This window comes from Anabaena sp. CCY 0017 (genome assembly GCF_963920885.1).
In the GTDB taxonomy this organism is placed as follows: Bacteria; Cyanobacteriota; Cyanobacteriia; order Cyanobacteriales; family Nostocaceae; genus Nodularia.
Genome location: NZ_CAWUDG010000002.1, coordinates 346,029 through 403,558 on the forward strand (window position 1 = coordinate 346,029; position 57,530 = coordinate 403,558).

The 57,530-nt window shown below is 41.4% G+C and carries 60 protein-coding genes and 1 tRNA gene (2 of these 61 cut by a window edge); 31 read left to right on the forward strand and 30 right to left on the reverse strand.

Features of this window, described 5'->3' with window-relative positions:
* The 9 genes from ACM0OW_RS03745 to ACM0OW_RS03785 form a co-directional block, all read right to left on the reverse strand.
* A protein-coding gene (locus ACM0OW_RS03745; RefSeq protein ID WP_414548692.1) for a phycobilisome rod-core linker polypeptide crosses the window boundary here: on the reverse strand, positions 1-448 show its 5' portion. 392 nt of this gene lie to the left of the window's left edge; the window shows 448 of its 840 coding nt (coding positions 1-448); it begins with the start codon at positions 446-448; its stop codon lies off the left edge, out of view.
* 137 nt (positions 449-585) lie between these two features.
* On the reverse strand, positions 586-1,182 hold the full coding sequence (locus ACM0OW_RS03750; protein WP_414548693.1) for a HEAT repeat domain-containing protein: 597 nt from the start codon (positions 1,180-1,182) through the stop codon (positions 586-588).
* 142 nt (positions 1,183-1,324) lie between these two features.
* On the reverse strand, positions 1,325-2,155 hold the full coding sequence (locus tag ACM0OW_RS03755; protein ID WP_107806527.1) for a HEAT repeat domain-containing protein: 831 nt from the start codon (positions 2,153-2,155) through the stop codon (positions 1,325-1,327).
* Positions 2,156-2,164: 9 nt separating this feature from the next.
* On the reverse strand, positions 2,165-2,407 hold the full coding sequence (locus ACM0OW_RS03760; RefSeq protein WP_414548694.1) for a phycobilisome linker polypeptide: 243 nt from the start codon (positions 2,405-2,407) through the stop codon (positions 2,165-2,167).
* A 37-nt stretch (positions 2,408-2,444) separates the two neighbouring features.
* Positions 2,445-3,305 carry a phycobilisome rod-core linker polypeptide gene (locus ACM0OW_RS03765; protein ID WP_414548695.1) on the reverse strand — a complete coding sequence of 287 codons (861 nt, stop codon included), beginning with the start codon at positions 3,303-3,305 and terminating at the stop codon, positions 2,445-2,447.
* A gap of 219 nt (positions 3,306-3,524) precedes the next feature.
* Entirely contained in the window at positions 3,525-4,016 is a 492-nt protein-coding gene (gene cpcA / locus ACM0OW_RS03770; protein WP_414548696.1) for a phycocyanin subunit alpha, read from the reverse strand.
* Between the two features lie 80 nt (positions 4,017-4,096).
* The gene (locus ACM0OW_RS03775) at positions 4,097-4,618 is read right to left on the reverse strand and encodes a phycocyanin subunit beta (RefSeq protein WP_063874325.1); all 522 of its coding nucleotides are present in this window, start codon (positions 4,616-4,618) and stop codon (positions 4,097-4,099) included.
* Between the two features lie 700 nt (positions 4,619-5,318).
* The gene (locus tag ACM0OW_RS03780; protein ID WP_414548697.1) at positions 5,319-6,272 is read right to left on the reverse strand and encodes an RluA family pseudouridine synthase; all 954 of its coding nucleotides are present in this window, start codon (positions 6,270-6,272) and stop codon (positions 5,319-5,321) included.
* Positions 6,269-6,415, reverse strand: a complete 147-nt coding sequence (locus ACM0OW_RS03785) for a hypothetical protein (protein WP_414548698.1) — start codon at positions 6,413-6,415, stop codon at positions 6,269-6,271. Before ACM0OW_RS03785 ends, ACM0OW_RS03780 begins: the two co-directional genes overlap by 4 nt.
* Before the next feature lie 1,242 nt (positions 6,416-7,657).
* Between ACM0OW_RS03785 and ACM0OW_RS03790 the strand changes: the two genes are divergently transcribed.
* The 9 genes from ACM0OW_RS03790 (at position 7,658) to ACM0OW_RS03830 (ending at position 16,708) form a co-directional block, all read left to right on the forward strand.
* Positions 7,658-8,758 carry a response regulator gene (locus ACM0OW_RS03790; RefSeq protein ID WP_414548699.1) on the forward strand — a complete coding sequence of 367 codons (1,101 nt, stop codon included), beginning with the start codon at positions 7,658-7,660 and terminating at the stop codon, positions 8,756-8,758.
* A 305-nt stretch (positions 8,759-9,063) separates the two neighbouring features.
* A complete protein-coding gene (locus ACM0OW_RS03795; RefSeq protein WP_414548700.1) occupies positions 9,064-10,194 on the forward strand; it encodes a hypothetical protein in 1,131 nt (376 codons plus the stop codon).
* 47 nt (positions 10,195-10,241) lie between these two features.
* The gene (locus ACM0OW_RS03800; RefSeq protein ID WP_414548701.1) at positions 10,242-10,577 is read left to right on the forward strand and encodes a XisI protein; all 336 of its coding nucleotides are present in this window, start codon (positions 10,242-10,244) and stop codon (positions 10,575-10,577) included.
* 74 nt (positions 10,578-10,651) lie between these two features.
* A complete protein-coding gene (locus tag ACM0OW_RS03805) occupies positions 10,652-12,127 on the forward strand; it encodes a leucyl aminopeptidase (RefSeq protein ID WP_414548702.1) in 1,476 nt (491 codons plus the stop codon).
* Positions 12,128-12,430: 303 nt separating this feature from the next.
* Positions 12,431-13,456 carry a phosphate acyltransferase PlsX gene (plsX, locus tag ACM0OW_RS03810; RefSeq protein WP_414548703.1) on the forward strand — a complete coding sequence of 342 codons (1,026 nt, stop codon included), beginning with the start codon at positions 12,431-12,433 and terminating at the stop codon, positions 13,454-13,456.
* 112 nt (positions 13,457-13,568) lie between these two features.
* On the forward strand, positions 13,569-14,561 hold the full coding sequence (locus ACM0OW_RS03815; protein ID WP_414548704.1) for a beta-ketoacyl-ACP synthase 3: 993 nt from the start codon (positions 13,569-13,571) through the stop codon (positions 14,559-14,561).
* A 128-nt stretch (positions 14,562-14,689) separates the two neighbouring features.
* Entirely contained in the window at positions 14,690-15,571 is an 882-nt protein-coding gene (gene fabD, locus ACM0OW_RS03820) for an ACP S-malonyltransferase (RefSeq protein WP_414548705.1), read from the forward strand.
* Positions 15,572-15,657: 86 nt separating this feature from the next.
* Positions 15,658-16,296 (forward strand): lysophospholipid acyltransferase family protein, encoded by a 639-nt coding sequence (locus tag ACM0OW_RS03825; protein ID WP_414548706.1) that lies wholly within the window; start codon positions 15,658-15,660, stop codon positions 16,294-16,296.
* Positions 16,297-16,414: 118 nt separating this feature from the next.
* A complete protein-coding gene (locus tag ACM0OW_RS03830) occupies positions 16,415-16,708 on the forward strand; it encodes a DUF2288 domain-containing protein (protein WP_414548707.1) in 294 nt (97 codons plus the stop codon).
* 88 nt (positions 16,709-16,796) lie between these two features.
* Here the strand turns inward: ACM0OW_RS03830 and ACM0OW_RS03835 are convergent, their stop codons facing one another.
* From ACM0OW_RS03835 to ACM0OW_RS03845, 3 genes are all read right to left on the reverse strand, one after another.
* The gene (locus tag ACM0OW_RS03835) at positions 16,797-17,321 is read right to left on the reverse strand and encodes a YdcF family protein (protein ID WP_414548838.1); all 525 of its coding nucleotides are present in this window, start codon (positions 17,319-17,321) and stop codon (positions 16,797-16,799) included.
* 464 nt (positions 17,322-17,785) lie between these two features.
* Positions 17,786-17,859 (reverse strand) — tRNA-Arg (locus ACM0OW_RS03840).
* A 43-nt stretch (positions 17,860-17,902) separates the two neighbouring features.
* Complete coding sequence (locus ACM0OW_RS03845) at positions 17,903-19,000, reverse strand: tocopherol cyclase family protein (protein ID WP_414548708.1); 1,098 nt, start codon at positions 18,998-19,000, stop codon at positions 17,903-17,905.
* A 30-nt stretch (positions 19,001-19,030) separates the two neighbouring features.
* On the opposite strand from ACM0OW_RS03845, the gene ACM0OW_RS03850 reads away from it, so the two are divergent.
* The 3 genes from ACM0OW_RS03850 (at position 19,031) to ACM0OW_RS03860 (ending at position 20,813) form a co-directional block, all read left to right on the forward strand.
* Positions 19,031-19,645, forward strand: a complete 615-nt coding sequence (locus ACM0OW_RS03850) for a J domain-containing protein (protein WP_414548839.1) — start codon at positions 19,031-19,033, stop codon at positions 19,643-19,645.
* Between the two features lie 148 nt (positions 19,646-19,793).
* A complete protein-coding gene (locus tag ACM0OW_RS03855; RefSeq protein ID WP_414548709.1) occupies positions 19,794-19,976 on the forward strand; it encodes a hypothetical protein in 183 nt (60 codons plus the stop codon).
* Positions 19,977-20,246: 270 nt separating this feature from the next.
* Positions 20,247-20,813 (forward strand): transposase, encoded by a 567-nt coding sequence (locus ACM0OW_RS03860; protein WP_414548710.1) that lies wholly within the window; start codon positions 20,247-20,249, stop codon positions 20,811-20,813.
* Positions 20,814-20,950: 137 nt separating this feature from the next.
* On the opposite strand, the gene ACM0OW_RS03865 is transcribed toward ACM0OW_RS03860, so the two are convergent.
* The 3 genes from ACM0OW_RS03865 to pgeF form a co-directional block, all read right to left on the reverse strand.
* Positions 20,951-21,799 (reverse strand): metallophosphoesterase, encoded by an 849-nt coding sequence (locus ACM0OW_RS03865; RefSeq protein WP_414548711.1) that lies wholly within the window; start codon positions 21,797-21,799, stop codon positions 20,951-20,953.
* A gap of 86 nt (positions 21,800-21,885) precedes the next feature.
* The gene (locus ACM0OW_RS03870; protein WP_414548840.1) at positions 21,886-22,716 is read right to left on the reverse strand and encodes a metallophosphoesterase; all 831 of its coding nucleotides are present in this window, start codon (positions 22,714-22,716) and stop codon (positions 21,886-21,888) included.
* A gap of 69 nt (positions 22,717-22,785) precedes the next feature.
* The gene (gene pgeF, locus ACM0OW_RS03875) at positions 22,786-23,553 is read right to left on the reverse strand and encodes a peptidoglycan editing factor PgeF (protein ID WP_414548712.1); all 768 of its coding nucleotides are present in this window, start codon (positions 23,551-23,553) and stop codon (positions 22,786-22,788) included.
* A gap of 76 nt (positions 23,554-23,629) precedes the next feature.
* On the opposite strand from pgeF, the gene ACM0OW_RS03880 reads away from it, so the two are divergent.
* Both ACM0OW_RS03880 and ACM0OW_RS03885 read left to right on the forward strand, forming a co-directional pair.
* Positions 23,630-24,448, forward strand: a complete 819-nt coding sequence (locus tag ACM0OW_RS03880) for a biotin--[acetyl-CoA-carboxylase] ligase (protein ID WP_414548713.1) — start codon at positions 23,630-23,632, stop codon at positions 24,446-24,448.
* An 83-nt stretch (positions 24,449-24,531) separates the two neighbouring features.
* The gene (locus tag ACM0OW_RS03885; protein WP_414548714.1) at positions 24,532-26,289 is read left to right on the forward strand and encodes a peptidoglycan DD-metalloendopeptidase family protein; all 1,758 of its coding nucleotides are present in this window, start codon (positions 24,532-24,534) and stop codon (positions 26,287-26,289) included.
* A 37-nt stretch (positions 26,290-26,326) separates the two neighbouring features.
* On the opposite strand, the gene ACM0OW_RS03890 is transcribed toward ACM0OW_RS03885, so the two are convergent.
* Complete coding sequence (locus tag ACM0OW_RS03890) at positions 26,327-26,989, reverse strand: riboflavin synthase (protein WP_414548715.1); 663 nt, start codon at positions 26,987-26,989, stop codon at positions 26,327-26,329.
* Positions 26,990-27,328: 339 nt separating this feature from the next.
* Between ACM0OW_RS03890 and ACM0OW_RS03895 the strand changes: the two genes are divergently transcribed.
* The 5 genes from ACM0OW_RS03895 to ACM0OW_RS03915 all read left to right on the forward strand — a co-directional run bounded on the left by ACM0OW_RS03895 (position 27,329) and on the right by ACM0OW_RS03915 (position 30,747).
* Positions 27,329-27,826 (forward strand): bifunctional nuclease family protein, encoded by a 498-nt coding sequence (locus ACM0OW_RS03895; RefSeq protein ID WP_414548716.1) that lies wholly within the window; start codon positions 27,329-27,331, stop codon positions 27,824-27,826.
* Between the two features lie 351 nt (positions 27,827-28,177).
* A complete protein-coding gene (locus tag ACM0OW_RS03900) occupies positions 28,178-29,308 on the forward strand; it encodes an aldo/keto reductase (RefSeq protein ID WP_414548717.1) in 1,131 nt (376 codons plus the stop codon).
* A 118-nt stretch (positions 29,309-29,426) separates the two neighbouring features.
* Positions 29,427-30,029 (forward strand): Uma2 family endonuclease, encoded by a 603-nt coding sequence (locus ACM0OW_RS03905; RefSeq protein WP_414548718.1) that lies wholly within the window; start codon positions 29,427-29,429, stop codon positions 30,027-30,029.
* 93 nt (positions 30,030-30,122) lie between these two features.
* Positions 30,123-30,515, forward strand: coding sequence for an AAA family ATPase (locus ACM0OW_RS03910; RefSeq protein WP_414548719.1), 393 nt, complete (start codon positions 30,123-30,125; stop codon positions 30,513-30,515).
* Positions 30,516-30,552: 37 nt separating this feature from the next.
* Positions 30,553-30,747 (forward strand): hypothetical protein, encoded by a 195-nt coding sequence (locus tag ACM0OW_RS03915; RefSeq protein WP_414548720.1) that lies wholly within the window; start codon positions 30,553-30,555, stop codon positions 30,745-30,747.
* Between the two features lie 10 nt (positions 30,748-30,757).
* Here the strand turns inward: ACM0OW_RS03915 and ACM0OW_RS03920 are convergent, their stop codons facing one another.
* Positions 30,758-30,964 carry a hypothetical protein gene (locus ACM0OW_RS03920; protein WP_089091097.1) on the reverse strand — a complete coding sequence of 69 codons (207 nt, stop codon included), beginning with the start codon at positions 30,962-30,964 and terminating at the stop codon, positions 30,758-30,760.
* Positions 30,965-31,149: 185 nt separating this feature from the next.
* Here ACM0OW_RS03920 and ACM0OW_RS03925 point away from each other — a divergent pair, with 185 nt between their 5' ends.
* The 3 genes from ACM0OW_RS03925 (at position 31,150) to ACM0OW_RS03935 (ending at position 33,257) form a co-directional block, all read left to right on the forward strand.
* Positions 31,150-31,761, forward strand: a complete 612-nt coding sequence (locus ACM0OW_RS03925; RefSeq protein ID WP_414548721.1) for an exopolysaccharide biosynthesis protein — start codon at positions 31,150-31,152, stop codon at positions 31,759-31,761.
* A gap of 80 nt (positions 31,762-31,841) precedes the next feature.
* Entirely contained in the window at positions 31,842-32,693 is an 852-nt protein-coding gene (locus tag ACM0OW_RS03930; protein ID WP_414548722.1) for a class I SAM-dependent methyltransferase, read from the forward strand.
* A gap of 42 nt (positions 32,694-32,735) precedes the next feature.
* Positions 32,736-33,257 (forward strand): hypothetical protein, encoded by a 522-nt coding sequence (locus ACM0OW_RS03935; RefSeq protein WP_414548723.1) that lies wholly within the window; start codon positions 32,736-32,738, stop codon positions 33,255-33,257.
* 17 nt (positions 33,258-33,274) lie between these two features.
* Here the strand turns inward: ACM0OW_RS03935 and ACM0OW_RS03940 are convergent, their stop codons facing one another.
* Entirely contained in the window at positions 33,275-34,474 is a 1,200-nt protein-coding gene (locus ACM0OW_RS03940; protein ID WP_414548724.1) for an extracellular solute-binding protein, read from the reverse strand.
* Positions 34,475-34,779: 305 nt separating this feature from the next.
* Between ACM0OW_RS03940 and ACM0OW_RS03945 the strand changes: the two genes are divergently transcribed.
* On the forward strand, positions 34,780-35,151 hold the full coding sequence (locus ACM0OW_RS03945; protein ID WP_414548725.1) for a hypothetical protein: 372 nt from the start codon (positions 34,780-34,782) through the stop codon (positions 35,149-35,151).
* 86 nt (positions 35,152-35,237) lie between these two features.
* Here ACM0OW_RS03945 and cobT read toward each other — a convergent pair whose 3' ends face one another.
* The 4 genes from cobT to ACM0OW_RS03965 all read right to left on the reverse strand — a co-directional run bounded on the left by cobT (position 35,238) and on the right by ACM0OW_RS03965 (position 39,439).
* Complete coding sequence (cobT, locus tag ACM0OW_RS03950; RefSeq protein ID WP_414548726.1) at positions 35,238-36,350, reverse strand: nicotinate mononucleotide-dependent phosphoribosyltransferase CobT; 1,113 nt, start codon at positions 36,348-36,350, stop codon at positions 35,238-35,240.
* Between the two features lie 4 nt (positions 36,351-36,354).
* Positions 36,355-37,065, reverse strand: coding sequence for a DUF2232 domain-containing protein (locus ACM0OW_RS03955; RefSeq protein WP_414548727.1), 711 nt, complete (start codon positions 37,063-37,065; stop codon positions 36,355-36,357).
* Positions 37,066-37,133: 68 nt separating this feature from the next.
* Positions 37,134-37,832, reverse strand: coding sequence for a Crp/Fnr family transcriptional regulator (locus ACM0OW_RS03960; RefSeq protein WP_414548728.1), 699 nt, complete (start codon positions 37,830-37,832; stop codon positions 37,134-37,136).
* Positions 37,833-38,230: 398 nt separating this feature from the next.
* Positions 38,231-39,439, reverse strand: a complete 1,209-nt coding sequence (locus tag ACM0OW_RS03965; protein ID WP_414548729.1) for an RNA-guided endonuclease InsQ/TnpB family protein — start codon at positions 39,437-39,439, stop codon at positions 38,231-38,233.
* Between the two features lie 204 nt (positions 39,440-39,643).
* On the opposite strand from ACM0OW_RS03965, the gene ACM0OW_RS03970 reads away from it, so the two are divergent.
* On the forward strand, positions 39,644-43,561 hold the full coding sequence (locus ACM0OW_RS03970) for a hypothetical protein (protein WP_414548730.1): 3,918 nt from the start codon (positions 39,644-39,646) through the stop codon (positions 43,559-43,561).
* Between the two features lie 41 nt (positions 43,562-43,602).
* Here the strand turns inward: ACM0OW_RS03970 and ACM0OW_RS03975 are convergent, their stop codons facing one another.
* The 6 genes from ACM0OW_RS03975 to ACM0OW_RS04000 form a co-directional block, all read right to left on the reverse strand.
* The gene (locus tag ACM0OW_RS03975; RefSeq protein ID WP_414548731.1) at positions 43,603-44,436 is read right to left on the reverse strand and encodes a carbohydrate ABC transporter permease; all 834 of its coding nucleotides are present in this window, start codon (positions 44,434-44,436) and stop codon (positions 43,603-43,605) included.
* Between the two features lie 19 nt (positions 44,437-44,455).
* Positions 44,456-44,995 carry a 5-formyltetrahydrofolate cyclo-ligase gene (locus ACM0OW_RS03980; protein ID WP_414548732.1) on the reverse strand — a complete coding sequence of 180 codons (540 nt, stop codon included), beginning with the start codon at positions 44,993-44,995 and terminating at the stop codon, positions 44,456-44,458.
* Positions 44,996-45,088: 93 nt separating this feature from the next.
* Positions 45,089-46,048 carry a GDP-L-fucose synthase family protein gene (locus ACM0OW_RS03985; RefSeq protein WP_414548733.1) on the reverse strand — a complete coding sequence of 320 codons (960 nt, stop codon included), beginning with the start codon at positions 46,046-46,048 and terminating at the stop codon, positions 45,089-45,091.
* Positions 46,049-46,071: 23 nt separating this feature from the next.
* The gene (gene gmd, locus ACM0OW_RS03990) at positions 46,072-47,148 is read right to left on the reverse strand and encodes a GDP-mannose 4,6-dehydratase (RefSeq protein ID WP_414548734.1); all 1,077 of its coding nucleotides are present in this window, start codon (positions 47,146-47,148) and stop codon (positions 46,072-46,074) included.
* A 448-nt stretch (positions 47,149-47,596) separates the two neighbouring features.
* On the reverse strand, positions 47,597-48,379 hold the full coding sequence (locus ACM0OW_RS03995; protein ID WP_414548735.1) for a sugar transferase: 783 nt from the start codon (positions 48,377-48,379) through the stop codon (positions 47,597-47,599).
* A gap of 112 nt (positions 48,380-48,491) precedes the next feature.
* A complete protein-coding gene (locus tag ACM0OW_RS04000; RefSeq protein WP_414548736.1) occupies positions 48,492-49,634 on the reverse strand; it encodes a glycosyltransferase in 1,143 nt (380 codons plus the stop codon).
* Between the two features lie 301 nt (positions 49,635-49,935).
* Between ACM0OW_RS04000 and ACM0OW_RS04005 the strand changes: the two genes are divergently transcribed.
* The 3 genes from ACM0OW_RS04005 to rfbB all read left to right on the forward strand — a co-directional run bounded on the left by ACM0OW_RS04005 (position 49,936) and on the right by rfbB (position 53,022).
* Complete coding sequence (locus tag ACM0OW_RS04005) at positions 49,936-50,874, forward strand: NAD-dependent epimerase/dehydratase family protein (protein WP_414548737.1); 939 nt, start codon at positions 49,936-49,938, stop codon at positions 50,872-50,874.
* Positions 50,875-50,949: 75 nt separating this feature from the next.
* A complete protein-coding gene (locus ACM0OW_RS04010) occupies positions 50,950-51,834 on the forward strand; it encodes an SMP-30/gluconolactonase/LRE family protein (RefSeq protein ID WP_414548738.1) in 885 nt (294 codons plus the stop codon).
* 108 nt (positions 51,835-51,942) lie between these two features.
* A complete protein-coding gene (gene rfbB, locus ACM0OW_RS04015; RefSeq protein WP_414548739.1) occupies positions 51,943-53,022 on the forward strand; it encodes a dTDP-glucose 4,6-dehydratase in 1,080 nt (359 codons plus the stop codon).
* Between the two features lie 114 nt (positions 53,023-53,136).
* Here rfbB and pgsA read toward each other — a convergent pair whose 3' ends face one another.
* Entirely contained in the window at positions 53,137-53,655 is a 519-nt protein-coding gene (gene pgsA, locus ACM0OW_RS04020) for a CDP-diacylglycerol--glycerol-3-phosphate 3-phosphatidyltransferase (protein WP_414548740.1), read from the reverse strand.
* Positions 53,652-54,215 carry a Uma2 family endonuclease gene (locus tag ACM0OW_RS04025; RefSeq protein WP_414548741.1) on the reverse strand — a complete coding sequence of 188 codons (564 nt, stop codon included), beginning with the start codon at positions 54,213-54,215 and terminating at the stop codon, positions 53,652-53,654. The genes pgsA and ACM0OW_RS04025 overlap by 4 nt, the downstream gene beginning before the upstream one ends.
* Positions 54,216-54,349: 134 nt before the next feature.
* On the opposite strand from ACM0OW_RS04025, the gene ACM0OW_RS04030 reads away from it, so the two are divergent.
* The 4 genes from ACM0OW_RS04030 to ACM0OW_RS04045 form a co-directional block, all read left to right on the forward strand.
* Positions 54,350-55,684, forward strand: coding sequence for a protein kinase domain-containing protein (locus ACM0OW_RS04030; protein WP_414548742.1), 1,335 nt, complete (start codon positions 54,350-54,352; stop codon positions 55,682-55,684).
* A 384-nt stretch (positions 55,685-56,068) separates the two neighbouring features.
* Positions 56,069-56,590, forward strand: coding sequence for a COP23 domain-containing protein (locus ACM0OW_RS04035; RefSeq protein ID WP_414548743.1), 522 nt, complete (start codon positions 56,069-56,071; stop codon positions 56,588-56,590).
* A gap of 40 nt (positions 56,591-56,630) precedes the next feature.
* The gene (locus ACM0OW_RS04040) at positions 56,631-56,882 is read left to right on the forward strand and encodes a DUF4351 domain-containing protein (protein ID WP_414548744.1); all 252 of its coding nucleotides are present in this window, start codon (positions 56,631-56,633) and stop codon (positions 56,880-56,882) included.
* Positions 56,883-57,182: 300 nt separating this feature from the next.
* Positions 57,183-57,530, forward strand: the beginning of a protein-coding gene (locus ACM0OW_RS04045; RefSeq protein WP_414548745.1) for a tetratricopeptide repeat protein. 2,220 nt of this gene lie beyond the right edge of the window; only the first 348 of its 2,568 coding nucleotides appear in the window; the start codon lies at positions 57,183-57,185; its stop codon lies off the right edge, out of view.

The following is a 57,530-nucleotide window of genomic DNA, read 5'->3' on the forward strand; positions in this document are numbered from 1 at the left end:
GATATTCTTCACTATCTAACAAGGTATCGATGAAACCATGTAATCCTTTTGTACCAATGACAATCGACCAAGCAATTTCTTCGTCTTTGTTGTAAGCGGCGCGTCCTACAAACCGTTTTAAGGTGATGTCAACTAAGCGGTAGTTGGTGTTAATATCTGCTACTTGTGTGCGGTAAACTTCAGATTTACCTAATCCCCGGATAAAATCACGGACGTTAATTGCCCGATTTCGCAGTTGAGATTCGAGAAATTTCTGGCGATTACTGGCAATGATTAAGTGTTCGCTAAAAATTTGCCGATATGCTGCCCAGATAATGGCATCAATATCTGTATCTGAGGTAGCAGCCGCTAACCGATACATGGTGGGCGTATCTTCGTTGGGTACTTCGTAGCCTTCTACACGCTGATTTTGCGTGGTAAATGAATAATTCAGTAATGGTATTGACATATTTACTTTTTCCTTGTTTTATGATATGTAAGTCAGAAATCAGCGATCGCAGAAATTCAAAGTTACTCACTACACCAAATAGCTTGAAATCCTGAAATCAAGCCTTGATAACTCATAACTGATAACTGTTCACTGATTTAAACAGCCAGCTGCACACGAGCGCGAATTGCTTTTTCGTCATCAGTGGCTAACATCTGGTCAAATCTCGTCTGAATGGGCTGCTGTAAATTAGGTATTTTCACCAAGGCTTGTAAACCCACAACAGCAGCATAACGGATTGACCATTCTGAGTCTTGGGAAATAAACAGCAGGGTTTCCAATGCTTTGTTCAGCGCTGTTTCCCTGTCGGCAGAGTCGAGCTTATGCCAGTTTAAATTTCCCAATCCCTTGGCAGCAGCACGGCGGACACTGGGAGCAAAGTCTGTAGCTGCGGCTGTGATTAAAACGTCTATAGCACGGGGGTCTGCGATCGCTGCTAAAGTACGAATCGAATAAGCCCGTGCGCCATAGTTATAATCATCTATTTGGGATAGCAATTGTGGCACTGCTATTTCTCCCATTTCAGTCAATGCCGCCGCCGCCACCGTTGCTGCGGTTGGGTTGTTATAACCAAACACTGCAATTAATGTGGGAATGGCGGCGACATCTTTTGCTGCTGCCAAGTTTTGTACTGCCGTTACCATATTGGCTGGTGTATCTGCCTGGGCGACGGCACGAATTAATTCATCAGTCAAATCCTGCGCTCCAATTCATGATTGATAATTCATAGTACGTAGTTACGAATTACGTTCGCGTTAGCGTGCCGTAGGCTCTATTACGAATTACGAATTACGAATTACGTTAGCGAAGCTCCTCTGAAAGAGGCACTACGAATTATTACAAAAGTGAATCCATCAAATTCATCACCTGGATAGCATTGTCAGAAACAGACAAAACATCTAACTCTGGGGTGAGTTGATGCTCTAATAATCCTTTGAGGGCAATGAGTTTGAAGCTATTTTCTACCTGAGCGATCGCGATCGCCTCTGCTGCTGCCATGTATCCAATTGCACCCAAATCTGTTAAAACCAAGCGGCGCAATTTCAGATCGCTACTAGACAACGTTTTCACTAACCTATCCCCATAAACGGGGTCTTGTGTTAGTTGGTACATTGCTCTAGCGGCGGCACACTGTACCCCTGGGATTTCATGCTCTAAAAACGGTGCAATTAAAGAAATAGCCTCAGTTGCACCAATAGCTCCCAAGGCTTCTATTACCGCTTCATAGGGCTGGGTGAGATGGGGGCGACCCATTACTTGCACGGCTTGGGCAACACCCCCATCTAGCATTTTTATGAGGGCTGGGGCGGCAGTTTTGTCCCGCAACTTTTGCAAAGACTGGGCTGCTGCTTCGCGCACATAAAAATCATGGCATTCCAAGCTCTTAATTAAGCCTGGGATAGCTTTGGCATCACCTAATTTCCCCAATGCTCTGGCTGCATTGCGCCGCAGTGGATAACCTCCCATTTCGGTTCTGTCGGCTTCATCCTCTAACGCTGCAATTAAGGCATCTACAACATCTGGGTGGCTAACTCGAAATTTGCCCAGCCACCAAGCTGCGTAATAGCGGAGACTTAAATCTGATGATTGCAGGTTGGCGAGTGCTAACTCTGGTGTCAACTGGGGCGCATTTTCTGCTGAATATTCTGACGCACTGGGTTCGTTCATGCCAAGAAATTAATTTTCTTCAGCGCTCAATGGTGAAATATTGATGATTCTGCCACCTAAGCGGTTAATTCGTTGCATTTCTTCGTTCATCCGGCTGTATGGCACTGTGATGAACACACTACCACTGCGACGAATATCGAATTGGTTCCTATCAGTTTCTGCATTTTGGCGCAAGCCTACGACTTCATAACGAAATACTCGGCTTGCAGATGAAGAAACGCTACCAGCCCCAAGTGTGGTTTGACCGAACATTACTTCTGATCTCCTCTGTTATGTGAGTAACGCTACCTTAAGCTGACGTGATGCTGACGATTTTGCCACCCTGCTTATGAATTTGCTGGATCTTGTCAGAGAGTCGCTCGTAAGGTACGATAAATGCTGTGCTGCTCCGTCTGATACCGGGATAGCCTGAACCACGGATTGCTGTAACTTCGATGCGGTAAACGCGATCGCCTACACCCACAGCATTGCCTAAATTCTTCTTGGGAGCGACATCTGCTGAAGCACGATAATTCCAGTTATCGTTGCTTCCTGATGGTCCCACAATTGAAGAAGATTTATTACTTGCTAAATCCTGCGCTAAACGGGATTTAGTACCTTCTACCTGAGTGCGATCGCTATTGGCATAACCGCGGTATAACCGGAACATCCTGGTAAAGCCGACAGTTTTTTGTCCTAATTGATTATCAAAACCACGATAATAAGGAACAATGCTGTCGCCGAAGTTATTTTGGTACTCTGGAGAATCAATATAAGAATCAATTTCCGCGTCGTACCCTTTGTTCTGATACAAATCTAAGTGGTAAACAACTTCCGCTTCATCGTAGGGTGCGCGTCCCAAAAGATGCTTGTAGTTGAGTTCAATCAACCGAGTTTGAAAACTGTTGTAAAAAAACTTGTTTTTGTAAAGTTCTGATTTGGCAATGCTGCGGACAAACTCGCGCACTGACAAATTGCCATCTCGTAGGAGTGATTCGGCACTAACTAGACGTTCCGATGCCATCAAATAGTCGTTACCCAAAACTTGCCGATAAGCAGCGCGGATTACAACCTCTGCTTCATCTTTGCTGGCGTTAGGGCGCAGTTCAACTCGACGTGCATCACTAAAAGGTTCGGTTCCGAGCCTAGATGCTGCTGTTGTAATTGCCATTTTTCTTCACCTATTTATTTGCATTTCGGCGATTTATACCGAATGCTGATTTTACTCAAACTTTTATTTCTCTGCTAAATAAAAGTTTGCCCGGAGCGAGATTCAACTGCTAGATGAGCCAGAACAGTCTTTTTGTGTGACAAAACGAGCGACTGGTGAACCCCAAAAGGTTCATTAACTTCATCCAACACTTGCATCCTGCTCCGGGCAAGATACTATTTAGCTAAGAGCGTTGATAGCGTAGTTAAAGTAGGTGTCAGCTTCGTTTGCAGCTTGTCCACTCAAACCATGATTAGCTTTCATGTATTTGATAGCTTCAACGTACCAGCTAGGAGACAAGTCAAAGGAGCTGTTGATTTCAGACAAACCAGCAATCAAGAACTCATCCAAAGGACCTGTACCACCAGCAACTAAGCTGTAGGTAACGATGCGTAGGTAGTGACCAACGTCACGAGCGCACTTGGACTTACCACGGCTGTCAGCAGCATACTGAGGGCCTGGGGTTTGGGTGGTGTATGGGAATTTTTGGTAAACAGCTTGGGTTGCACCATCAATCAATTTTTGTGCATTGGAGGTCAAAGCACGAGCAGCTTCCATGCTAGCAATAGCACGTACATAACGACCGTTAACTGCTTGCAGTTCGGTGTTACCTAAAAAACGTCCTTGGGTATCAGCAGATGCGATCGCTTCGGTAATTGGTGTTTTAACCATTTTCTAAAATCTCCTTGGTATTTCGTAAATTTTTGGTCTGATTACCTAAATTCTTAGGTATGGGACTTTGTTAGTTGATATTAAGCAACAGCAGCAGCAGCACGATCAAAGTAGCTAGCTACTTCAGACATCAATTGGCTGCAATCACCCTTGGTGATACCGTTAGGATCGTTAGCTAGACCAACAGCAGCGTCTTTCATTTTTTGAACGCCAACAGCTACGGAAGATCCAGGAGTTCCTAGAGCTTGGTAGGTTTCGCGCAAGCCGTTCAAGCAGCGATCATCTAGAACACTAGCATCACCAGCCAAAATAGCGTAGGTAACGTAACGCAAGATGATTTCCATGTCGCGCAAACAAGCAGCCATACGACGGTTTGTGTAAGCGTTACCACCAGGAGCAATCAATTGGGGTTGTTCTTCAAACAAAGAACGAGCTGCGTTGGTAACAATAGCTGAAGCGTTGCTGGTAATACGGTTAACAACATCTAAACGCTTGTTGCCTTCTTTGACAACGTTGGTTAAAGCGTCTAGTTGCTCGGTGCTTAAAAATTCGCCTCTGGAGTCAGCTTGAGAAACTACCTTGGTGAATACATCTAATGTCATGGACTTTAATCTCCTAATTTGTGAGATGTCTAAATAAAAACTGGCAATGTTTATGGTTAAAAACAGACTGGGTATCAAACTGCTTCTCACCTTAGTCTCATAATTCCCTGTCACCAGATGAAAGAGCAATTATGAGAACCTGGGATAATTTTATGAGAAATCAGCAAACTTGATTAAATGGATGCCTTGTTTGACTTCTGTCTGTCATTTAACCCCTTCAGCTTATGTTTATACAATGCCATAGATCCTTTATTTGTTACAAATTATGAATAAATAAGATGACCGAATAAGAACAACCTCAAATCCTTTACATACAAGGACTTTGCCTGAGAAAACGCCGGAAATTGAGTAACATTACTTCATGTTTGTTACAAATCGGCGGAAAATTTCTGAGTTTTAGGTTTTATTAATTTTTCCAGAAGTATTGCAAATAGAGGACATTAGGTTTTTATGAGTATTTTTAGCCAGTGCAGTTTTTATTAAAAGATGTTAAAATTGTGGGCTAATCTGTTACTAAAAATGCTGATTAACTGATCTTTCTACCGCAAAAACGCCCAAAAAACTTTACAAATCTAAATATTGGGGAATAGGGAGGAGGAAAATCCCACCTATTTCTGTTTGTCCTCTACCCCTTATTGCTTAATCCGTATGCAACGCTAGTAATTGACGCATCTATCTTAAGGATGATATGTTGATAAATTTAACTAGCAACTCGTCTCCGGAGAATTTCTAGCAAAGTTGTAAATGTTTGCGGAGGGGGAGCTGTCACCTCAATCAAATCCTCAGAAACTGGATGTTGCAATTTCAATCGCCATGCGTGTAGTGCTTGACCATTTAATTTGACCCCCACGGAATGAGCCGAACTATAAATGGGGTCGCCGACGATGGGATGACCGATTTTGGCGCTGTGGACACGAATTTGATGGGTGCGTCCTGTTTCTAATTGAAAGAGGACTAATGTCTGGTTTCCTAGTCTTTCTAGGATTTGCCAATGAGTTACCGCATTACGTCCGCCTTTTTCTATAGGGACTACTGCCATTTTTTTTCGATCTTGGGGATGACGACCAATGGGTTCGTTTATAATGCCATTTTCAGTTTTGGGCGCACCGTAAACTACACCTAAGTATTCTCGTCTTGCGGTTTTTGCTTGGAGTTGGGCTTGGAGGCTGTGATAGGCAATATCAGTTTTAGCGATCGCGATCGCCCCTGTTGTATCTTTATCCAAGCGATGCACAATTCCCGGACGCTGGACACCACCAATTCCGGGGAGATTAGGACAATGAGCCAGCAAAGCATTTACCAAAGTCCCATCAGGATGACCTGGTGCTGGATGGACGACTAAACCAGCAGGTTTGTTAAGAATCAGTATATGGTCGTCTTCATAGAGAATATCTAGAGGAATATCTTCGGCTTGCACTTCCAGGGGTTGAACTTCTGGGATTTCTAAGGTAATGCGATCGCCTACTTTGACATTGATTTTTTTAGTTGTGCAGATTTGCTCATTCAGATGAACATTTCCCTGCTCAATTAATTGCTGGATGCGAGAACGAGATAAATTAGGTAATTTTTGTGAAAGGTAGCGGTCTAGGCGTTCACCGGAGGTGTGGGCGAAGCGATCGCCTGTGTCTTCAACTTGTAAATTAAATGCGGTCACAATTGTTCGGAATTAATTTCTCTTTCTTGCAGTAAAGCACGGAGAGCTTGCAAGTTGGTTAATTTTAACGAATTGCTGTGCTGGTTCACCAAGGGACTAATCAGACTAAAAACAGTATCCAATAATTTTCTAACTTCTTTCAAACTGTTATATATAATTCAATACTGAACGAAAATACTGCTTTTCTCTGTGTTATCAATATTGATGTAACATCCTAGTTGTTTGTTAGTTTATTAATCCAGTGAAAGCACGGTAAATCCTGTCAAAGTAGAGTTTCCGGGAAAAAGTATAGAAAATTGCGATTAATTTTTATTCACGTTTTCTTTACTTATTCATTATGATATTTACAATTTTTTCGAGTTTTTTTGCAAAAATTATAGTAACCTAAAAACTAGTAAGCAAATTATTTGCTATCTACCATTTAGCGGAAAAGAGCTATTTTGTTGCTATGAACCATATTTCTGAGATTTAGCTGTAAATCAGGGGTGTTGGCATTCAAAATAGTGCAGGGTGACTATTTATCACCACACAACACTAGACAACTTTTCATTACTGATCCAGTCAGAAACCCCATATCTAAAAGCGGAGGCTGGAAAAAGAGGCTAGGGAGCCAAGGAGATCATTCAGATGGGGATTCGACTCCACCTGAACAGGAACCACTTAGTAGAAGTGGGGGATTCAAACCCATGTTCCGCTACCCTCCACCAAAAGAGAAAGGGGTGATTTTCCCCTGCTACCTACCCCTGCTTCTTCGTTAAAATCGCCCGCACCACCCCCCGGTCTCATACCAGGATTTGATTCAACATGGAAGTTCTGGTGATCAGCTAACAGCCTTTGGTGAAAATTCACTTTCTTGTTGTGGAAGCGGTAATTTTGCTTAAACTACAATCTCAAACTTGTGTAAGATACTAATCTGAATATCTACTTAGTTAAGTATAATACATGATTTTCTAGCAAATTTAGCTGGAATGCTCATTTTATGGAATATTACTCTAAGTAACACGGACAGTAGCAACTATTTTGCTACTGATGGGCTAGAGCCAATGGTCTGTATGCACAACTTAAGTTACTGTTAAATGAGCCAAGTTAGCGCCATAACAAAACATCAAATTGGTTTTTGAAATCCTATTTTTCGGCAACCAGTTCGATTATTTTATTGCTTTCCAATCATTTCACTGGGTTTAGTCCGCCGAATTTACATTCGATGAACTATAGCTTAACAGATATTGGCAATTTAGGAGTCAGGGGTGAAGAGTATCTGTACTAACTCAAAGGTGACAGCTATATTTAGCTGAATACTACTTTGAACAATCTCGTTGTGAATTCCGAACCGGTGATTCACCAATTTTGACATTGGATGTTACTTATATCTCAAATCTGTGCCGATGAAGACACTTCCCATTAGTAGATATAGATTTTTCCAAAAACTTCAACCCATATCTCTCTTAAAAAAAATCACTAGCAAGACTGTTAATGGTTGTTTACAAGTATTTAGCACCTCTGGCTCTTGGTCAATATATATAGAAGAGGGTAAGTTGATTTATGCCTGCTACTCTGAGAGAATGTTCGAGCCGCTTTACCGAAACCTGAAAAGCTTAAGCCAACAAATCTCAACTCTTCCTCACGGAATCGATGAGCAGTTACAGGCAATTTTTGAAAATGGTATTGAAGATCAAGCTATACCGAATCCGGATTATCTGGCTATTTGTTGGCTAGTCAGCCAAAAATACATTAGCCCTGCTCAAGCAGCAATGCTCATAGAGCGATTAGCCCTAGAAGTCTTAGAGACCTTCTTGAATTTAGAAGAAGGAAGTTATGAATTTGTTCCGGAAAGTTTTCTAGATGATATGCCAAAGTACTGTCATCTAAATATCCGTTTATTAGTCGAACAGTATCACAAGGGTAGCCGTGGGGAGAACTACGCTGAGACATCACCCGTTTATTCAGCACAGTCTTCGCCTGTTGTGCGGTTAAATCAGCCATTACCTCAAATGCAACCTGCACCAAAATCTCCTAGAGTTAGTGAAGGTCATAAAACAACACACTCTAACGCTGCATCAACTCACAATATTCATAATATTTATAATAGCGGTCAGAGAACAACACCACCTGCTGATAAAAAACTCTACAAAATACTCTGTATTGATGACAGCCCTACTGTACTAACCACTATTAAAAATTACCTAGATGAGCAAATATTTTCTGTAACTACACTTACAGATTCCGTGAATGCTTTAATGCAAATTGTTCGTACCAAACCGGACATAATTTTATTAGACGTGGAAATGCCTAATTTAGATGGGTATGAACTATGTTCGTTGTTACGTAAGCACTCGTCTTTTAGAAATACGCCTGTAATTATGGTGACAGGTAAAACAGGTCTATTCGATAGAGCTAGAGCAAAGCTGGTTAGAGCTTCAGGCTTTTTAGCTAAACCTTTTATACAAGGAGATTTATTGAAAATAATTTTTCAACACATCAGCTAAGGGATTTCCAAATAAAAAAATACTCAATCACCTAACGCAAAAAACCTCTCAAAGTCTCATAACTCTGTGTCCTCTGTGTGTCTGTGGTATGCGTTACGCGAAAGTTTATTTGGATAATTTATTTTTTGGAAGTCCCTAATTGGCTGAAAAACAGCATAAATTCTGTTTTGAGTGCTGATTTATAATCAATGAATGCAAATCTGAACGGCGGTTATTTCATCTGAAATTTGCTCATTCTGGAGGATGTAAGCCCCAGCCATATTCGGTACAACTGAGACAACAGGCTGTTAATATGGTGCTTAACAATGACAGAGACATCCAAACCAGAAATAGAGGTAAAAAAATCAGATAATTCAGATCATAAATCTGTATGCGAGGCTGTGGGTGAGGTAGGAGAAGCAATTACCCATACTGCCGCCGAAGCTGGCAAAATAGTTTTAGATACATCCATTGGGGCGGGCGCAGTCGCTGCAAAGGAAACATATAAATTAATTGAAAAAGGTACTCAAACCACTGGTGATGTAGTTAGCAACATCAGCGAAAATTGGTTTGTGAGAAAACTAACTGGGGTATTAAATCTGAATTGGTTGATTAGCCCTAGTGAAAGTGTCAATTTGGAAAAAGCTGAAGCATCTGTAAATAAGCTTAAGCAAAAGTATCCTGATGAATCACCCAGTCAAATCGCCCACAGGATTATGGTTGATAAAGCCAGAAAAGCCGGGGGGATTGGTCTGGTTAGTAGCATTTTACCAGGAGTGGCGGCGGCGTTGTTAGCTATTGATTTGGCTGCAACCACTAAATTACAGTCAGAAATGATTTATGAAATTGCTGCGGTTTATGGTTTAGATTTAAAAGATCCCGCCCGGAAGGGTGAAGTTTTGGGAATTTTTGGCTTGGGTTTGGGTGGTGGTCGCCTTTTAAGATTGGGTGGTTTAGGTTTGCTGCGAAATGTGCCTTTTGCCGGTGCGGCGATCGCCACTAGCTCCAATGCCACAATGATCTATTCTTTAGGATATGCAGCTTGTCGATTTTATGAAGCCAAGCTAGATGAATCCACGTCTCTGACTTCCCCAGAAACTTTATCCACCTTACAGGCTGAAAGTCAAGAGTATCTGGAAACTGCTTTGGCGCAAGAAGCCATCATGGATCAGATTTTAGTGCAAATGATCCTTGCCAGTTATCCTCAGAAGACTTGGGAAGAAATTTTGCCAGAATTAAAAGCTGCTAATTTGAGTGATGAATCGTTGCAAGAGATTGCTCAAAACATCAAATCACCCCAGCCTTTAGATCAGCTATTAAAACAACTCAACCCTGATTTTGCCATTGCTTTAGTAGCTAGATGTCAAGAAATTGCCCAAGCAAATCCTGATTTGGCGAGTCCTTTATTATCTCAGTGTGAAAAAATTTCCCAACTTAAGGGTATAGAAAACTCGTAAATTAATAATATGAGCGAGTTCTTCTAGAGGTTTGAGGAAATTGTGCAATGGAGAAGCTAGAAAATTATCGTTCCTGCATCCAAACTCTTTTAGAAAAACATAGTCAGTATAAATCCCAAGAAGAAGATGTGGAAAACGAGCTATTTTTTGACTCAGTGCGAGATCATTACCAACTCATGCGAGTGGGTTGGAAAGGGTTAAAGCGTGTATATCACACCATCCTGCACTTTGATATTAAAGACGGCAAAATCTGGCTTCAACAGAACACAACTGATATTGATGTCGGTCAAGAACTATTAGACATGGGCATTCCTAAAGAAGATATAGTTTTAGGGCTGCATCCTCCATACAAACGTCCCTACACAGGGTATGGCGTTGCTTAATAGAGACTTCACCAAAGAAAAAAGAATTTTAAGTAATACTGGTAAAAGTAGGAAAATTTAGATAAATTCACAAAATGAAAATTCAACCTAGTAACACGCCTCTGCTAGAGTGGGTAGGCGATAGTTTGGCAATTGGATTATTTGAAGATGCAGTAGAGTTAACTGGTGAACTGGCAAAATTAGATGAGCAGTTTAGCGGCGTTTTAAAAGAACTGATTGCTGAGGAAGAATTTACCGCCAAAGCCTACAGCACCATTTTCACCCGTGTCAGTGCTGGTAGCCCGATCCGTAAAATAATTTTAGTCGGTTTGGGGAAACCAGAAGCTTTAAAACTAGAAACCCTCAGACGTGCTGCTGCTGCTGTGGCTAGGGTGGCAAAAAAGCAGAAAAGCAAAAACCTGGGTTTGAGTTTGCCATTGTGGGATAACAAGCCTGCGGAAACTGCTCAAGCGATCGCCGAAGGTATACAATTAGCTCTTTATCAAGATATTCGTTTTAAGTCTGAGCCAGAAGATAAAGGCGCAAAAATTGAAACCGTAGATTTACTGGGATTAGCTGGACAAGAAGCAGCCATTACCCGCGCCAATCAAATCGTTTCTGGGGTAAATTTAGCGAGGGAATTGGTAGCAGCACCAGCTAATGAAGTTACACCGATTACCTTAGCAGAAACAGCCCAGGCGATCGCCACTGAACACGGCATTGACATCCAAATTTTAGAACGAGAAGACTGCGAAAAGCTTGGTATGGGAGCTTTTTTAGGAGTTGCCCAAGCCTCAGATTTACCGCCAAAATTCATTCACCTCACTTACAAACCCCAAGGCACACCCAGACGCAAACTAGCAATTATTGGTAAAGGTTTAACCTTCGATTCCGGCGGACTGAATATTAAAGGTGCTGGTAGCGGCATCGAAACCATGAAAATGGATATGGGTGGTGCTGGTGCTACCTTGGGAGCAGCAAAAGCCATTGCCCAAATCAAGCCAGATGTAGAAGTTCACTTCATTTCAGCCGCCACAGAAAACATGATTAGCGGTCGCGCCATGCACCCTGGCGACATCCTCAAAGCATCAAACGGCAAAACAATAGAAGTGAATAACACCGATGCTGAAGGGCGTTTAACCTTAGCTGATGCCTTGGTGTATGCAGACAAATTGGGAGTAGATGCGGTCATTGATTTAGCCACCCTCACAGGTGCTTGCGTTGTGGCTTTAGGTGAAGATATTGCGGGCTTATTTACTCCTGATGATGCTGTAGCTTCCCAACTAGAAGAAGCTGCCCAAAACGCCGGCGAAAAGCTGTGGCGGATGCCAATGGAAGACAAATATTTTGAAGGGCTGAAATCGGGAATTGCGGACATGAAAAATACCGGGCCACGTTATGGTGGTTCGATTACTGCTGCCCTTTTCCTGAAGCAGTTCATTAAAGACACCCCTTGGGCGCACTTAGACGTTGCTGGCCCAGTGTGGACAGATAAAGAAAACGGCTACAACAGCCCAGGTGCTACAGGCTATGGTGTGCGAACCTTAGTTCATTGGGTATTAGGACAGTAAAGATTAGGGATTAAGGCGCAAGCAAGGTGTAGGGGCGGGTTCAGTAATATCCTCGTTCATTGTGAATGATATCTGTAAACCCGCCCGTACCAAGCCAATCGCCTGTAGGGGCGGGTTCAGTAATATCCTCGTTCGTTGTGAATGATATCTGTAAACCCGCCCGTACCAAGCCAATCCCCAACAGGTGATTTTTGTTATAAAATGTGTTTCAATAGTGACAATAGTAATACGGTAGTCAGAAACTTCCGGTTTTTAAGTAAAGCCATCTGGTAAAATTTGTAAGGTTTCTAGTAGCTCTAAGCAATGGGATCGACTGGTGTACGGATAGCAATTGACGCAATGGGAGGGGATCATGCACCCGGTGAAATCGTTGCTGGCGCAATACGCGCAAGTGAAGAATTGGGTGTAAAAGTCTTGTTAGTTGGTGATCCCCAGCAAATTGCAGCTGCCTTGCCCCCAAAAACTAATTTGGAGCGGGTAGAGATCGTTCCTGCGGAGGAAGCGATCACAATGGATGAGGAGCCTTTGAATGCAGTCAGACGCAAACGCAAGGCTTCTATTAATGTGGCGATGGATTTAGTCAAGCAGCAAAAGGCAGATGCCGTGTTTTCTGCGGGACACTCTGGGGCAGCTATGGCAGCAGCTTTGCTTCGTCTCGGCAGATTGCCAGGAATTGACCGCCCAGCTATTGGCACGGTTTTTCCTACAATTAAAGCTGGTAAACCAGTACTGATACTTGATGTTGGTGCTAATGTAGACAGCCGCCCTAAGTTTTTAGAGCAGTTTGCTGTCATGGGATCAACTTATAGCCAATATGTATTGGGTGTTGCCAAGCCTGAAGTCGGTTTGTTGAATATTGGTGAAGAAGAGACAAAGGGCAATGAAGTCGCACTGCGCGCCCACCAACTACTCAAGGAAAATTCCCAAATTAATTTTATTGGTAACGCTGAAGGGCGTGATGTCCTTTCGGGTAACTTTGATGTGATTGTCTGCGATGGCTTTGTGGGCAATGTGTTATTAAAATTTGCCGAAGCAGTGGGTGAAGTGATTTTGCAAATCTTGCGGGAAGAATTACCTCAAGGATTGCACGGTCAAATTGGGACAGCAATTTTAAAACCTAACCTGAAGCGAGTTAAACAGCGCATGGATCACGCCGAACATGGTGGTGCTTTGCTTTTAGGGGTAGCCGGAGTCTGTTTTATTGGACACGGTAGCTCTCAAGCTCCTTCTATTTTTAATGCCATTCGCACGGCAAAGGAAGCTGTAGACAATCAGGTGCTGCGAAGACTTCAATCCCAATATGAAACTATAGAACAGGAAACCAGTTAGGCATTAGCCACAAAACTAGCGATCAATTGCTGGAAAAAGGTCATTGGTCAATAGCAAAGGACTAATGACTGATGACTAATGACTACAATGCTGATAGCTGGGGAGAATAGGAGTGGAAAAGTTAGGCATAGCAATTACAGGGAGCGGCTCGGCGGTACCAAAGACTCACCTCACTAACGAGGCGCTGACTGACCTGGTAGAAACTTCAGACGAGTGGATCACCACAAGAACGGGAATTCGTCAACGGTGTTTGGCGTTGCCATCGGAGTCTTTGAGTACCCTCGCTGCTGATGCTGGTAGTCAAGCGATCGCCTCTGCCGGAATTAAAGCCACAGACCTGGACTTGATTTTGCTGGCGACATCCACCCCTGATGATTTATTTGGCAGTGCGTGTCAAATTCAGGCGGCATTAGGAGCCACAAACGCAGTAGCCTTTGATTTGACAGCTGCTTGCTCTGGTTTTGTCTTTGGGCTAGTCACAGCTGCCCAATATATCAAAACAGGAGTTTACCAAAATGTACTCTTAATTGGGGCTGATATCCTCTCTCGCTGGGTAGATTGGCAAGACCGGCGGACTTGTGTTTTGTTTGGCGATGGTGCTGGGGCGGTAGTATTGCAAGCGAATCAAAGCGATCGCCTATTAGGATTTTCCTTAAAAAGCGATGGTACACAAAACCACTACCTGAATCTGGCTTATACCTCTTCTGCACAAGAATTGCTCCCAGACGTAAATATCACTAAAGGTCATTATCAGCCCATAACCATGAACGGCAAAGAAGTTTATCGCTTTGCTGTGCAGAAAGTCCCAGAAATTATTGATAAAGCCTTATTTCAAGCTAATATGACTGTTGACCAAATAGATTGGCTAGTATTACATCAAGCAAATCAACGGATTATTGATTCCGTTGCCCAACGCCTAAATATTCCTGAAAACAAAGTAATTAGCAACCTCGCTCATTACGGCAATACCTCCGCAGCCTCTATTCCTCTAGCCCTAGATGAAGCCGTGCGCTTAGGTAAAATCAAACCTAATGACATCATTGCTGCATCTGGCTTTGGTGCTGGACTTACTTGGGGAGCAGCCATCTTTAAATGGGGAAGATAATAAGCAGGGGGGCAGGGAGCAGATAAGAGGCAGGGGGGCAGGGAGCAGGGAGCAGGGGGGAGAAGACAGTAACTTCTCAATGACCAATGACTAAGGACAAATGACTAAGGACAAATGACTAAGGACAAATGACTAAAACTGCATGGGTGTTTCCCGGACAAGGTTCTCAAGCGCTGGGAATGGGAATTGACTTATTAGATATACCAAGTGCTAAAGATAAATTTGCCCAAGCTGAAGCGATTTTGGGCTGGTCTGTTACGGACTTATGTCAAAACGAAGAAGAAAAGTTATCGCAGACGCTCTACACACAGCCAAGTCTTTATGTGGTAGAAAGCATCTTGGCTGATATCCTCCGGGAACGGGGACATAAACCAGATGTAGTTGCAGGTCACAGTTTAGGTGAATATATTGCCCTTTACATTGCAGGTGCGTTTGAGTGGTCGGCTGGGTTACACCTAGTCAAGCGTCGTGCTGAACTCATGGATAGTGCCGCAGGTGGAATGATGGCGGCTTTGATGAACTTTGACCGTGAACAGTTAGAAGCAGTTTTGGCTCAGACACCAGATGCAGTTTTAGCCAATGATAACAGTCCGGGTCAGGTGGTGATCTCTGGTACTCCAGAAGCTGTACGAGAAGTTATGTCTCAAGTGAAAGTTAAACGTGCTATCCCCTTAAGAACTTCTGGAGCCTTTCACTCACCCTTTATGGCGGCGGCGGCAGCGGAGTTCCAAGATATTTTAGAATTAGTGGAATTTCAGCCCGTTTTTGTCCCAGTCATGTCTAATGTAGATCCAATGCCATCTACTGATACCAGCATTCTCAAGCAGCGCCTCAGCCAACAAATGACCGGTTCGGTACGTTGGCGAGAAATTTCTCTGCAATTACCAATAGATGGTATTGAGCAAGTAGTCGAAATTGGCCCTGGGAATGTGCTAACTAATTTAATTAAACGCACCACTCCTGATTTAACTTTAAAAAATGTCCGTAATGCGGCGGAATTGTCAGTTTAGATGATTGGGCCAGTTCATTCAAATGACTGACTAAAAGCGATCGCGATCGCTTATGCTAAATTTTAATCTTAGTTGAATTATCTTCCGTGACCAGAGAACGCGAACCTTTTATCAGTCTGGCACTATACCACGCTTTTAAGTGGTCAATTGTCAGCCCTATGCTTCATACTTACTTTCGGGGGCGAATTTATGGGGTGGAAAATGTCCCCAAATCAGGAAAACTAGTGGTAGTGAGTAATCATGCTAGTTACTTTGATCCGCCGATTGTCTCTAATTGTGTCCGTCGTCCAGTGGCGTACATGGCTAAGGAAGAGTTATTTGAAGTCCCAGTTTTGGCACAAGTAATTAAATTGTATGGTGCTTACCCGGTAAGTCGGGGGACTGCTGACCGCAATTCTATTCGCGCCGCCTTGGATTATCTAGATCATGGCTGGGCTGTGGGTGTTTTCTTAGAAGGTACTCGCACTCCAAATGGTAGAATTGCAGATCCTAAAAGAGGGGCTGCACTACTGGCGGCGAAGGCTAAAGCACCATTTTTGCCGGTGAGTTTATGGGGTTCTGAAATGATATTACAAAAAGGCTCGCCTATCCCCCGTGCTGTTCCCTTAACTATTCGGATTGGTAAATTAATTGATGCGCCCAGTTCTACTAATAAAGCAGAATTACAAGCTGTGACAGAACAGTGTGCTACAGCAATTAATCAGTTGCACGATTTAGGACGTTAAGAAATCTGGGTTTCAGGGGTGGTGATGCCTGCGGCGGGCAAAGCCATCGCCATTCATCCTTATAGACAAAACCAAAGTTTTGGTAAAATAGGACGTAGACGCATCAAGACGGGGAATTATGGCGGATTTAAGAGCAGAACTAACAGAAATTCTGGATGAGGCTGAGTGGGATTGGCTAATTCCTCATGTACAACGGGATGCAGTGATTGTGGTCGCACAGGATTTAGAGTTGCTAGATGTGGGAGTAGCGATCGCTAGTGATCAAGTTTCATCGGTACAACAGTGGATCGATCAGCAATTAATGGCTAAACCTTCAGAGACACAACTGGGAAATTGGAATAGCGATCGCACTAAGCGATTTCAGACCCTCATCATTCAACCCTATGTTCTAGTCAAAGAAATGGCCGCATAAGAAATTCAAACAGAAAATCTTTGTAGATTTGGGTGGAGTTTCATACCATTCAAATCTTCTTGATTTTTGATCCCCCATTCCCCATTTACTACTTGCGGTTATGGTCTGCACCAGTATAACCAGTAGCCACCCAAATTAAAGCTCTAGCACCATCACGGATAGATTTATCCACAGGTTCACGCATATTGTCTGAAGGTACTGGCACAGGTTTTAATTGAATACCCCGACTACCCAAAACTATCTCGCCAATCACACGGGCGCGGCGCATATGAAACTCCGAAGTAATTAAATAAACACTTTTAATACCTTGAGATTGCAACTCATCTACTAGTGTAGTAAAATTGGTAACAGTATCTACAGCTTCATAATCCAAGTATAATCGTTTGGGATCAACGCCAGCACTGGCAAAAACATTCTCCGTTGATTTAGGTGGACTACCACCAGAAATCCAAATTGGTAAACTTGGATGTTCACGGGCAAAATTGGCTGTAAATTTCTCTCGTTCTAAACGCGAGGTAGAACCACCCAAGACTAATACTGCTTGGGGTTGCAAATTTTCAATTTTCGATTCCTGGTATCCCAACCACATTAATAGAGGTAGGGCGAACACCATAAACCGAAACGGATGACCTGTAAATAATAGATTATTCTTCAAGACTCTACACTTTTGTCTGCTGAGGCCAGGATTTTCTATGAAAGAAGATAAACAATTATGTAGGGTAGCAGATTTTTTAAAAGTCTACCCAAATATGAACTGATATTTTTAATTAATACACAGTCAAATGTGTATTAACAGGATATATCGCAATTGATGCAATATCGTACACTGGATCGAAAAATTCATCAAATACTTCCGACCCCCTATTTAATCAAACATAGAATACGGGATGCTACACAACAGGGGGGATGACAGGAAACTCAAAACAAGGAGCAAGGCTAAAACCCTGTTACTTATAGACCCACCGAGGTTATGAAACTCAGCACTCCCGGAAGGGCGGGTTTACTCAGGATTTCGACGAACCACAGACTGGCTGCTTTAACCCGCCCCTACCCACTCAGCACTTTTAATTTTAAAGACGGGACTGGCCAGGCTCGAACCGGCGACCTAGCGCTTAGGAGGCGCTCGCTCTATCCATCTGAGCTACAGCCCCAACTACAAAGCTTATGCAAGCACATACTATGATAGCAGTAGTCTTAGCTAGATTGCCAAGAATTATCCCAAGAACCGCCACCTATTTCTAAACCACACAGATAACTGTGTGCTTTGAGGATTGTTTGAGATTTTCCGCCACTTAATTTTCGTAACTCCAAATCTAACTTTCCTTGCATGGTATCTCGACAACAGAATAACAAACCATCGGCTGTTGGCGCACGCAAGGGTGTACCAGGTAAATGGGTGGTTCCTGTTAATTCAATTTCATAATCTAAGTTTCTCGCTCGCATTTGCCATTTACCCCAGGGCTGAATATCCCATTCAACTTTGGCATTCCAGGGAACGAATTCATAAAACTTGCCTTGATAATGCAGGCCAATCATGGCTACAGATTCCATCCACCACAACACACCACGTTTACCACCGCCAGCTGTTAAAGCTAAATCGGGTTCATCATCAAAGCTATTACAGTTTAACCAAAACCATTTTTGCGGAAACGCCCCACCCCAATTCTTCTCTCCGTAGGCTGGCGCGTTGGTAAATTCATAGATTTTGCCATTCCAATCAATTGAACCACTGGCTAAACCGTGAGCCATTAAAATTTGCCATCCTGGTTCAAAAATCTGTAGAGATGATACCCAGCCGGCGGTTGATTGCTGAATACTATTTTGATTTCCCCAATAGTATATGGGCTGAATTTCGTATAGCCAACGGCAATAATTACCTGTAGCGGGATCGTGAATTTCTCCCTGATTTAAGGTAGCTGTAGCTTGATAGCCTTCTTGAACATGACTTTCAAACTCGTTCGGGAGGAGATATAAAGGTGGGGTGTTGAGGTCAGTTTTACCCCAATGACCTAATCCCAGCACATCTTGACTACCCCAGAATTTTTTGACATCAGGAAAGGTACGACATATATACTCATCGTTCGCCCCCAGGACTTGAGCTGCACCACCGCTATAAGGTTGATCCCCAATGGGATCTTCTATGGAGTACATGAAGGCGAAGGTTTGACCACAATCGGGCAGAGTTACGCGATAATACCAACCTTCAAAGAAGCGACGGCTACTACCATCCCAATGGTATCCACTATGAGGAGTTTGGGTTGACTGAAGAAAATTTAGGGGAATAGTTAACATATATCTATATAGTTGCCTGTTTCTTTCAGTATGAGCGATCGCCTGGATATTAATCATGCTTATGAGATTTTAGGACTGACACCGGGTGCATCACAAGAACAAGTGAAGCAAGCTTACCGTCAGTTGGTGAAGATTTGGCATCCTGATCGCTTTTTTGACTCCCAGCAAAAACAGGAAGCAGAGGAGAAAATTAAGGATATCAATATCGCTTACAACCAACTCAAGTCTCAACAGCTAAATTCTGCGAGTGCGCCCTCTGCTACGCCTACAAATACGTCAACAAATCAGGTACACATATCTGTTCAGCGCTGGGATGCACAAAGTTTTTATAACTGCGGCGTGGAAAATGCCAGTCAGGGAAAATATGAGGAAGCGATCGCCGATTTTACCAAAGCCATTCGCCTCAATCCTAACTATGTTGAAGCCTACAAATACCGAGGCTTCGTTTGTTCTCAACTGGGGTTTGAATATCGAGCCGCTTCAGATTTAAATAAAGCCGCATACTTAGAACAATATGGGAGCAATGAAACGCAGTATTCCAGATGGTCAAGGTCATCCAGACCTGTATTCAAGCGTAAATCCTTTTTATCAAGATGGTGTAAGAAAATTAAAAGATTATTGAGGATGAATAGGCGATCGCATTAGAATGTAATTTGCAATACTAGAATGTAAATAAATTTACTATGTATTTAGTATGAGCGATCGCCTGAACCCAATGATCCGATGATCAATCTGATGGTGTTACAGTGATAGAGTAAAGTAATCAAGAATTTTTCCTCATTAATGAATAATAATGATTGAAAGTCTATACCTTGATACAAGTATTATTGGTTATCTGACAATTAGACCAAGCACCAATCTAATTACTGCTTCAAATTCAGTAATTACACAAAATTGGTGGGATACTCGTCGGCAAAATTTTACTCTATATATCTCGGAAGTAGTTTTAGAAGAATTAGCCAGAGGAGATCAATAAATAGCTACTAAACGGCTGGATCTAATAAATGAATTACCATTATTAGCACTCAATGAAGCAGTGGAAGAATTAGCCCAACAATATCAGGTACAATACTAGCGAATACCATGCAATTTCCCTATCCAAAAATGTCCAAAATCAAAATAATTAATCAACGTCAAAATCATTATAGATTTGTCACTGATAGTTGGGTAAGGGTGTAGCACTGCTAAACCCCTACGATATCGGGTATAATATCCCATGAAATTAACATAATTACTCAATATAAAAATGCCCTATAACTCACAAATTCACCATCGCCGTTCTATCAGATTAAAAAATTATGATTATACCCAAGAAGGCGCATACTTTATAACCATTTGTACCAAAAATAAACAATGTATTTTCGGTGATATTAAACAAGGAGAAATGAAATTAAATTTATTAGGCACATTTGCCCGTGATTATTGGCAGGAAATACCCCAACATTTCCCCCATATAAAATTAGATGTATTTGTGATTATGCCAAATCATATTCATGGCATATTATTGATTTTTCCGAAAATCAAACCAGAAGAACAACCACGAAGTTTTGGTAAAATCATTCCCGGTTCAATTCCCTGTATAATTAGGTCTTATAAAAGTGCTATTACCAAAAAGATTAATCAAATTTGCAATGACAAAGGAATATCTTCTGTATGGCAAAGAAATTTTTATGAACATATTCATCAGAATGAAGAATCTTTAGAGGTGGTTAGAAATTATATTATTAATAATCCTGTAAATTGGGAAAATGATTCTGAAAATATTAATAAGGTTTATGATGGTGATACATTGTTATTAGATATACCTTTTTAGGATCAGGTTTGGTCTGTGGGTGTTGATAATTGTAGGGGTTTAGCAATGCTAAACCCCTACCACACGGTTATATTTACTATCAACATAGTCATTGTTCAAAGCCAGAAATTGGCTATTTTGGTGACAGCATACCATGATTAATTTGTACAGTCCGTAAGTCCTATTAACGTAATTACAGTAACTTCAGGTGGACAAAATAAACGTCCTGGGCGATAAGTTCCTAAGCCACGACTGACGTATAATTGATTGTTTGACACTTGATGAAAACCTTTTGCCCATTCCCAATATTTCACTACTTTTGAACAATCTCCTAATAATAATGGTTCCCAACGACGCAGTTTTTTAGGAAGTTGTTTCAGCAGCCTTTGATAATGAAAAATTGCAGGGCCAAATCCTGGTATGACAATATGACCTCCGTGGGTATGTCCAGATAGCTGCAAATCTACTCGCCACTTTCGCAAAATTTTAGCAGTGTCTGGGTTATGGGATAAAACAATGCGGGGTAGATCAGAATGGAGTAGATTCATCACCGATTCAGGGTTAAATTCCCTTGACCAATATTCAGCTAGTCCTACTATGGGTAAATCTTGTCCTAGCGGATAGGCTATTTCATTCCACAAGACATTAACACCTGTGCTAGTTAGGGCGTTGGTAATTTCTGTTTTGGAGTGCTTGTAATGTATGTCATGATTGCCGAGGACGGCATAAATCCCACAGCGACTCTGTAAGTTTTTTAACCGTAAAGCTAGTTCGTGAATTGGTGTAGGATCATCGGTTACATAGTCGCCAGTTAAGAGAATTAGATCGGGTTCAGCTTCGTTACTAGCAGCGATCGCTTGTGCTAAAAGTTCTTCAGAAATTCTAACACCATCATAGTGAAAATCTGTCAACTGTACTAGCTTTGTACCTTGTAAAGATTTTGGCAAGTCCGCAATCTTAACCGTTATTTCATCTACTCTTAAACGTCCCGTAAACAACCAGTGCATAGGGCAATAGAGACTCCTCAGACCAGTCTTTACAGCTTATCAAAAATTAAAATACATCTTGGTAAGTGCCAAAATTTCAGAGTAATTTATGCCCTTTGGAGGATAATTTCTGTAACTTCAGGGGGACAAAATAAACGTCCTGGTAAATAAGTCCCCAAACCACGATTCACATACAGCTGATTATTTCCTACTTGATGTAAACCTTGCGCCCATTCCCAATGGCGGATAATCAAGTAGTTTCTTTGCAGAAAGGGAAAGTAACGCTTTACTTTCATCGGTATATGTTGCAAAGCTTTTTTGTAGTAAAGCAACATAGGCCCCAGTCCGGGAATCACGATTTGTCCACCGTGTGTGTGACCAGATAATTGCAAATCTACTCGCCATGCTTGCAATAACTCCGCCGTATCAGGGTTGTGGGATAGAACAATCCGAGGGATCTCAGGGTCTAGTTGGTTCATGACGACTGTGGGATTAAATTCCAGTGAATAACGATCCGCTAGTCCGACTAATGGTAATTGTTTTCCGAAAGGATAGGCGATTTGATTCCAGAGGACGTTAACCCCAACGCTAGTTAGGGCGTTGGTAATTTCGCTTTTTGAGTGCTTGTAATAGATGTCGTGATTACCCAATATGGCATAAACACCAACCTGACTTTCCAGCTGTTTGAGTCGTAAAGCTAACTCATGAATGGGTTCGGCGCTTGTGGTTACATAGTCGCCAGTCAATAAAACTAAATCTGGTTTTAATTGGTTGCTAGTAGCGATCGCCTGTTCTAACATTTCTTCTGACAGTCGCAAACCATCATAATGAAAGTCTGACATTTGCACCAATTTCTTACCTTCTAAAGATATAGGCAAATCTGGAATTTTAACCGTTAATCTCTCTATACTCAACGGTCCAGATAACAACCAGTGCATAATGTCTTTAGTCAACTTCGATTATGGAGCTTACAGTTTAGCTAAAAAATCATCTGATCACCAAGATAATCACCGGACAATTCCTGACCATTGAATTTTTTTCTGTTGCTCCCGACGATAAGAAAAGAAATATTCTGGAGTTTGGTAAGTACAGTAAGGCGCGATCGCTATTTGTTCAGCACTAATACCCAAGCTTTCCAGTTGTAAAACATTGACTCGTCGCACATCCAATTTAACTTTTCCGGGTTCGGGATCTGCGAATAAAGGTGAATTTGGTAACTCATGCAAAGCAGCGATAATCTGCTGTTCCTCTGCATGATGTGTAATACTAGCACCCACTTCAGCCGCTACTTCCAGAGCAACTTGGTAAACTTCACCGGCGATCGCCGGTCCCATTGCAATCCGTAAATCATCGAGTTGACTACCTTGATTTTGCAGTCGAGCGATCGCCTGGGGAACAATCTTCGCCGCAGTTCCTCGCCAACCCGCGTGTAATGCTGCTACTTGTCTAGTTTTGACATCCCCAATTAATACAGGTGTACAATCGGCGCTAGCTACCCAAACAGCTTGTAAAGGGTGTTCGCTGATTAAACCATCACCCAAGACTAAACTATCTTCTGAGCCTAACTGCTGCTCAATTTCTTGTGGGGTGAGAACTATATTGCCATGTACCTGCTGCAAACGATAAGCTGATGCTTCTGAGTGCAGTGCTTTTGTCAAATCGTGAGGCGATCGCGGCCAAAACTGTTGAGTAAAGAAGCCGTGATGCCAATCTTGTAGAAGACTACTAGTAAGATAGGGTAGTCCTTGCCAATTGTGCCAGTGCCAGGTGTGCATCTTGAACCAAACCGAAACAGAAATCAAAATCAATCAATTAATGCTAACTTGAACAACGGGATTTCGGTTAACTGCTGTGGGATTTGATAGCCAACTCTTGGAAACTACACTGGAATCGGGACGTGGGCATACTTATATACCATCCTCCCTACATATTTTTGAAAGTGTTCCCTCAACTAATCAGACCCTGTGGGACTTGCTCAAACAAGGGGCTGATAAAAACTCTGTAGTCATTGCTACTCAGCAAACTTCTGGGAGAGGACAATGGGGCCGTCAGTGGATTTCTCCCACCGGGGGACTATACCTTTCGGTGGGTATTGTTCCTAAACTAGAAGCTAGTGATAGTTATCAACTCACCTTAGCCAGTGCTTGGGGAATTGCTGCGGGGTTGCGTCAGTGCGGCATAAGTGTAGGCATTAAATGGCCTAATGACTTAGTATTGCAGGGTCGCAAACTCGGCGGCATTTTGACGGAAACAAAAGTCCACAATGGACGGATCATACAAGCAGTGATTGGTGTTGGCATTAACTGGAGCAACCCAGTACCAGATACTGGCATCAATCTAGAATCCTGGCAAGCTTCCCAGCCTACTCAGGCTATCTCTTGTCTGGAAATGCTAACTTCCACAGTTTTACTGGGAATAGAATCCGGTATACAGTGTCTCTGCCTAGAAGGAGTAAATGTACTCTTGTCTCGATATTTAGATTTATTGACCAATATCGGTGATCAGGTATATATCAATAATCTTTTAGGAACTGTCATCGGCGTAACTTCACAGGGGAATCTTCATGTATCGTTTGAAACTTATGATCCAAATGAGATAAAAACACCAGAAATTTATGTTGAACCCGGTACAATCAGTCTGGGTTACAGCAAATCTTCTGTTTTATTTTAGGTTTGTTAAAAATTTCGCTCTTTGGGCAAGACAAACCACTGACATCATCTCTTGAGACTAATTTAAAACAACTGAGAGAAACAATGACGCAGCGCCATAAATCTGCCCCTCACCATTTAAACGACTCGTCCAGACGCAATCCTTACGGAAAACTTTTCCACATCTATGCATCTACGCTACCAGCACAAAGCTTTTTTTTGCTAAGTAGTGTTAGTTTCTTAGGTGGGGGTTTAGCAATTGCTCAGACAGAAACAGGTATAGATAATATTGTTCCCACTGTTGAAAGCTCTCAGCCAGCAGTAGTCATCCCAACTAATGTTAAAAAAGAGACTGTTTCTTCTGCACTCTCTCGACCACAACCGGAAGTTGCAGAACAGCAAGCGGATCTGAGACAGAGACTACGTAGTAGACAAGAGGTTTCCCCTCCAAAAACAAATGTGAGTCAGGACAAACCCAAAGTTGAGGTTTCTACTCCCAGAGCCAATGTCGCTCCGCAAAAACCTAAAGTTGAGGTTTCTACTCCCAGAGCCAATGTGAGTCAGGACAAACCTAAAGTTGAGGTTTCCACTCCCAGAGCCAATGTGAGTCAGGACAAACCTAAAGTTGAGGTTTCCACTCCCAGAGCCAATGTGAGTCAGGACAAACCCAAAATTGAGGTTTCTACTCCCAGAGCCAATGTGACTCAGGACAAACCTAAAACAGAAATAGCCCAACCTAGTACACTCCGCACCTTACCGGAAAAATTACCAGAAATTGCCCAACCAGCAAATGACTTAAACAGCACCACCAGTGCAACCACAGGCAAAACCACGGATTATAATAACGCCTACATTGATCCTAACAATTACAACACCAATACTAAGGCTACTTATCAAGCACCCAACTCCGTGGTGCTAACAGAACGCTCTAGTGGTTGTCAAACGGTATTACCTTCTGGACAAAGCATATCAATTGGTTGCGCTCAAGCACCCCAGGAAACTGGACGCAATCAGCGAGTAGCCAATTCTGATGGTAAAACAGCACCCAACTGGCTTCAAGCTAGCAAAAATAGTCAGGTAGCCAATGTTGCAGCAGCTCAACCAGTAGCTCGACCAGTAGCCACTAATAACAGCAACGACAGATGGAGTCCTAGTCAAACTGCATCTAGTGGTACTAGCAAAACTGCTTATCGCCCGAATCGGTTTATCCCTAACCCTAGCGATTTCGCTACCACATCAGGGAATACATCTCCCATCGCATCCAGTGGTGGAACTCTACCCCCACCAATGACAGCAGCGAATACTGCACCCCGACCCAGTACAGTAGCTTACGACTTCCAATTAGCATCAGTACTGCCACAAATTCCCTTCACTGGGAGACTCGCCTATGGTGGCGATGGGGGAATGAGATTTCCGCTTTCTATACCTGCTCGTATTAGTTCTGTATTTGGTTGGAGAACTCATCCCATTTCAGGCGATCGCCGCTTCCACGCCGGCACAGATTTAGCCGCGCCAACTGGTACACCAGTAGTAGCAGCCTCAGACGGTACAGTAGAAACTGCCAACTGGATGGGTGGTTATGGTTTAACCGTAACTGTTAACCATGCTTCTGCTCAACAAACCCTCTATGCTCATTTGTCTGAACTGTTTGTTCAACCTGGTCAAAGGGTAGAACAAGGAACCATTATTGGGCGAGTTGGCAGCACTGGTAACTCGACAGGGCCTCACCTACACTTTGAAGTCCGCCACCTCAAACCAGAAGGTTGGGTTGCTGTTGACTCAGGTGTACAATTACAAGTTGCCCTCAGTCAGATGGTACAAGCGTTGCAAACAGCTCGCATTACCCAAGAACCAGAAAGCTAGCTCTTGTAGAGACGCGATTTATCGCGTCTCCTCCCAATTACAAATACCCATGTTCTGCCAAAAACTCAGGTGTCAGCATATCGGGTTTTGAATGTTGTTTACCAGGGGAAAGAAATTTCTCGACATATTTGCCGAGAATATCCCCTTCTAAATTTACCCAACTGCCTGAGACAAGATAACGGAGATTTGTATCATCATAAGTGAGGGGAATGACTGCGACTGTGAACTGAGACAATTCCGGCTCATATTCAGCTACTGTTAGACTGATACCATTCACAGCAATGCTACCTTTGGGGACAATATACCGCGCGATCGCTTCGGGTGCAGTAAAAGTCATTTCCCAAGAACTAGCCGTTTGTGCGGCTGTTACCAATTGACCGATACCATCTACATGACCCATGACAAAGTGACCGCCGACTTTACCCCCCACCCGCAGCGAAGCTTCTAAATTGACGTATCCCTGCTGTGTTTGCTCTTCTCCCAGAGTCGTGCGGCGTAGAGTCTCCGGTGAAGCAGTGGCGATAAAGCCATTGTTTAAAATTTTTTCTACTGTTAAGCAAACTCCATCAACAGCAACGCTGTCGCCGTAAGCCAAATCCTGCATAATGACAGCAGAGGACTGACTTACAAAGGTAATGTGCCACGAATCGCCCTCCACGGGTTTCATCGTTCCTAATGCTTGGATTAATCCTGTAAACACGGCTTTTTTCTCAAACTAATTCTATTTATTGCCTAATTTTGCGAAAAATCCACTGTAATTCTGACATTAATGCCGAACAGATTAAGTATAATTTCTAACTGTTCCTATTATAAAGTTATTAACACATTCGCATCCTTCACAAGGCATACTTGGTTAATAAGGTTATTGTCTAGGTAGACCACTTTGACTTACTCTGGTTTTCACAACCAGTTCGGAGTTTAATAGAAGCAATTATAGAGAACAATGCTTATGTTTATTCCCGCCCCTAAGTTACCCAACAAAACAGTATTATTTGTTACAGAGCGCCCAATCATTAACAGGATTGTAGAGGCTTAGGCAATGATTGAAATGAGAGTAGCTGGCATAGCATTAGATGCCATAACCCGCAGTCCGATTGTACTTTTAAAAGATGCCTCAGATCGGAGAGCTTTACCAATTTATATTGGACAGGAACAAGCGAAGGCAATTATGGGCGCGCTAGAAAATCAAAAGCCTCCCAGACCACTAACACACGACTTAATTGTGAATCTTTTAGAGTCATGTTCCATGATTCTAGAAAAGGTAATTATTCACTCCTTACAAAAGGATACATTTTATGCAGCTTTAATTGTCCAGCAAGGCGAAATCAAAAAAGAAATTGATGCGCGTCCTAGCGATGCGATCGCTGTTGCTCTCCGTACAAACGCCCCGATCTGGGTTATGGAAGAAGTGGTTTCCGATGCTTCAATTCCCGTTGATCGCGACGCTGATGAAGCCGAACAGCAAGCCTTCCGTGAATTTATCTCCAATCTTCGCCCCGAAGATTTGATCAAAGGCTTTGGAAATGGTGACAGCTAGATGAGTCAGAGGGGCAGGGGAGCAACGCGATTTTGTGAGGTGCAAAAAATTTGTAATATAAGTTACCTGGGTATTGAGCGATCGCTACCTAGAAAAGGTAAAAATAGGGAACTTCGACCAGGGTTTATTAGGAATCAGCCCTGGTAATTGAGATATAAAATTCGATCTCACATTTTCGCGTTGCTCCCGAGGGGCAGGGTGCAGGGTGCAGGGGGGAATATACTTGGACTAGCAACATCCTACGCCCTCTCTTCTTATTACTCAATACTCCTGTACGGGCGGGTTCACTAAGGATTTCGACGACTCACAGACTCACTGCTTAAACCCGCCCCTACCCACTCAGCACTGTTAATGGAATACCGACGCTTTGGCAAAACTAACCTACACCTTGCGGTTTTTTCTCTGGGAACAATGCGCTATTTGGCTGATGTCGAAAATGCACAGCAGACAATAGCCGCAGCTTTAGCACAGGGAGTAAATCATCTCGAAACAGCCAGAGGTTATGGCAAAAGTGAGGAGTATCTGGGTGCAGCTATCAAAAGCGGATTATCATTACCCCGTTCCCAGGTTTATATCACCAGCAAAATTCCGCCTACAGTTGATGCTGATAGTATGCGTAGGTGCATCGATGAATCCCTAGAACGATTAAATCTAGATTATCTAGATTGTTTAGGTATTCATGGCTTAAATACTTGGGAGCATCTCCAGTGGGTGCAAGACAATAATGGCTGCATGAAAGCCGTCCAGGAAGCTGTTGATGACGGTCGAGTGCGACACGTTGGCTTTTCCACCCACGCTTCATTAGATATAATTCTCGCAGCGATTAATACAGATTTATTTGAATTTGTCAATCTGCATTATTACTATTTTTTCCAACGTCATGCCCCAGCAATTCAGCTAGCTGCTGAAAAAGACATGGGTATTTTTATCATTTCTCCAGCTGATAAGGGAGGCCGCCTCTACACGCCACCCCAAACATTAATAGACCTGTGTCAGCCTTATTCACCTTTAGAATTAAATTATCGATTTTTACTCCGTGACCATCGGATTACTACTTTGAGTGTGGGTGCAGCCAACCCAGATGAATTAATAGAACCTTTACAGTTTTCTGATAGTATTCATGAATTAACACCTTCAGAAAAATTAGCTTTTCAAAACTTAGAAGAACAGCAAAAAACTGCTTTGAAAACTGACAAATGTAGTCAGTGTTATGCCTGTTTACCTTGTCCAGAAAATATCAATATTCCCGAAGTATTGCGGTTACGAAATCTCGCTATAGCTTATGAAATGACGGACTATGGAAAGTATCGTTATGGAATGTTTGAAAATGCTGGTCATTGGTTCCCTGGAATGAAAGCAAACCGTTGTACAGAATGCGGTGAATGTTTACCTCGATGTCCCGAAAATTTAGATATTCCCGCTTTGTTAGCAGATACTCACGAAAAGTTAGGCGGGAAAAATAGAAGAAGATTGTGGGAATAATTCGTAATTCGTAGTTCGTAGTGCCTCTTTCAGAGGAACTTCGCTAACGTAATTCGTAGTTAAGATGATTGTCCTTAACACGTTAGAATATTTATAGACATCGCTACAGGAAAAAACTATGCAAGTAACACAACAGCGATATTATACGCCAGAGGAATACTTAGCCTTAGAAGAGGCTGCTGATTATAAAAGCGAATATATTGACGGGGAAATAATTCCAATGGCAGGTGGAACAATAGATCATAACCGAATCTCTGGCAATCTGTACGCGGCATTAAATTTTGCTTTCAGACAGCAGAATTATGAGGCTTTCGCAGGTGATTTGCGTCTGTGGATACCACAAAAGCGTATCTATACTTATCCAGATGTGATGATTCTGGCGGATGAACCGGAATTTTTCAATAACCGTCGGGATATAATTGTCAATCCACAGGTGATTATTGAGGTTTTATCAAAATCGACTAAAGGCTATGACCGTGAGAATAAATTTGAGGCTTATCGAACTATTTCTACGTTTCAGGAATATTTACTAATTGACCAAACTCGGATTCGTGTAGAGCAATTTTCTAAGACTGGGAAAAAGCAATGGTCGCTGCGTGAGTATGATGAAGAAGATCAGGCGATCGCACTCAATACTATACCCTTTGAGATTTCCCTACAAGATTTATACAACAAAGTTAAATTTGAGCTTTTAGAGTCCGCTGTTGAAGAATGCAGTTGAAGCAGGTGCTTGTTTTGCTAAAGTGAGAAGTATCACAACTGCTTGTACTAATACCAGTCATTAGCTCTTTGTTGTTTTTGGCTAAATAAAATTATGTTAAAGAGCGTAAAAATAGAGAATTTTCGAGGTTTCAAATCTTTCGAGCTTCAGCAGCTAGGTAGAATTAATCTGCTCGTGGGTAAAAATAACAGTGGCAAAACATCTCTATTAGAAGCTATTCAACTTTTATGCTCACGGACTAATCTTGAGCCACTCGGTGAAATAATGATAAACCGAGGTGAGTATATTTGGAATGATAATCTAAGAGGAGAACGTGAACTTAATATCTGTCACTTATTTCATGATCATGAATTTCAAGTAGATGGTACATTTTCAATTTCAGGAATAAGCGATGGGCAAAGCCCCACCAGAGGCGATAGCGTTCGCGGAGCGTGTGCTTTGCACTCAGCGCTGCTGCAAGCAGATCGCATCCTATTTATATATTAAAAATGATAAAAAAGGGGTAGACGTTGAAAAACCACTAATGAGTAGCACCAAAATTCACTTAGTTGTTGGCATTCATAACGTTACCCTCACAGTGTTTTATACTGAAAAAGATGATTCTTGGCAATTCCGATTGCTGAGTCCTGGTGGTGCAGTGTTTGGTGAGCGCAAGCTTTACTACTCGCCCGAAGCCGCCGAAAAAGCAGCGAGAGAGTGGATGAGAGAAGGCAATTAAAGGCACAAAATCAATTTTTTGTCTCAGCCAGTCCTTCTAAATGAAAAGCCAGATTCTTCAGCGCCATGTCAATTTCAGAACTGTAAGGAATGCTGCGCCATCTTGGAGTTGTGGCGTTGTCCATTGCAGTTGTTTCCAGATATTCAGCAACAACCATTAATTTTTCGGGATCTGTTGCGGCTGTGGCTAAATTTTCTAAAAATTCTTGAGATGTCATGGATTTTCTACAACTAGGTAACAGTATGAAAATTTCATTGCTGCTACGATAATAACTACTGCATCTCAATCAGTCTGTTCATCAGACTCATGTTTTACACAGCTATTTTTTGGTAAACCCCAGCCCTATAGATTAAAGTAAATTAAATTATTACTCGTTCCTAAATTTTCATTACCTTAAACCCAATGCCCCTGAGATTTTCTCAAGACATTAAGTTACTCCTGCAACGCCTAGCCGAAAACCCACTGACTCTAGGTGATATTATCTCAGAAACTTCTGAACGCGGCTTTAGCTTCGTGATTGCATTATTAGTCTTACCATTTTTGTTCCCGACACCACCAGGCTTAAGCACCCCTCTTGGTATTGCTTGTTTGTTGATGTCAGCGCAGATGGCTTTAGGAAGACGTAGACCTTGGTTGCCGCAAAAAGTTGCTACCATACAATTTCCTCATTGGTTTGCCAAACAACTATTACAAAATTTACAACGAGTTACTAAGTTTCTAGAAAAATTCTCCCGTCCACGTTTTGAAAAACTTGCTGACAATCACATGACTTGGCGTATCAATGGGATATGTCTGACTTGGTTAGCAATGTTACTCATGTCGCCATATCCTCCTTTCTCCAATCCTATCCCTGCTGTGGGAATGTTAATCCTAGCAATTGCTACCATTGAATCTGATGGTATATTGATGGCACTGGGATATATCGCCACCATTTTGAATACTTTGTTTTTTGGTTTTGCTGTCTATATTTTGTATTCAGGTGCTACTTATTTACTACCTAGTATTTTTCAATAAACTCTAGTATTAGTCTGATAATAAATTATCTGTGTATCTATTTAATAATCAATAAGATCATTTTATTACTTAAATTCTGAATGAAAAGCAATATCTCACAAAATCCCGAATTTTCTCCTCAAAATGTTGAACCACTTCATCATGATTGGGATAGTCACCTGTATGAAGATAAACACGCCTTTGTTTGGCAATATGGTGAAGAATTGCTGAAATTGCTCAATCCCAAGCCAGGAGAATCTATTTTGGATCTGGGCTGTGGTACGGGACAACTCACTGAGAAAATTTCCTTGGCTGCTGCTGAAGTCATAGGAATCGATAGCGCCCCCGCAATGATTGAGAAAGCCAGAGAAAACTATCCTCATCTATTATTTGATGTCGCTGATGCTAGAAATTTTCAAGTAGACCAGCCATTAGATGCGGTGTTTTCTAACGCGACTTTGCATTGGGTGAAAGAACCAGAAAAAGCGATCGCCTGTGTGCATCAAGCACTGAAACCAGGAGGGCGCTTTGTGGCTGAGTTCGGTGGTAAGGGAAATGTGCAGGCGATCGCTCAAGCTTTGTCCAAGGCTTTGGAATCCCTTGGAATTACAGACATAAAAACACGGAATCCTTGGTATTTTCCCAGTATTGGCGAATACGCTACACTCTTAGAACAGCAAGGTTTTGAAGTTACTTATGCCATCCTGTTCACCCGTCCCACTCCCCTAACAGACAAACAAGCAGGAATGGCAAATTGGATTAAAATGTTCGCCAGCAATTTTCTTGTAGGATTAACTCCTGACCAGCAAGCACAAGTCATTCATCAGGTAGAGCAGGCACTTGCACAAAAAATGTATTCTGATGGTAGCTGGATAGCTGACTACAAAAGACTACGGTTTTTTGCTATTAAAGCTGAGAAACACCAACAGCAATTATTTAGTCCTAAACCATAAGCGAATAGAAAATTGTTCGCAAATAAAAAATGGTCTGCGTTTATGTTTATACACAAAATATCTAGTCGTAAGGCATCACTTCCTTTACTGCTAACGATTTTTCTGCTCCCAGTATTAGCGTCCCTAGCAGAAGCCGCCTCAGTGCCATCGCCTTCAGACGCGCCTTTAGAACTTGCCTTATTAACCCAACCCAATGGTGCTGTAATGACAGCCGATACAATTAACCCAGAAGGATTAACTACACCTAGTTTATGGTGGGCAAAAGAAAATTCCGAGAACAAACTGTTAGATAATTGGATAGCATATCCCACCAACGAAGAAGAACCCGCCAGAGTAGACCTGATAGTTAATCAACAAATTTGGAACTTGCTAGACTATCTAGAACGCTACGACTTTGTAAATCGCTTAGGTAGCAGTGCCAGAAAGGACGGTTATAACGTTCGAGTCTTCAATTATCAACAGAACCTTTTGGCAACTTATACCTGTAATTTTGTCACAAGTCCCACATCATGCCGTATCCAGATGAATAATCAAAATAGGTTAAGGTTGTTGCGCTCTCTCTAGAAACAAGCAAAACTTATCTAATCTTGCTTAATTTTGGCGAACAAAGATTCATACTGCTTCATGGCTGATGGAGGTAAAGCGAGCAAAAATTCACTTTTGGCGAAAACTTCCCGATTACTTTGTAATAAGCTTCTAAATGGTTCCTGAAGATCAGATGGAGAAATATCAGGAAAAATTGGCGAATTACTTCTAGTTAGCACAGAAATCTTTTTAGCGGTGTCTGGTTCCCAACAAAAATCCATCCACTGTGATGAGAATGTGTCTGTTTTCACTCCTGTGGGACGTACCCATAAGTCTGCCCAAATTGCTGTTCCTGATTTCGGCACAACTGCGGCCAATTGGGGATAACGCGTCAAAATGGGTATGATGTCGCTTGACCAACCCACGGCTATCCAAGTATCTCCAATAATTAGCGGTTCTAGGTAGTTACGGGAACTGTACAACCTTACCTGTTGGTTGAATGCTCGTAGTTCATTTTCTAAGTTCGTTATGGTGTCGAGATTTTCTGTATTGTAGGATTCTCCCAGCTTTTTCAAAACCAGACCGATAACTTCTCTAGATTGATTAACTATAGAAATTCGCCCCTGCAATCCATCTCGCCACAAATCACTCCAATCCTCCGGTGTCCATCCCAAATTCTGGAACTTTTGACGATTATAAAGAATTACAGTACTACCCCAACGGTAAGGAGCCGCCCAAACATTGCCTTGAGTATCCAAATTACCTTGATTATCCCGCTTGACCAGTTGCTGCCACCTTTGATCTAAAGCAGACCACTGTTTTAACTGTTTGACTTCTGCCTCATCTAGTGGTTGAATGAGTTTCTGTTCAATAGCTGCTTTAAGCCAGTAATCTCCTAGTGTCACTAAGTCAGATGCAACTGTTGATGGGGATTCCCTAAATGGTATAAAACGAGTCCAAAATGGTTCTTCTGTGGGCTTTGATTTATCTTGCCAACCTTGCAATTGTTTAAATAAATCTTGTATTTGCTCGACTGGAGAAAAATTTAACTGTACCTGTTGCTCTAAACTTCGGCGAAACTGGCGAACTATCTGACTGGGGATAGAACCTTTTAATAACTGGATATTAAGTTTCGTTTGGTTGCTGTCGCCACAACCAACTAGCAGCTGCGAAAGCGCTAGTCCACCTGCACCCAATAAAAAAGACCGTCGATTTATCGATTTTTGATTTGGAATTTGGGAATTTTGCGTAGGCATAAATTAAATAAATAGATAAAATTATAGCTTCAGTGCTTATTAAACCTTATTTTCGGAATTATCAGGACAAAACTGCACACTTTAAGGACTTCAAAGAAGTATGGTAAAAGTAACTACTAATGATTTTAATTTTATCAACAAGCATCATCAATAATACTGATAAAAACCATCGACATTTTTTATATATAAATACTTCACTGATTATATCGCGACATAATTTTTGAAAAATTAAATAATTCAGAAGTATAGCTAATGTCACCTATAAATTGCGTAACATAAAGAAAATATACGGACGAGGGTATTGAATGGAGCCATTACAAACACAGATTTTGACTTTGAGTGATAAACTTGATGCCCTCTGCCAGGTAATTGAGCAACTTGATGATAAAGTCGCTCAAGCTTTCTCAGAATGTTCTGTCGCAAATAAACAAGCCAAGAATAATGTGGAAAATAGTGATGTCGTCCGCTACCAGTTAAAAAAACATATTAGTTTAAATCCAGAAATGGAACACAAGGATGTATTGACAGATGGTATGTCTTTAGATATGAATCGGCAAGGTAGCGAGCAGAACTTAACACCAGAAATTCAAATACAACGACTAACAGCCCAATTAACCGCAGCTTACAATCGCATTGCGGCTTTAGAAGAACAATTAATGAAAGTTAGAATGCATTAAATTATTTGTATTTAGAATAAAATTATGGCGGCTTAATTCTTGACATATAGCAATTCTCGACTGGTTTCCGTATTGAAAAATGTTGTTTATAAACAGTCTTTAAGCTGATCTAGTTGAGCTTCAATGGCAGTTAAAAGTTGATTTTGCTGCCAATTTTGGCTCAGAGAAGCCGCTATGCAAGCAGATCCTGCCCCTACACCTTCTTTGACAAAGCCTTGCTCATAAGCTTGGAGTTGGGGATGACGAGAGTTTGTAAAACTTAACTGAGTAGCTAGTAGGGGAGGGATTGTTTTACCTAAGCTGAGGGCTAAGTCAACAGTGCCACCAGTGGGATCTTCTGCTACCCAACGGGTTGTACCTACGACTACTGCTGTTGGTTGCCAAGATAAATCATAAGTATCAGCGATCGCACTCATTAAAGCATAAACCGCCAGCATTTGTGTACCACCCGCCAGCATAACACCACAACTGCGACTAGCTGCGATCGCCATTCCCGCCACCACCACCTGCATCGGATCACCTACCGCCGCCACAAGTTCTAAGGGGTCTAAAAATTCGCCCCTTCCAGATTCCCTCATTCTCTTCAGTCCAGCTTGTACCACCTCCCACTTTTGTGTATGATTACAAACCGGATGGCTACTGTTGACTTTTCCCACTGCATCTATACCCACACCAGTGAGAATCGCCAGGGCGGTAGTTGTACCTCCCACAACGCACTCACCTAAAATTACATATCCTTCTTGAATATTGCTAGCCAGGCGTTCTCCCCACAATAGCCCTTGCTTAAACAAGTGATGCACAGTTGTGATTTCCATAGCATCACCTGTACTTAAACATTTAGCTGGAGAGCCACCCAAATCAATGACTGGCACAGCCGCAGGCTGAGGTAAGCCAGCATTAAACAAATAAACTGGAATATTCAGAGCCTCCACCACAGCACGAGAAATGAGTACAGGAGAAGCGCCCGCCGTCAGTGGTGGCAGGGGATAGAGGGGTTTTCGTCCTGCTCCATAATATAAAAACTCAGCATCAGCACAAGCGGTATATTTACGAGCTTCTGGGGTATTACCAGCAGCTGAAATGCCCGGAATTAGACCAGTATCAGTAAAACCTAAAACACAGGCAAATACTGGGATACAACCCCTATACTGAGCAAGCCATTTTTCACCTTGTTCTATTTGCGTATAAATACGAATCAATTATTCAACCTTCATAATCCATCAGAACCTGTACCCATTGTGGTGGACGGGGAATGGGATTGCCGACCCGATCCAATAGCAGCCATGCTGCCAGATGTACCATAAACAGATAAATAAAATTATTGAACACAATTAACACCACTGCTCCTATTTGTACCAAAAATACACTAGGACTAGTTAATAATTGCAGCCTCAAAAATGCCCACTCTATCAGTTCTGTAACCTGGTTAATCACATAAATCCAGAGGTCTTCACCCGACAACACAGACAGTAGCCACAGCCGAAAGAACACCCCTAATGTACCCAACAGTGTACCCAAGGTAATAGATACAATCCAGGGAACACGACGATGCCATGTTACACCTAAAAGCACACCCATAAAAGCAAAGGGCATCACAAATAATAGACTACGAACTGGCCCCATCAGCACTGATAGTAGCAACCCGGAAGTAACAGCAGCCATCCAGGCTGCTCTTCTACCCCAGCGTAGGTAAACTAAAGCGATGGGTACAGGAAAAAATATCCGCAATACAGGCCCCAAAGGAAAATAGAAATTAATAAACCAAATCAAGCTAGCAGCGCTGGCTAAAAATGCTGTTTCCACCATTCGCAAGGGCGCATCAACTTTTAGTCTTGGTCGCCTCAACTGTTCGTTGAGGGCGTTAGGAAATTCAGCAGAGGGGTTTTCATCTGGGAGAGAATCTGAAATGCTCATTGTGAAAAAAGTTTGAACGACTTGGCCTTATGTCCTCCGCGATGTCATGGGAATTATTGACGAGTACTTTAAATAATCGTCTTTTCCAGGGCTGACAAGTCAGGAATACAAATGGTGTCAGGGTATCTTGTAATCAACCCTTTTTTTTCTAGCCTTGTTAATACTCTTGTAACTGTTTCCCTCGCCAGTCCACTCAAACTACTCAATTCTCGGTGAGGTAAATTGGGAATTTCTGTGCCAGTTTGCCCTTTTTTGCCCTGTCCTTCTGCCAAAAATAACAGAGTATCTGCAACTCGTGACTGACTATCAGATTCTCGCAATCGCAGGCGACGGTTTACTTGTCGTAAGCGTCGAGCCATTAATTGTGATAATCGGAGTCCCGCCAAGGCTTCGGTATAAAGTAACTTGACAAAATCCTGAGATGGGAGACTACCAATCATTGTCGGAGCCAGGGTAATCACATCAGTGGAACGAGGAACTTCATCTAACGCCGCCATTTCACCAAATAATTCCCCTTTACCAATAATATTAAGTGTTACCTCTTTACCTTCCATATTGTAAGTACGAATCTTTACCCAACCTTCCAATACAAAATATACAGATCCGCCCCAGTCATTCTCTAGTAAAATCACTTGATTAGCTGGGTGTGTACGGGTAACAAGATGGGTAAGAGCTATCTCTATAGCAGCTTCTGGCAACCCTTCAAAAAAGGGAGCAGTCATTATCCAGGGATTGCTGGTTGCTTGTAAGCTATATCTGTCTTCCATTACGGCATATTTATTGAAGCTGTTATATATAAAACAAACCAGGCGCTATATTCAGCTTAAGCTATCAAACCAAGATCCCTTTCACAAATAAAAATACGTTGTATTATACAAAAAATATTCAAAATTGTGGGCGTTGCATGGGAGAGGGAAACAGGAAAGCAGGGATACATAAGTACTGAGTCTGATTAGAACATCAAATAGGAACCCTATCGGTAAGAATTGCTTAAATTTTTTGCACACAGTATGCTATCTGTTCTGGGGGGATTCTTTTGGAGTCAACTGCATGGCAAATTTTATTACTACAAAACATAAACAAACAATATCAATGATACTCAAGATAGTTAATTTGTGCTAATTTGACATCCTCAACGAGGCTCAAGCCACGGTGATTCCAAAGATTACTCTTTGAGTTTCCTCTTTCCACGAGTTGATTTGCTTGAAAGAGTTTCCTCTCCCAAGTATTGATCAGTCTCTCCAGAGGCGTTAGTTCCGACGTGACCCGCCGTACTCAATCCTTTTTCTAATATGTTCCGCGCCGAATTCCAATCCCGGTCTTGGGTATGCCCACAGTGAGGACAAACATGAGTTCTGATGCTCAGAGATTTCTTAACAACCTCACCACAGTTAGAGCAATTCTGCGAAGTGAAGTATGGTGGAACTGCAACAGTCACCACGCCAAATACTTTGCCAAAATACTCAACCCATTCTCGGAACAGCGACCACGAAGCGTCACTAATGGATTTAGCCAAGCGATGATTCTTGACCATATTCCGCACCGGCAAATCTTCATACGCCACGAGGTCGTTAGACTTCACTACGCACCTTGCTGTCTTTATAGCAAAGTCTTTACGCTGGCGACTTACTTTGAGATGCTTCCGCGCAAGTTTATTTCTAAACTTAATTCTGTTCTGAGAACCTTTTGTAGTCTTGGACAAACGGCGTTGCAGTCGCTTCAAGGATTTCTCCGATTTACGAAGATGTCTAGGATTGGCAACTGTTTCTCCATTGCTATCGGTATAGAAGTGGTTCAATCCGACATCTATGCCAATAGTTTTACCCGTTGGTTCTCGTTTCTCTACTCGGTCATGGTCAATGCAGAACTGGCAATAATAACCATCTGCACGACGCACAACCCGCACTCTTTTAAACTGTTTAAGTTGGTAGAAATGCAAGTCACGAGTTTCCCACAGTTTAAAAGTTCCTGCTTTAAACCCATCCGAAAAAGTGATATAATTTCGGTCGTCAGAGAGTTTCCATCCACAGGTTTTGTACTCAACAGAACCTTGTGTTTGTTCTTTCTTGAATTTTGGAAAACCTTTCTTCCCTGGTTTGCTTTTCTTGCAGTTATCAAAGAAACGAGCGATTGCAGACCAAGCTCTTTCTGCACTAGCTTGACGAGCCATCGAGTTGAGCTTGTCCACCCAAGGGAAATCTGTATTAGCAGCCAGCACAGCACAAAATTTACTAAGGTCGTATCGCCCTATTCCCTTGTTGTCGATCCAGTATCTCAGGCAAGCATTGCGAACAAATCTAGCAGTCCGAATAGCTTCATCCAGCTTTCTGTACTGTTCATTAAGTCCTTCAAGTTTTGCCTCAAATACCAGCATATTTACGTCACACTTACTGACATAATTATATCATATAGTCGCCCTAGAAGGCGATGCACTGAGCCTGTCGAAGTGGCGAAGCTTTAGACCCAAATCTTTGGTCAAGCCTTACGGGCGCTGCGCTGAGAGCCAAGCCGAGCGTTAGCTCATTCTCCAGTAATTCTCATACAAGTTAAAATCCAGTTCTAGCTAAGGTAATTTAACGTGACTTCCCGTGCAGATGAAATCCAAAAACTGATTGCAGACATTGACAACTTACTCAACAGCAGTGGTAAACGCTTATCTAGGCTGTTGTCTGGTCAAGTGCCGGAAACTCGAGAAGTATTAGAGAAACTTCGTACTTTCCTTGTCCAGCAAACAGAAAGTGAGATATTAGATAGCAATGACCAAAATCAGCTGACTGGAGAGGTGCAAAGGTCGCCTTTGTTGGAGAAATTTGTCACTCAAGCTAATAGCCAATCTATGGTTACGCCACGTCAACTATCAGCACAGTCAGACCAACCGACTACAGAACAAAGTAATTTATTATCTCAGCAATTAAAAAGCGAATTATCGATATTAATACAGCCGTTGCAAGCAGAATTAGTAACAATGATGCAAGAGAGGGCAACTCTTGTTCAGGAAATTAGGCAACTAGAGCAAAGGAGACTACATAATCACTCTTTAAGCCAGCAGTGGGCTAACCAAGAGCAAATGATTTCGGAATTTTTGCAGCTACTAATGAGCCGCATTGCATCTAATTTAATGCCACAAATAGCAGATAATGTTGCCCATGAATCCAGTTCTGCTACTACGAATAATCATAGTAATCCAGAAGTAATATCCTCTGCGGCTCAACCTTTCTTAGAATCATCAGAACAGGCAGAAAGGTTAACTCATTTAACGAAGGAACTAGATCAACGTCTATTATCCCTAGATGGAACTGTAAATTTTGTCTTTGAGGCACTACAGCGTAATATTAATACTTATCACGAGTCCTTATGTCAAGGATTGGCAAGAATGCACAGTACGGGTGTGCAGGGCGAGCAGTTAATGGCGAATTTTCTGCATAATTTAACGCAGAATTTGCAACAACAAGCCCCAATGACTCGGTTATCTTTTCCAGAATTAGGCAAAAATGAACCCCTATCTCCATTACCATCATTATCAACTCAGATAAATAATGATGCACCAGCAGATCATCTAAATGAGCAAACAAATCGGTCGTGGGAATTTGTGGCACCAGAGGCTTCGTCTTCATTTACATTTAATCATGAAGAAGATGTGATTGTTGCAGATGATCTGGATGCAATGCTTTTGGAACTGGCTGTTGATGATGCTCTATCATCTAGTCATACTGCAAGTAGATTACAGCAGGATAGTTTGGAGTTATTTGGTGATGAAGTAGACCAACTTTATGCCAGTTTATTGGGTGCTAATAATTTTAATTATCTCAACCTGGATGTAGAAGATGCCACATCGTCGCAGATTGCAGAGACTATACCTGCATCTCGCTCTCATTCAGTAGAACCAGAGATGATCTCAGAAGATCATATTGCAGAGACTACACCTGCATCTCTGATTCAACCAGTAGAACCAGATGCAGAACCAGAGTCATGGCAAGAATTGTTTTTTGAGGAAGCTACCAACTCTGAAAAATCAGTAGATGCTTCTGCTTTATCACCAACAGAAGTTGTATTAGCTGATAGTTCGCTTATGGAACCAAGCAGTGCTGATACCATTACAGCTTTAAGTGATTTATTTGCCAATTTAGGCGTAAAAGAGCAGGATTTGGAAGTTTCTTCTGGTTTGGAAACAGCAGCAGTAGTAGCCAAAGAAACTGATATTAATTACCCATCGGAAGTAGTTGTTCAACATGAGGAGTCAGAGTATTTAGATAACTATATTCCGGCTTCGCCACAGGAAAATTTGCTATCACCAGAGGAGAGCCAGTCTAACCGTCTGCCGGATATTACTCTAGATGAAGAGCAGATACAACAATTAAATCAGGATTTGGCTCACTTTAATGAAATGCTCCAGCCTGATTTAAATGTAGATATTGTTGCAGGTTCTGAAGAGAGCATAGAGCCGCAAATTTGTACGGAATCTGATGTGGATACATTGGAGGTTAACCCCATATCTTGGGCGCAAACAGCAGATGATTTGGAGTTTCGTCTTCCAACTGAAGCAACAGAGACGCTGACAACTGCTGAGGAAGAAAGTTCTGTAATCTCAATTTCCGATTCTGGAGATCAAACAGATGTTTTGCCTCACACCCTGGAGTCTTGCTGGTATCTAGGTATTGATGTGGGTACAACTGGAATTTCTGCGGCTTTGTTGAATCGTTCCACGGCTGTTGTTTATCCTATCTGTTGGACAGCAGAAAACCCACAGGGAGTGAATTCGTGGCAGCAATCGTTTCGTTTACCAGCAGAGGTTTATCTCCCCACTGCTTCTGTACCTCCAGGAGAGCCGGAAAGCACCGACGAAGCACAGGCGGCTAAGGAAAGTCAGGTGCATAATTCTTACTCGGTGCAGTTGAAGCCATATTTACACGTAGCTATCCCATATAAGAATGAACAACAAAAATGGGAGCCTGTATTACAATTCAATAAATTTTCGGCGGGACCTTTAATTTGGGTGGTGCGATCGCTCTCTAAGTTACTGTTAACCTTAAAATCGGATAGCCATAGTACAACTCAAGGTTTAATCGCTAGTGCTGTGGGTTTAGATGTCGCAACTTTCCATAACATTATTAATCAGATTTCTGGTGTGAACTGCACCTGTCCATCTAGCTGGTCAGAACAATATCGCTTTAATGTGCGCGAAGCTATACTAACTAGCCAATTAGTCCAACATCCACAGCAAGTCTTTTTTGTAGAGGAAGCGATCGCTAGTCTACTGAGTACTCTTGATAGCGCTAGTGGTGAAACAGTTCAAATCAGCAATACCCAAGGTTTACAGCCAGCAAAACCTAGTGAAGAATCTCTGGTTGGTAATACCTTTTTGATTAATATTGGGGCAACTAACACAGAAATGACTCTGGTTAATTTGCCAGATAATTTACAGCAATTAACACATAATGATTTTATGCTTCATAGTTTTGCTTATGCTAGTAATGGCATTGAGCAAGATATTATCTGCCAGTTACTGTTGCCTTCTAAATATAGACAACCACGTGATACAAACCAGCAAGAAACTACCACTAATACTTGGCAATGGCAACCTGCTTTTCCCGGTTTAGATCAAATGCGGTGGGAAAGTTTGGGATTGGCAGAATTAGATTTACCCCAAGTAGGTGAAGCAGATATCACGGCTCGAATTCGTCTTCAGCAGAGGTTAGAAAGTTCGGTTTTAGGACAAGCGGTACTAGATGCAGCGTTGACGTTGAAGCTAATTTTACAACAGCAAGATACTTTTACTTTGGAATTAGCTGATCAGCGATGGCTATTGAAGCGACGGGATTTAGAAAATCAGGTGTTTATTCCCTTTGTGCGCCGCTTAAACCGAGAATTTAACAAGTTGTTAGTGGCTCGTGGTATCCCGACAGAAGCAATTAATCAAGCGATTTTAACTGGTGGGGTGGCTTCTTTAGGAGTTGTAAATAATTGGATTCGGCAAAAACTGCCTAACACCAAAATTATTCAGTATTTGTATCTGGGTGAAAACAGCGCTCCCAATTGTAGCAGGGTAGCATTAGGTTTGGCGATGTTACCTTTGCATCCCCAGGTTTTAGAAGCATCTAAGCAACAATACACCGACTATTTCCTATTTGGGGAATTGCTGCGACTTTTGCCAGATAGGACTTTATCTTTTGGCGAGATTCTCCAGTTATTTGAGGGTTGTGGGATTAATACGAGTATTTGCCAGCAACGCTTATTAGCCTTTTTGTCAGGTGAGTTACCTGCGGGTTTAATACCTACCACCCCTGATTCTACTTGGCTTTGTCGCAATTCTGAGCATAACCCTGATTACCAAGCGATCGCATCTGCACCACTGTTTGAAAAGCAAGGAAATCTCAATTACCGTCCCAATTTCTCACAAGTGCTGGTTTTACGCCGTTATCTGGATGCTATCAAAGCTAGTACTCAGCAACCTATGGAGGAACCTTATACGGTGAATTTCGTAGAAGTGAATTCTTAAACAGGTGGGGGGAGCAGATGCCCACCCCACAAAGGTTTCATTTATCCCTTGACACCACTACCTGTTTCTGTAGGTACAATGTAGCGTTGTAAAAATAAGAATAATAGCAAAACTGGGGCAATAGAAATTATGGAACCAGCAGCTACTAAGCGCCAGTCTAAAGAAAATGTCCCAGCTAACTTCGCTACTCCCAAAGGTAGGGTATATAAGCTTTCATCTTGGATGACAATTAACGGCCAAAGAAAATCGCTCCAAGCACCGATGAATACGAAAATAGACAAAGTAACTAATGCTGGGCGAATTGCTGGCAACATAATATGCCACCATAAGCCTAATTCTGAACTCCCATCCATACGGGCAGCTTCTTCTAGTTCTTTAGGGACACCCATAAAAGCTTGTCGCAGTAGAAAAATGCCAAAAGCCGAAGCTAAACTCGGAAAAATTATGCCTAAATAAGTGTTTCTTAAACCTAATTGGACTGTCAAAATATATAGGGGAATCATCACGATTTGAAAGGGAATCATGATGGTTGAAACGATGGCGATAAAAATAGAGTTTCGCCCTACAAATGACAATCTGGCTAAGGGATAAGCAGCTAAAGAACAAAATAGTAGATTCAAACCGACAGTCAGGACAGCCACTAAGGTACTGTTATAGAGGTATTGTGTAAAGGGTAGCGATCGCCATACACTAACGAAGTTATTTAATGTTGGTTGGCTGGGTAATAACTGCGGTGGCGACTGTAAAATATTTTCTGTAGGAGACTTCAAAGCTGTACTGATCAGCCACAACAAAGGAAAAAGCGTCACCAGTGCGATCACGCCTAATAACCCGTAGATTAAAATAGTTTTTAGTCGTGAATTAGAGATTTTCAAAATAAGAATTGGTTGAAATTCAATGGTTTTCAGTAATCACAACTTGTAATGGTTTATCCCAAGATTCCAGAGGAATTTGGGGTAAATACGCAAAATCAAAGACAATGCCTATAGTCGGCTTACTTGCCCAATGTGGTGAACTGAGTAAGCGGTCATAATATCCACCACCATAACCCAGACGGTATCCCTGATAGTCGCAAGCCACACAGGGAACGAGAATCAAATCAACATTAGCAGGTTCGATAGTTGGGGCGTGAGCTAATGGTTCAGTAATACCATAAGTGCTGACTTGAACCGAATCTTCAGGTTTCCAGAGATGCCAATGCAGAGACTGACCAACACAGCGTGGAAAACCCCAATTATAGTTAGTATTTGTAAACAATGGACTCAAATCAGGTTCTTGACGAAAGCTGAAATAAGCCAGTATTGTTTGAGCCTGAATAAATGAAGTATAACCTTGCAAATGTCTACAGATGCGATCGCTCCTTTCCCTCCATTCTGCCACAGATATAGATTGCCGTTTTTGTAGTAAACTTCGGCGTAAATCAGCCTTCCCCATGCAAAAAACCTCCGCGTACCTCTGCGCTTACCTTAGCGCTCCTCTGCGTTAAAAAAAAGGTGGGACTCGCCCACCCCAAAGTAACTATGCAGTTTACACTGAGCGCAGCCGAAGTGCGTTTTGCCGATACCACTCAATCGTATTCTTTAGCCCTTGCCTAAAGCTTACCTGAGCCGTAAAATCAAAAGCTTCCTTAGCCCGTTCAGTATCCAAACAGCGCCGGGGTTGACCATTTGGCTGATTCGTTTGCCAAACAATCTCACCGTCAAATTCCATCAATTCGCAGATCAAAGTAATTAAATCGCGGATAGAAATTTCCTCGCCTGTTCCCAAATTAACTGGTTCAGAGCCATTGTAGGAAGTTGTACCCATGACAATTCCCCGTGCTGCATCCTCCGAATAGAGAAACTCACGGGTAGGGCTACCATCACCCCAAACCGGAAGTTGTTTTTCTCCCTTGATTTGGGCTTCATGGACTTTGCGAATTAACGCTGGAATCACGTGGGAACTACTGGGGTCAAAGTTATCTTCAGGGCCGTATAAATTTACTGGCAACAAGTAAATGCCATTAAAGCCATACTGCTGGCGGTAAGATTGCAATTGAACTAAAAGCGCTTTTTTAGCAATTCCGTAGGGAGCGTTCGTTTCTTCTGGGTAGCCATTCCAGAGGTCATCTTCTTTGAATGGCACTGGTGTAAATTTGGGATAAGCACAAATAGTGCCAACACAAACAAATTTTGCAACTCCAGCTTCATGGGCAGCGTGAATTAGCTGAGTACCCATGATCAAGTTATCGTAAAATAACTCTGCGGGTTTTTCGCGGTTCAGACCAATACCACCGACGTGAGCTGCTAAGTGAATGATAATGTCTTGTTGGTCAACTGCACGCTGGCAATTTTCCATGACACGTAAATCATGCTCACGCGATCGCGTAACTGTAATTTTGGCACTATCAGCCCCAGCCTGACACAGTTGCGAAATCACCTGACGACCCAGGAAACCCGCGCCACCAGTCACGAGAATCCGTTGATTTGTTAGTTCTAAGGCGGTCATAATTTTATTATTTGCGGTGTAAATCAGAAGTGGAGAGCGCCCAGTTCTTGACGAATAGTAGCCATATCATCAGAAGCTATACCATTGCCATTGGGTGAAGTATGACCCAACGCCTTTAAATCTGCTTCTACCATGAGAGCTACCAATTCGTCAAAAGTTACTGATGGTTCCCAACCCAACTTTTGTTTTGCCTTAGTAGGATCACCAATTAACAAGTCTACTTCTGCGGGACGAATATAGCGATCGTCAAACTCAACATAGTCTTCCCATTTGAGGTTCACATAACCAAATGCCTTTTCCAAAAATTGGCGCACAGAATAAGTTTCACCAGTGGCAATTACGTAGTCTTCAGGTTGCTCTTGCTGCAACATCAGCCACATGGCTCTTACGTAATCTTTAGCGTAGCCCCAATCTCGTTTGGAATCGAGATTACCCATATAAATTTTCTTCTGTTTACCAGCCACAATTTTAGCTACGGCTCTGGTAATTTTGCGGGTGACAAAGGTTTCACCCCGACGTGGTGATTCGTGGTTAAACAGTATGCCATTACAAGCAAACAAATTATAAGACTCACGATAATTCACAGTTTGCCAGTGGGCATAGACTTTAGCACAAGCATAGGGGCTGCGGGGATAAAACGGTGTTGTTTCGCTTTGGGGTACTGCTTGCACTAAACCAAACATTTCGGAGGAACCCGCTTGGTAGAAACGCACCTGAATTCCTGTACGTTGCTGGTAGTCGCGGATGGCTTCTAGCAAACGCAGTGTTCCCATTCCCACGGCATCAACTGTGTATTCTGGTGAATCAAAGCTGACTCTGACATGAGATTGAGCGCCCAAGTTATAAATTTCTGTGGGCTGGACTTCTTCTAAAATGCGGCGTAGCGTCGTACCATCAGTCAAGTCGCCGTAGTGAAGAAACAACCGCACACCCTGTTTGTGAGGATCTTCATACATATGATCAATGCGGTCTGTATTAAAGGTAGAAGTCCGGCGAATAATACCATGCACTTCATAACCTTGCTCTAGTAAAAACTCACTCAGGTATGAACCATCTTGACCAGTAATACCAGTAATTAACGCGCGTTTATTTTGGGTCATGCTCAATTATTCCTTGTTATCTTTGATCAAAGAGTTAGCAAGCTAATTTACACAAATTAGCAGCTAAAGGCTAGATTGCGTGATCAGAAACCTCATCGTTTTCAGAATTAACGAGGGTTGCCGTAACTAAATATACTTATTAAAAACTAATTTCACAAGTTAGCCCTAAGCAGCTTAACTTAAAAGCAAGCTAATATGTTGTATAATTTATTTAACTTTGCCAAAAAAATATATATAGCAACCGCCAAGGCAGTTGAGAAAGTTTTCATAGCTCAAAACTTGAAGCAAATACTTTTACACTCAGCATTCCTGTACGGGCGGGTTTACTAAGGATTTTGACGAATCACAGACTGACTGCTTAAACCCGCCCCTACCCACTCAGCACTCAGCACTCAGCACTCAAATAGAGAGGGGCAGAGTAGCTCTCATCCCCCCTGCACCTGCCTCTTCAGTATGCCCCGTTATTTTTAGGCAGAATAACCACATTAATTGTTTTAAATATTATCCATAGATCAAGCCAAAAATTCCTAAATTTGACATAATGCAGATCGATTTGAACTCTTCGGGGATAAGGAATGTCATTACGTCCAGAAACTTGCCATAATCCAGTGATTCCTGGACGGATGGTTAAAATATGGTCAATGTGACAACCATACTTGGGAAGTTCTGACTCTACTAAAGGGCGGGGTCCAACAACACTCATATCTCCTTTGAGGACGTTCCAGAACTGAGGAAATTCGTCCAAGCTGGTAATTCGCAAAAATTGACCGATTTTGGTAATCCGGGGGTCTTGTTTGAGCTTAAAGCTACTCTCAAATTCTTGTCGCAACTGGGGCGACGTTGCCATCATTTGCATCAGCATTTCGTCTGCATTAGTCACCATTGTGCGGAATTTAATACAATTGAAGACTTTGTAATTTTTACCTACCCGTTTTTGGATATAAAAAATTGGACCTTTTGAGCTAAAAGCGATCAGCAAGGACAAAATTAAATAGACGGGAAAAAACAAAATCAATACCAACAAGGAAAAAATAATATCAAACAGTCGTTTCGCGAACTCTCCGTTTAAACCCTGAACAGACAAACCTCTGGGTTTTAGATTAGGCGTTTTTGCTTTTTGGCCGCGTCTTAAAAAAGTACGCGTAGACGCGCTAGTATCTTGCCGTTGGGCTTTGCCATTCCTGAAGGGTAGGTATCGCTTACCGGAGAGGAGTGAGCTCTGGGCTGCCATCGTACTCCTTAATAATCCACACCACACATAGTCCCAATCTTAAAGCCAAAATAAAATGCTTCTGGAGATATATTGCCAAAAGCGCACAGAAACAGAAATTAAATGTTGCTCATCACTTTCCAGATATTTTTTGTTTGTAGCATTGATCTATAAATTTGAGATAGCGCTCGGCAAAAACTTGTGATGAAAACTGGGAAGCGTGCGATCGCATATACTCAGGATTAAAAGAATTTTGATAAATTTCAAATTTTTCTACTGCCTCCATGACAGCTGCTTCTGTTTGTGTTTTGAAAAATATTCCTGTCGCTGTATCCATATAAGAGCGTAAATCTCTGACTGTTTCTAACGCACCTCCTGCACCGTAGGCAATTACTGGAGTCCCGCAAGCTTGTGCTTCCACTAGGGCTATGCCAAAATCTTCACAAGCTGCATACACAAATGCCTTAGCTCTAGCCATATACTTTTTTACCACATCATCAGGCTGCCATCCCAGTATTTGGATATTGGAGTTGGCTATTTCCCGAATTTTTGGCATTTCTGAACCTGTGCCAATAATTACCAATGGTAGTTGTAATTGATTAAAAGCTTTGACTATTAAAGATACTTGCTTGTAACTGACCAATCGGGAAACTGTGAGATAAAAGTCTGCTTTTTCGGGCAAAAATGGTAAATTATCTACATTCACCGGGGGATAAATCACTGTTGCTTCTCGCCGATAGCAGCGCCAAATGCGACGTGCTGTGTGCTGGGAATTAGCAATGAAGTAATCAACGCGATTAGCACTCAATACATCCCACTGGCGTAACCGATGCAATAAATACCGAGTTACCCAACCGGCTAAACCCTGACCTAAATTACTTTCGCGGAGATAATCAAAAGTTAAGTCCCAAGCATAGCGCATGGGTGTATGGCAGTAACAAATATGTAACTGATCTGGAGTTGTCAAAATGCCTTTGGCGACAGCGTGGGATGACGATAAAATTACGTCATACTGCCGTAAATCCAATTGTTCGATAGCCAATGGCAACAAAGGCAAATATTTTTGAACCCCGTTACGAGCATAAGGCAAGTGTTGGAGAAACGTTGTGCCAATCTGACGTTTGTATAAATAACTGTCAGAATTGCTGGATTCAAAATCAATCAAGGCATATAAATTGGCTTCAATATGATTCAGAATTTCCTGCACAACCAGTTCCGAACCGCCTGTAGCTTCCGGTGTCAGCCACTCATGAACCAAAGCGTATTTCAAGGGCACAGCTAACTTTAATCGATAGAGAAAACTTAGCAGTTTACGGGGTTAACTGAAAAGTTTTGTTTGCAAATAATATATTGGAACTGCACCAGATTGAGGATAAGACGTAATTCTATCAAAAGAGTTTCCAGATGGATACTGCAACCTGATAACCTCAAATTGGGGAAGAAGTGCAGAGGAGAAGAGGAAACGTTGTGAAGCAGCCGGGAGTGTAAAGTAATTTCCAACTCTCACTTGTTATAGAAAACTCTAGCTTCCAGCCTCCACTTCTGGACAACACGTAAAAATTAAACACAGGGAATTTATGCGAATTTTGATCATGGGTGGTACTAGGTTCATTGGTGTTTACCTAACTCAACTACTGGTTGAACAAGGACATGAAGTGGTACTGTTCAATCGTGGTAATCGTCCTGTACCTTCTTTATCGGGAGTAGGACAAATTATAGGCGATCGCACTAATGCCACCCAACTAAAAGAAAGATTATCACAAGAAAGGTTTGATGTCATTTTTGATAATAATGGTCGTGAACTTACTGATACTCAACCATTAGCGGAAATTTTTCAAGACCAAGTGCAACATTTTGTCTATATGAGTTCGGCGGGGGTGTATCTCAAATCTGACCAATTACCGCACATAGAAGGCGATATAGTCGATCCGAAAAGTCGTCACCGGGGTAAGCATGAAACAGAAGCTTACTTGATGCAACAGAATTTACCTTTTACTTCCATTCGCCCCACGTATATTTACGGCCCGCAAAATTATAACGATTTGGAAAGCTGGTTTTTTGATAGAATTGTGCGCGATCGCCCCATACCGATTCCTGGAAATGGCTTACATATTACTCAGTTAGGTCATGTCAAAGATTTAGCCACGGCGATGTCACAGGTAATTGGCAATCAACAAGCCATCAGACAAATTTATAATATTTCCGGCGATCGCTATGTGACCTTTGATGGTTTAGCCCGTGCTTGTGCTGTAGCGGCTGGTAAATCACCGGATGCAGTCAAAATTGTGCATTACGACCCCAAAAAATTTGATTTTGGCAAGCGCAAAGCTTTCCCCATGCGAGTGCAGCATTTCTTCGCATCAGTGAACAAAGCTATGACAGAATTAACTTGGCAACCTAAATATGATTTAATTTCTGGGCTGGCTGATTCCCTAGAAAACGATTATCTGAAAACTGGGCGGGATAAAGCTGAGGTTGATTTCTCTATGGATGAAGAGATTTTACAAGCTGTTTAGAGATTTTCTATCTTTGGCTTTCTGTGTTCTATTAACATGGAAAGCCAATTCTCAATAGCTTAATTACAATACACTATGACTGAATTATTGCCAGATTCACTCTATAACGTTTTAGAGGTACGCGCCCGGTTAGCTGAAGGCCCCATCTGGGATTCTACTCAGCAATTGCTTTACTGGGTTGATATTTTTAATCACCGAGTCCATAGATTTTATCCCCCTACTGGCAAAGATGAGTATTTTGATGTGGGAGATGTGGTAGGTGCGATATCACAAGCAGGGAATAATCGCTTAATAATAGCATTGCGCCATCAATTGGCATTTCTCGACACTCAGACAGGCTTAGTTACCACCATTATCGAAATTGAACCTGATAGACAAAATAACCGCCTTAATGACGGTAAATGCGACCCTCAAGGACATTTTTGGATTGGTTCCATGTCCTCAGAACCAAATCAAGCCAGTCTATACCGCTATGACCATGATGGTTCACTACACGTCATGGAAACAGGACTAACTATTTCTAATGGTTTGGGGTGGAGTCCAGATCAAAAAACATTTTATTTGACTGATTCGCCGCAACAAAAAATCTATGCTTACGATTTCGACTCGGATACAGGTAATATTAGTAATCGCCGGACTGTAGTTGATTTAACTCATGAATCCTTCTATCCTGATGGCTTGACTATAGATAGCGAAGGCTACATTTGGTCAGCTATGTGGAATGGCTGGTGTGTGATTCGTTTTAGCCCCAATGGTGAGGAAGTATTCAGAATCCAATTACCTGTACCACTGGTGACTAGTTGCACTTTTGGGGGTGAGGATTTGCGAACACTTTTTATTACTACCGCTTCTGTGGGACTCCAGCAACCGGAAATTGACAAAAGTTTCTATTCTGGTGATTTGTTTGCTTTTCAGTCTGAGGTTTCTGGATTACCTACATACGGTTTTCATCAAGATTAACGAACCACAGAGGACGCAGAGGACACAGAGGTAAGAGGGGAAAGAGAGAGAGTTAGTTGCTGATTTAGAATTTATTTTCAATAAACAAATTTGAGTTTTTGAGAAGATATGCAAACAATATTAGTTACAGGTGGGGCGGGTTTTATTGGTGCTAATTTTGTCCTCCTAGCGAGACAATTAGGATGGGCTAATGTAATTAATTTGGATAAATTAACTTATGCGAGTAATTTAGGAACTTTAGCTGAATTACAAGGTGATAAAAACTATCATTTTGTGCAAGGAGATATTGGTAATTTAGAGTTAGTCGCTTATTTATTAGAAAAATATCAGCCAGATGCAATTATCAATTTTGCGGCTGAAAGTCATGTTGATCGTTCTATTTTGAGTCCTGAAGATTTTATCCAAACAAATGTAGTTGGTACATTTAAGCTATTAGAAGCAAGTCGCTTTTATTGGCAAAAACTATCACCATCAAAACAGTCAGAATTTCGCTTTCTGCACGTTTCCACAGATGAAGTATATGGCTCACTGAATCCCCAAGATCCAGCTTTCTGCGAATATACTGCTTATGCACCCAACAGTCCTTATGCAGCATCTAAAGCCGCATCTGACCATTTTGTACGCGCTTATTATCATACTTATGGATTCCCTACTTTAACAACAAACTGCTCTAATAATTATGGTCTGCGTCAGTTTCCTGAAAAGCTGATTCCTTTAACTATTCTCAATGCTATAGAAGGAAAAGCATTACCTATATATGGGGATGGACAAAATATCAGAGATTGGCTTTATGTTATCGACCATTGCGAGGCTATTAATCTAGTTTTGCAACAGGGAAAGGTTGGCGAAACCTATAATATTGGTGGAATTAACGAAAAAACTAACTTGATAGTTGTGGAAAAGATTTGTGCAATTCTTGATGAATTAGCACCTAAACCTGATTTTTCCCATTCTTCCTTAATTACCTTCGTTAAAGACCGTCCGGGACATGATCGAAGATATGCCATTAACTGTAGTAAAATTAGTAATGAATTAGGTTGGCAACCTCAAGAAAACTTCGATAGTGGTTTATTCAAAACGGTGCAATGGTATTTGAATAACTCAACTTGGATTAATCAGGTACGTTCAGGAGAATATAAATCCTGGTTAAAACAAAACTACGAAAATCGTGTTGGGGGTAAGAGTTAAACGCAAAGGGGCGCAAAGGTGAACGCAAAGTTGTGCGGAGAAGGAGTTATTAGTACAGGTATTTTTCTGCTGGTTGGTAAAGATAAATAGCCCCAGACTAGTGTTTAATTTTAATTAGACACTCTTTTGGTTTGGAGATGGAATCAGATAAATTCCGCCAGATATTAATGTTAAAGTCACAGAAACCCAAAAAGCTATCAAAGCGGGAGTTTCCCAAAGGGTAGATAAGGGTGCAATTAACAGCGATATAGCTATGATTTGACTTACTGTTTTCAGTTTACCCCAAATATTCGCCCCTGTGATTGTAGTTTGATTTACGCGCCAGCCTGCGATCGCTAACTCCCGTGCTAAAATCACAAACACGCCCCAAGCTGGAATTTTTCCTAATTCCACTAACACCAACAACGGCGCAAGCACCAGCAATTTATCCACCAAAGGATCGAGAAATTTACCCAAATCAGTAATTTGGTTGAGTTTTCGCGCCAAATAGCCATCCAACCAGTCAGTTAAAGCTGCGACTAAAAATATTGTTAAACATATCCATCTAGCTTCGGGTGTGGGATTATATAAACCATAAAGTAAAAACGGTATTCCCAGAAGTCGAGAAAAAGTAATCGCGTTGGGTAAATTCATAATTTCAAACAATCAAATAATTGCCCTAATGTCAACTGTAAATCACCCACTAATTCGGGGACTGGTAATATATCTTGTTCATTTTCTAAAAATATTGGTTGCTGGTTATGGGGATAAATTATAACATTATATTCTTCTGGATCAATTAACCAACCTAAGCTAGTACCGTGATTTAAACAATGTAAAATATTTCTAGTAACTTTTATTGTACTTTGTTGAGGAGATAGAATTTCAATTGTCCAATCTGGATAGGTATTAAACACATTAGCAATATTGCCTTTTTCATCAACAGGAATTCTCCCCCATGCAAATACTGCCACATCTGGAACAATAGAACGCCCTCCAAATGTACAGCGTAATTCTGGAAAAGCTAAAGCGATTTTTTGTGGTTCTACCACATGATTAATTACATTAGCTGAGTGAAGCTGTAATCTACTATGTTTACCTTGAGGCATGGGTTTTTGAATAATTTTGCCGTTGATATATTCACTTGCTGGTTCGGTTTCTGGTAATTGTAAAAATTCTGCTAAAGTTATCTGGCGAGTTGGTGTTTTTATCATAATATTTTTACCTCCCAGTATTTAACTCCAGTTTACCCTAAACTCAGCTTATTTGTATGTAAACGCAAATGTAAAATTTTTTACTATCATAGTATATAATTTATTGTAGATGTCTCGTAAACGTATGGCATTTTATGAATAACATTTTACAAATTGGGACTATTCTCAGAGAACGTTACAAAATTACAGATGTTTTATCTAGTAATACTGGTTTTGGCATTACTTATAAAATCAAAGACTCTAATCACCCAAATCAACCAATTCGGATTTTAAAACAACTCAAAAAGCCGACTATATCGAAATTAAATATTGAAACTTTACCTATTGTACAACAGGAAGAAATATTAAAGCATTACTGGCAAGAATATCTCAGACTTTTCAGAATAGAAACTCAAGCATTAGCCAAGCTAGGAGAAGAGTATAAACAAGTTCCGACCATCTTTGAATATTTTGATGAACAGGATGAATATTTTTATGTGCAAGAATATATTGAAGGTCATTCTTTAAGCGAACAAATTAAAGAACTTCATAAATTATCAGAACAAAAAACCATAGCTTTATTAATTGAGATTTTAGAAGTATTAGAATATATTCAAACTAATCCTGGGTATGCTGTAATTCATAGAGATATTAAACCAGAGAATATTCTTCGCAGAGACAAGGATCAGAAATTAGTTTTGATTGATTTTGGTTTAGCTAAGGAAGTAACTGTTTCAGGTATTAAAGTTGATTCAATTGCGGGAGGAACAAAAGGATATATTGCACCAGAGATAATAATAGGAACAGTATGTTTTGCTAGTGATATTTATGCAGTGGGAATGATTGGAGTTTTCGCTATCACTGGAAAAGACCCCAGTCATACACCTTCATTAGCTGAAATTTGGCAAACAAAGGTAAATGTCAGTCAAGAATTTGCTGTTGTTTTGAATAAAATGATTGCGGAAAGTTATAAACAACGGTTTCAAAATGCAAGGGAAGCATTAAAAGCGTTAAAAAAATTAGATAATAAATTGCATAATAAATCGAATATTAAACCCGTTTTATTCTCAAACCTTCCCATAAAATTAATCACGAAATTGACATTAGCTGCTGTTGTGATTATTGGGGTAATTTTCTTGGCGCAACAATCTGATTCTCAATTAATAGTAGATGGGAAAGAAAAACCGGGAGAGTTAACAACATCAGACCAAAAAGAATTAACCAGTGGTAAGTTTTTTGATACTTACAAATTCAAAAGTGACAAACAGCAATATTTAATTGTAGAAGTAGTGAGTAATGATTTTAATCCTATTTTAAGCATTCGTAAATTAGATGAAGTGAATTTTATGCCTGTGAAAGATGTTGCAAGTCAAAACAATACTTTTAGAGTTTCTATTATTGTAGAAAAGGGTGAATATGAGTTGAAGATTACATCAGAAACTGTGGCGGGAGGAAATTATATTATTCAAACTTGGGTGAATGATATATAGCCTTTGCTAATCATATAAGCTATATCATAGCCCCCTCCTCGCTTGCGGTTTGGGGTGTATACACAGGTGATCTGATCCCCCTAAATCCCCCTTAAAAAGGGGGACTTTAAGAAAATTTCCCCCCTTCTCAAGGGGGGCTAGGGGGGATCAAAACGTGATGAGACAACTTGATAAGACTTGTGTGTACACGGTAGTCTCGCTTGCGGGGGTGGGGTTCTTATCCTAAACGGATTAAAAAGGTTTTTTCTTTTTTCAGAGTTATAAAACAGCGCTCATCGCCAGGTGTAAATGAACAAATATTTACAGAAAATTTATACCACTACATAAGATAAGTAAGACATAATATACTAAAAGCAACAATTTAATATCCTCACAATCCCGGTTATGAAAAGTTATCAGTGGTTATTCTTTATTAGTTTGTTTAGCTTAAATCTTATATTGACAGGGTGTGAAAAACCGGAAGAGGTGATTTTCTCCTGTGAAAGAGACGGTAACGGAGATTATGTAACCACAGTCAAAAATGGGGGGAAGACTCAAAACTTAATACAGTGGACACGGACAGATTTTGTGAAGGCTGGGTTCCCTCCTCAACGCAGATGTGATGAAGTAACTCCCCGGTTACAAGAAGCTTATGATAATGGAAGTTTGAAAAATTTAACTTGGGGTTATTCAGAATCTGATAATCTCAAACAATATAAATCTTTATGCACGACTACTGGAAAAGATTGTCATACTCTGATTTTAACATTGTTAGAAGCAGATGATGCTGATAAAGAGTTAAAGAATTTTTCTGCGGTGCTAAATGGTGATGCTTCTTTAGCATATCAAAATTCTTTTTGTGCGGTAAACAATTATCGTTTATCTTGTCCTATTGATATTTTTCGGGTGTTTAATCAGAATAAATAAAGTTTACAAAATTATGAAATTGAGCCGGGAGGAAATATAAATGATGTTAGGACCGATAACAGAAGAACCAAGGGCTGTCAGAGAATGGAAGGAAGAAGCATCAAAAAAAGAAGCGGTTTCCCTGGTTATACGACTATTAAAGCGACGCTTCGGTGAAGTTCCTGATGTGTCATTAGCAAAAATTCCGCAGTTATCTATAGAACAGGTGGAAACTTTAGCTGAAGATTTATTAGATTTCACTGTTTTGAAAGATTTAGAGGATTGGTTACAACAAAATCAATCTAATCAATAACAATTGTAGGTTGGGTTAAGCAGCAGCGCAACCCAACAAAATCTTGATAATTAGGATTTACGCATTGACAATAAGCACCAAATATGTAGAACTAAAAAGCACATATTTCGTAGGGGTTTAGCATTGCTAAACCCCTACCACACAGATATGTTTACTATCAACATCATCATTGTTCAAAGCCGGAAATTGGCTATTTTGGTGACATCATATTATGATTAATTTGTACACTGTATAAGTCATAATAATGTTCTAATTTTTGGGTTTCCTTGTGTTAATCAAATCTACATCCTATTTGATTATATGAATTTATCGAACCGCCAAGTCGCCAAGGTCGCCAAGAAAACAGGTAAAGAGTTTGACAGTTTATTTAGGATATTTATATCAGGTGTAGTATCTATGAATTTACGCAAGTTATCACATTTATTATTGTTTTTTGTTTTACTATTTCCGGCTTCACCTATTGTTATCACTGGTTGCAGTTCTTCCCTATTCGCGCAGAAACCAGGGGTGCTGTCAGATAAGGAATTAGAAAATATATTAAAGGAAGTTACGGTTAAAATTATTGTTGATGACCGTGAAGCTGCTTCAGGTACTATTATTAAAAACCAAAATGGCTTTTATACGGTTCTGACTAATTATCATGTGGTG

Coding starts and splice junctions, on each gene's coding strand:
- ACM0OW_RS03755 (WP_107806527.1), bottom strand. CDS start 2,155: ATGAACGAACCCAGTGCGTCAGAATATTCAGCAGAAAATGCGCCCCAG.
- ACM0OW_RS03760 (WP_414548694.1), bottom strand. CDS start 2,407: ATGTTCGGTCAAACCACACTTGGGGCTGGTAGCGTTTCTTCATCTGCA.
- ACM0OW_RS03765 (WP_414548695.1), bottom strand. CDS start 3,305: ATGGCAATTACAACAGCAGCATCTAGGCTCGGAACCGAACCTTTTAGT.
- cpcA (WP_414548696.1), bottom strand. CDS start 4,016: ATGGTTAAAACACCAATTACCGAAGCGATCGCATCTGCTGATACCCAA.
- ACM0OW_RS03775 (WP_063874325.1), bottom strand. CDS start 4,618: ATGACATTAGATGTATTCACCAAGGTAGTTTCTCAAGCTGACTCCAGA.
- ACM0OW_RS03790 (WP_414548699.1), top strand. CDS start 7,658: ATGAAGACACTTCCCATTAGTAGATATAGATTTTTCCAAAAACTTCAA.
- ACM0OW_RS03795 (WP_414548700.1), top strand. CDS start 9,064: ATGACAGAGACATCCAAACCAGAAATAGAGGTAAAAAAATCAGATAAT.
- ACM0OW_RS03800 (WP_414548701.1), top strand. CDS start 10,242: ATGGAGAAGCTAGAAAATTATCGTTCCTGCATCCAAACTCTTTTAGAA.
- ACM0OW_RS03805 (WP_414548702.1), top strand. CDS start 10,652: ATGAAAATTCAACCTAGTAACACGCCTCTGCTAGAGTGGGTAGGCGAT.
- plsX (WP_414548703.1), top strand. CDS start 12,431: ATGGGATCGACTGGTGTACGGATAGCAATTGACGCAATGGGAGGGGAT.
- fabD (WP_414548705.1), top strand. CDS start 14,690: ATGACTAAAACTGCATGGGTGTTTCCCGGACAAGGTTCTCAAGCGCTG.
- ACM0OW_RS03830 (WP_414548707.1), top strand. CDS start 16,415: ATGGCGGATTTAAGAGCAGAACTAACAGAAATTCTGGATGAGGCTGAG.
- ACM0OW_RS03835 (WP_414548838.1), bottom strand. CDS start 17,321: ATGGTGTTCGCCCTACCTCTATTAATGTGGTTGGGATACCAGGAATCG.
- ACM0OW_RS03845 (WP_414548708.1), bottom strand. CDS start 19,000: ATGTTAACTATTCCCCTAAATTTTCTTCAGTCAACCCAAACTCCTCAT.
- ACM0OW_RS03850 (WP_414548839.1), top strand. CDS start 19,031: ATGAGCGATCGCCTGGATATTAATCATGCTTATGAGATTTTAGGACTG.
- ACM0OW_RS03855 (WP_414548709.1), top strand. CDS start 19,794: ATGATTGAAAGTCTATACCTTGATACAAGTATTATTGGTTATCTGACA.
- ACM0OW_RS03860 (WP_414548710.1), top strand. CDS start 20,247: ATGCCCTATAACTCACAAATTCACCATCGCCGTTCTATCAGATTAAAA.
- ACM0OW_RS03865 (WP_414548711.1), bottom strand. CDS start 21,799: ATGCACTGGTTGTTTACGGGACGTTTAAGAGTAGATGAAATAACGGTT.
- ACM0OW_RS03870 (WP_414548840.1), bottom strand. CDS start 22,716: ATGCACTGGTTGTTATCTGGACCGTTGAGTATAGAGAGATTAACGGTT.
- pgeF (WP_414548712.1), bottom strand. CDS start 23,553: ATGCACACCTGGCACTGGCACAATTGGCAAGGACTACCCTATCTTACT.
- ACM0OW_RS03885 (WP_414548714.1), top strand. CDS start 24,532: ATGACGCAGCGCCATAAATCTGCCCCTCACCATTTAAACGACTCGTCC.
- ACM0OW_RS03895 (WP_414548716.1), top strand. CDS start 27,329: ATGATTGAAATGAGAGTAGCTGGCATAGCATTAGATGCCATAACCCGC.
- ACM0OW_RS03900 (WP_414548717.1), top strand. CDS start 28,178: ATGGAATACCGACGCTTTGGCAAAACTAACCTACACCTTGCGGTTTTT.
- ACM0OW_RS03905 (WP_414548718.1), top strand. CDS start 29,427: ATGCAAGTAACACAACAGCGATATTATACGCCAGAGGAATACTTAGCC.
- ACM0OW_RS03910 (WP_414548719.1), top strand. CDS start 30,123: ATGTTAAAGAGCGTAAAAATAGAGAATTTTCGAGGTTTCAAATCTTTC.
- ACM0OW_RS03915 (WP_414548720.1), top strand. CDS start 30,553: ATGAGTAGCACCAAAATTCACTTAGTTGTTGGCATTCATAACGTTACC.
- ACM0OW_RS03920 (WP_089091097.1), bottom strand. CDS start 30,964: ATGACATCTCAAGAATTTTTAGAAAATTTAGCCACAGCCGCAACAGAT.
- ACM0OW_RS03925 (WP_414548721.1), top strand. CDS start 31,150: ATGCCCCTGAGATTTTCTCAAGACATTAAGTTACTCCTGCAACGCCTA.
- ACM0OW_RS03930 (WP_414548722.1), top strand. CDS start 31,842: ATGAAAAGCAATATCTCACAAAATCCCGAATTTTCTCCTCAAAATGTT.
- ACM0OW_RS03935 (WP_414548723.1), top strand. CDS start 32,736: ATGTTTATACACAAAATATCTAGTCGTAAGGCATCACTTCCTTTACTG.
- ACM0OW_RS03940 (WP_414548724.1), bottom strand. CDS start 34,474: ATGCCTACGCAAAATTCCCAAATTCCAAATCAAAAATCGATAAATCGA.
- ACM0OW_RS03945 (WP_414548725.1), top strand. CDS start 34,780: ATGGAGCCATTACAAACACAGATTTTGACTTTGAGTGATAAACTTGAT.
- ACM0OW_RS03955 (WP_414548727.1), bottom strand. CDS start 37,065: ATGAGCATTTCAGATTCTCTCCCAGATGAAAACCCCTCTGCTGAATTT.
- ACM0OW_RS03960 (WP_414548728.1), bottom strand. CDS start 37,832: ATGGAAGACAGATATAGCTTACAAGCAACCAGCAATCCCTGGATAATG.
- ACM0OW_RS03965 (WP_414548729.1), bottom strand. CDS start 39,439: ATGCTGGTATTTGAGGCAAAACTTGAAGGACTTAATGAACAGTACAGA.
- ACM0OW_RS03980 (WP_414548732.1), bottom strand. CDS start 44,995: ATGGGGAAGGCTGATTTACGCCGAAGTTTACTACAAAAACGGCAATCT.
- ACM0OW_RS03985 (WP_414548733.1), bottom strand. CDS start 46,048: ATGACCGCCTTAGAACTAACAAATCAACGGATTCTCGTGACTGGTGGC.
- gmd (WP_414548734.1), bottom strand. CDS start 47,148: ATGACCCAAAATAAACGCGCGTTAATTACTGGTATTACTGGTCAAGAT.
- ACM0OW_RS03995 (WP_414548735.1), bottom strand. CDS start 48,379: ATGGCAGCCCAGAGCTCACTCCTCTCCGGTAAGCGATACCTACCCTTC.
- ACM0OW_RS04005 (WP_414548737.1), top strand. CDS start 49,936: ATGCGAATTTTGATCATGGGTGGTACTAGGTTCATTGGTGTTTACCTA.
- ACM0OW_RS04010 (WP_414548738.1), top strand. CDS start 50,950: ATGACTGAATTATTGCCAGATTCACTCTATAACGTTTTAGAGGTACGC.
- rfbB (WP_414548739.1), top strand. CDS start 51,943: ATGCAAACAATATTAGTTACAGGTGGGGCGGGTTTTATTGGTGCTAAT.
- pgsA (WP_414548740.1), bottom strand. CDS start 53,655: ATGAATTTACCCAACGCGATTACTTTTTCTCGACTTCTGGGAATACCG.
- ACM0OW_RS04025 (WP_414548741.1), bottom strand. CDS start 54,215: ATGATAAAAACACCAACTCGCCAGATAACTTTAGCAGAATTTTTACAA.
- ACM0OW_RS04030 (WP_414548742.1), top strand. CDS start 54,350: ATGAATAACATTTTACAAATTGGGACTATTCTCAGAGAACGTTACAAA.
- ACM0OW_RS04035 (WP_414548743.1), top strand. CDS start 56,069: ATGAAAAGTTATCAGTGGTTATTCTTTATTAGTTTGTTTAGCTTAAAT.
- ACM0OW_RS04040 (WP_414548744.1), top strand. CDS start 56,631: ATGATGTTAGGACCGATAACAGAAGAACCAAGGGCTGTCAGAGAATGG.